This window comes from Hyphomonas johnsonii MHS-2 (assembly GCF_000685275.1).
GTDB classification, from domain to species: domain Bacteria; phylum Pseudomonadota; class Alphaproteobacteria; order Caulobacterales; family Hyphomonadaceae; genus Hyphomonas; species Hyphomonas johnsonii.
This window is the reverse complement of sequence record NZ_ARYK01000006.1, coordinates 1-57671: the sequence shown is the minus strand read 5'-3', so window position 1 is coordinate 57671 and position 57671 is coordinate 1. Positions and strand designations below refer to the sequence as shown.

Annotated in this window: 50 protein-coding genes (1 of these 50 running past the window's edge); 27 read left to right on the top strand and 23 right to left on the bottom strand. The window is 64.8% G+C overall.

Annotated elements, in window-relative coordinates; translation table 11 throughout:
• Both pbpC and HJO_RS12450 read right to left on the bottom strand, forming a co-directional pair.
• On the bottom strand, positions 1-1759 hold the 5' portion of the coding sequence (gene pbpC, locus HJO_RS12455; RefSeq protein WP_035617354.1) for a penicillin-binding protein 1C. The gene continues 299 nt to the left of window position 1, outside the view; 1759 of the gene's 2058 nt are visible here — the first part of the coding sequence; the start codon lies at positions 1757-1759; its stop codon lies off the left edge, out of view.
• Positions 1760-1763: 4 nt separating this feature from the next.
• Positions 1764-6740: an alpha-2-macroglobulin family protein gene (locus tag HJO_RS12450; protein ID WP_084141970.1), complete on the bottom strand. Its 4977-nt coding sequence runs from the start codon at positions 6738-6740 to the stop codon at positions 1764-1766.
• A gap of 172 nt (positions 6741-6912) precedes the next feature.
• Between HJO_RS12450 and HJO_RS12445 the strand changes: the two genes are divergently transcribed.
• The 9 genes from HJO_RS12445 (at position 6913) to murB (ending at position 16255) form a co-directional block, all read left to right on the top strand.
• Positions 6913-7320: a YbaN family protein gene (locus HJO_RS12445; RefSeq protein WP_051618563.1), complete on the top strand. Its 408-nt coding sequence runs from the start codon at positions 6913-6915 to the stop codon at positions 7318-7320.
• Positions 7321-7325: 5 nt separating this feature from the next.
• Complete coding sequence (locus HJO_RS12440) at positions 7326-8099, top strand: SDR family NAD(P)-dependent oxidoreductase (protein ID WP_035617351.1); 774 nt, start codon at positions 7326-7328, stop codon at positions 8097-8099.
• A 59-nt stretch (positions 8100-8158) separates the two neighbouring features.
• Entirely contained in the window at positions 8159-9367 is a 1209-nt protein-coding gene (locus tag HJO_RS12435) for a BaiN/RdsA family NAD(P)/FAD-dependent oxidoreductase (protein WP_035617349.1), read from the top strand.
• A gap of 59 nt (positions 9368-9426) precedes the next feature.
• On the top strand, positions 9427-10170 hold the full coding sequence (locus HJO_RS12430; RefSeq protein WP_051618562.1) for a TVP38/TMEM64 family protein: 744 nt from the start codon (positions 9427-9429) through the stop codon (positions 10168-10170).
• Between the two features lie 133 nt (positions 10171-10303).
• Positions 10304-11839, top strand: a complete 1536-nt coding sequence (locus tag HJO_RS12425; RefSeq protein ID WP_035617347.1) for a 2-isopropylmalate synthase — start codon at positions 10304-10306, stop codon at positions 11837-11839.
• 65 nt (positions 11840-11904) lie between these two features.
• Complete coding sequence (locus HJO_RS12420) at positions 11905-12498, top strand: exopolysaccharide biosynthesis protein (protein ID WP_035617345.1); 594 nt, start codon at positions 11905-11907, stop codon at positions 12496-12498.
• Between the two features lie 111 nt (positions 12499-12609).
• Positions 12610-13749 carry an OmpA family protein gene (locus HJO_RS12415; RefSeq protein WP_035617343.1) on the top strand — a complete coding sequence of 380 codons (1140 nt, stop codon included), beginning with the start codon at positions 12610-12612 and terminating at the stop codon, positions 13747-13749.
• A gap of 46 nt (positions 13750-13795) precedes the next feature.
• A complete protein-coding gene (locus HJO_RS17825) occupies positions 13796-15244 on the top strand; it encodes a hypothetical protein (protein WP_051618561.1) in 1449 nt (482 codons plus the stop codon).
• 57 nt (positions 15245-15301) lie between these two features.
• A complete protein-coding gene (murB, locus tag HJO_RS12405) occupies positions 15302-16255 on the top strand; it encodes a UDP-N-acetylmuramate dehydrogenase (protein ID WP_035617335.1) in 954 nt (317 codons plus the stop codon).
• 6 nt (positions 16256-16261) lie between these two features.
• Here murB and HJO_RS12400 read toward each other — a convergent pair whose 3' ends face one another.
• Positions 16262-18319, bottom strand: a complete 2058-nt coding sequence (locus tag HJO_RS12400) for a TonB-dependent receptor plug domain-containing protein (RefSeq protein WP_035617334.1) — start codon at positions 18317-18319, stop codon at positions 16262-16264.
• 239 nt (positions 18320-18558) lie between these two features.
• On the opposite strand from HJO_RS12400, the gene HJO_RS12395 reads away from it, so the two are divergent.
• The 6 genes from HJO_RS12395 to HJO_RS12370 all read left to right on the top strand — a co-directional run bounded on the left by HJO_RS12395 (position 18559) and on the right by HJO_RS12370 (position 25151).
• The gene (locus HJO_RS12395) at positions 18559-19467 is read left to right on the top strand and encodes a D-alanine--D-alanine ligase (protein WP_035617328.1); all 909 of its coding nucleotides are present in this window, start codon (positions 18559-18561) and stop codon (positions 19465-19467) included.
• Positions 19455-20318 carry a cell division protein FtsQ/DivIB gene (locus HJO_RS17820; protein WP_051618560.1) on the top strand — a complete coding sequence of 288 codons (864 nt, stop codon included), beginning with the start codon at positions 19455-19457 and terminating at the stop codon, positions 20316-20318. The genes HJO_RS12395 and HJO_RS17820 overlap by 13 nt, the downstream gene beginning before the upstream one ends.
• Complete coding sequence (gene ftsA / locus HJO_RS12385; protein ID WP_035617326.1) at positions 20318-21613, top strand: cell division protein FtsA; 1296 nt, start codon at positions 20318-20320, stop codon at positions 21611-21613. The genes HJO_RS17820 and ftsA overlap by 1 nt, the downstream gene beginning before the upstream one ends.
• 90 nt (positions 21614-21703) lie before the next feature.
• Positions 21704-23128, top strand: coding sequence for a cell division protein FtsZ (gene ftsZ, locus HJO_RS12380; protein ID WP_035617325.1), 1425 nt, complete (start codon positions 21704-21706; stop codon positions 23126-23128).
• 169 nt (positions 23129-23297) lie between these two features.
• Positions 23298-24221 carry a UDP-3-O-acyl-N-acetylglucosamine deacetylase gene (lpxC, locus tag HJO_RS12375; protein ID WP_422120073.1) on the top strand — a complete coding sequence of 308 codons (924 nt, stop codon included), beginning with the start codon at positions 23298-23300 and terminating at the stop codon, positions 24219-24221.
• Between the two features lie 90 nt (positions 24222-24311).
• On the top strand, positions 24312-25151 hold the full coding sequence (locus HJO_RS12370) for an outer membrane protein assembly factor BamD (RefSeq protein ID WP_035617701.1): 840 nt from the start codon (positions 24312-24314) through the stop codon (positions 25149-25151).
• Positions 25152-25155: 4 nt separating this feature from the next.
• On the opposite strand, the gene ligA is transcribed toward HJO_RS12370, so the two are convergent.
• From ligA to HJO_RS12355, 3 genes are all read right to left on the bottom strand, one after another.
• The gene (ligA, locus tag HJO_RS12365) at positions 25156-27261 is read right to left on the bottom strand and encodes an NAD-dependent DNA ligase LigA (RefSeq protein ID WP_035617323.1); all 2106 of its coding nucleotides are present in this window, start codon (positions 27259-27261) and stop codon (positions 25156-25158) included.
• Positions 27258-28952 carry a DNA repair protein RecN gene (locus HJO_RS12360; protein WP_035617321.1) on the bottom strand — a complete coding sequence of 565 codons (1695 nt, stop codon included), beginning with the start codon at positions 28950-28952 and terminating at the stop codon, positions 27258-27260. The genes ligA and HJO_RS12360 overlap by 4 nt, the downstream gene beginning before the upstream one ends.
• 68 nt (positions 28953-29020) lie before the next feature.
• A complete protein-coding gene (locus HJO_RS12355) occupies positions 29021-30832 on the bottom strand; it encodes an aminopeptidase P family protein (protein ID WP_035617320.1) in 1812 nt (603 codons plus the stop codon).
• Positions 30833-30995: 163 nt separating this feature from the next.
• Here HJO_RS12355 and HJO_RS12350 point away from each other — a divergent pair, with 163 nt between their 5' ends.
• Positions 30996-31178, top strand: a complete 183-nt coding sequence (locus HJO_RS12350) for a hypothetical protein (protein WP_035617318.1) — start codon at positions 30996-30998, stop codon at positions 31176-31178.
• Here HJO_RS12350 and HJO_RS12345 read toward each other — a convergent pair.
• On the bottom strand, positions 31169-32038 hold the full coding sequence (locus HJO_RS12345; RefSeq protein WP_035617315.1) for a 50S ribosomal protein L11 methyltransferase: 870 nt from the start codon (positions 32036-32038) through the stop codon (positions 31169-31171). The two genes, HJO_RS12350 and HJO_RS12345, sit on opposite strands and share 10 nt — an antisense overlap.
• A 61-nt stretch (positions 32039-32099) precedes the next feature.
• Here HJO_RS12345 and HJO_RS12340 point away from each other — a divergent pair, with 61 nt between their 5' ends.
• The 3 genes from HJO_RS12340 (at position 32100) to HJO_RS12330 (ending at position 34886) form a co-directional block, all read left to right on the top strand.
• The gene (locus tag HJO_RS12340; RefSeq protein WP_162173829.1) at positions 32100-33026 is read left to right on the top strand and encodes a peptidylprolyl isomerase; all 927 of its coding nucleotides are present in this window, start codon (positions 32100-32102) and stop codon (positions 33024-33026) included.
• On the top strand, positions 33023-33793 hold the full coding sequence (gene pgeF / locus HJO_RS12335) for a peptidoglycan editing factor PgeF (RefSeq protein WP_035617313.1): 771 nt from the start codon (positions 33023-33025) through the stop codon (positions 33791-33793). Before HJO_RS12340 ends, pgeF begins: the two co-directional genes overlap by 4 nt.
• 157 nt (positions 33794-33950) lie before the next feature.
• On the top strand, positions 33951-34886 hold the full coding sequence (locus HJO_RS12330; RefSeq protein WP_035617311.1) for a ribose-phosphate pyrophosphokinase: 936 nt from the start codon (positions 33951-33953) through the stop codon (positions 34884-34886).
• Positions 34887-34892: 6 nt separating this feature from the next.
• Here HJO_RS12330 and HJO_RS17815 read toward each other — a convergent pair whose 3' ends face one another.
• The 11 genes from HJO_RS17815 to petA all read right to left on the bottom strand — a co-directional run bounded on the left by HJO_RS17815 (position 34893) and on the right by petA (position 44861).
• Complete coding sequence (locus HJO_RS17815) at positions 34893-36758, bottom strand: peptidoglycan DD-metalloendopeptidase family protein (RefSeq protein ID WP_051618557.1); 1866 nt, start codon at positions 36756-36758, stop codon at positions 34893-34895.
• Positions 36755-37141, bottom strand: coding sequence for a BlaI/MecI/CopY family transcriptional regulator (locus HJO_RS12320; RefSeq protein ID WP_035617309.1), 387 nt, complete (start codon positions 37139-37141; stop codon positions 36755-36757). Before HJO_RS12320 ends, HJO_RS17815 begins: the two co-directional genes overlap by 4 nt.
• A gap of 131 nt (positions 37142-37272) precedes the next feature.
• The gene (locus HJO_RS12315; RefSeq protein WP_035617307.1) at positions 37273-37557 is read right to left on the bottom strand and encodes a hypothetical protein; all 285 of its coding nucleotides are present in this window, start codon (positions 37555-37557) and stop codon (positions 37273-37275) included.
• 91 nt (positions 37558-37648) lie between these two features.
• Positions 37649-38353: a molecular chaperone DjiA gene (locus HJO_RS12310; protein ID WP_035617305.1), complete on the bottom strand. Its 705-nt coding sequence runs from the start codon at positions 38351-38353 to the stop codon at positions 37649-37651.
• An 88-nt stretch (positions 38354-38441) separates the two neighbouring features.
• A complete protein-coding gene (locus HJO_RS12305) occupies positions 38442-39323 on the bottom strand; it encodes an ion transporter (protein ID WP_035617303.1) in 882 nt (293 codons plus the stop codon).
• Positions 39324-39417: 94 nt separating this feature from the next.
• The gene (locus HJO_RS12300; RefSeq protein WP_035617696.1) at positions 39418-39894 is read right to left on the bottom strand and encodes a YybH family protein; all 477 of its coding nucleotides are present in this window, start codon (positions 39892-39894) and stop codon (positions 39418-39420) included.
• Between the two features lie 33 nt (positions 39895-39927).
• On the bottom strand, positions 39928-40719 hold the full coding sequence (locus tag HJO_RS12295; RefSeq protein WP_035617300.1) for a hypothetical protein: 792 nt from the start codon (positions 40717-40719) through the stop codon (positions 39928-39930).
• A 67-nt stretch (positions 40720-40786) separates the two neighbouring features.
• Positions 40787-41665, bottom strand: a complete 879-nt coding sequence (locus HJO_RS12290) for an S-methyl-5'-thioadenosine phosphorylase (RefSeq protein ID WP_035617297.1) — start codon at positions 41663-41665, stop codon at positions 40787-40789.
• A gap of 87 nt (positions 41666-41752) precedes the next feature.
• Positions 41753-42793 carry a cytochrome c1 gene (locus HJO_RS12285; protein WP_035617295.1) on the bottom strand — a complete coding sequence of 347 codons (1041 nt, stop codon included), beginning with the start codon at positions 42791-42793 and terminating at the stop codon, positions 41753-41755.
• A gap of 19 nt (positions 42794-42812) precedes the next feature.
• Positions 42813-44273, bottom strand: coding sequence for a cytochrome b (locus tag HJO_RS12280; RefSeq protein WP_035617289.1), 1461 nt, complete (start codon positions 44271-44273; stop codon positions 42813-42815).
• A gap of 15 nt (positions 44274-44288) precedes the next feature.
• A complete protein-coding gene (petA, locus tag HJO_RS12275) occupies positions 44289-44861 on the bottom strand; it encodes a ubiquinol-cytochrome c reductase iron-sulfur subunit (RefSeq protein ID WP_035617287.1) in 573 nt (190 codons plus the stop codon).
• A 185-nt stretch (positions 44862-45046) separates the two neighbouring features.
• On the opposite strand from petA, the gene hemF reads away from it, so the two are divergent.
• Entirely contained in the window at positions 45047-45931 is an 885-nt protein-coding gene (gene hemF / locus HJO_RS12270) for an oxygen-dependent coproporphyrinogen oxidase (RefSeq protein WP_035617694.1), read from the top strand.
• Positions 45932-45935: 4 nt separating this feature from the next.
• Here hemF and HJO_RS12265 read toward each other — a convergent pair whose 3' ends face one another.
• Positions 45936-46520 carry a hypothetical protein gene (locus tag HJO_RS12265; RefSeq protein ID WP_156945624.1) on the bottom strand — a complete coding sequence of 195 codons (585 nt, stop codon included), beginning with the start codon at positions 46518-46520 and terminating at the stop codon, positions 45936-45938.
• Positions 46521-46586: 66 nt separating this feature from the next.
• Here HJO_RS12265 and HJO_RS12260 point away from each other — a divergent pair, with 66 nt between their 5' ends.
• From HJO_RS12260 to HJO_RS17810, 3 genes are all read left to right on the top strand, one after another.
• Positions 46587-47135: a DUF2975 domain-containing protein gene (locus HJO_RS12260; RefSeq protein ID WP_035617283.1), complete on the top strand. Its 549-nt coding sequence runs from the start codon at positions 46587-46589 to the stop codon at positions 47133-47135.
• Positions 47135-47335 carry a helix-turn-helix domain-containing protein gene (locus HJO_RS12255; RefSeq protein WP_035617281.1) on the top strand — a complete coding sequence of 67 codons (201 nt, stop codon included), beginning with the start codon at positions 47135-47137 and terminating at the stop codon, positions 47333-47335. Before HJO_RS12260 ends, HJO_RS12255 begins: the two co-directional genes overlap by 1 nt.
• 102 nt (positions 47336-47437) lie before the next feature.
• Positions 47438-47935, top strand: a complete 498-nt coding sequence (locus HJO_RS17810; RefSeq protein WP_051618556.1) for a TspO/MBR family protein — start codon at positions 47438-47440, stop codon at positions 47933-47935.
• On the opposite strand, the gene HJO_RS12245 is transcribed toward HJO_RS17810, so the two are convergent.
• The 4 genes from HJO_RS12245 to HJO_RS12230 all read right to left on the bottom strand — a co-directional run bounded on the left by HJO_RS12245 (position 47919) and on the right by HJO_RS12230 (position 50843).
• Positions 47919-49142 (bottom strand): CCA tRNA nucleotidyltransferase, encoded by a 1224-nt coding sequence (locus HJO_RS12245; protein WP_035617279.1) that lies wholly within the window; start codon positions 49140-49142, stop codon positions 47919-47921. The two genes, HJO_RS17810 and HJO_RS12245, sit on opposite strands and share 17 nt — an antisense overlap.
• Positions 49129-49545, bottom strand: a complete 417-nt coding sequence (locus HJO_RS12240; protein WP_035617278.1) for a DUF6111 family protein — start codon at positions 49543-49545, stop codon at positions 49129-49131. Before HJO_RS12240 ends, HJO_RS12245 begins: the two co-directional genes overlap by 14 nt.
• A gap of 84 nt (positions 49546-49629) precedes the next feature.
• Positions 49630-50250: a CoA pyrophosphatase gene (locus HJO_RS12235; protein WP_051618555.1), complete on the bottom strand. Its 621-nt coding sequence runs from the start codon at positions 50248-50250 to the stop codon at positions 49630-49632.
• 5 nt (positions 50251-50255) lie between these two features.
• Complete coding sequence (locus tag HJO_RS12230; RefSeq protein WP_035617276.1) at positions 50256-50843, bottom strand: DUF1285 domain-containing protein; 588 nt, start codon at positions 50841-50843, stop codon at positions 50256-50258.
• Positions 50844-50916: 73 nt separating this feature from the next.
• On the opposite strand from HJO_RS12230, the gene HJO_RS12225 reads away from it, so the two are divergent.
• From HJO_RS12225 to HJO_RS12210, 4 genes are all read left to right on the top strand, one after another.
• Positions 50917-51915 (top strand): AAA family ATPase, encoded by a 999-nt coding sequence (locus HJO_RS12225; protein ID WP_035617270.1) that lies wholly within the window; start codon positions 50917-50919, stop codon positions 51913-51915.
• A gap of 10 nt (positions 51916-51925) precedes the next feature.
• Positions 51926-52792, top strand: coding sequence for a DUF58 domain-containing protein (locus tag HJO_RS12220; RefSeq protein WP_035617267.1), 867 nt, complete (start codon positions 51926-51928; stop codon positions 52790-52792).
• Entirely contained in the window at positions 52789-55641 is a 2853-nt protein-coding gene (locus tag HJO_RS12215) for a DUF4159 domain-containing protein (protein WP_035617266.1), read from the top strand. The genes HJO_RS12220 and HJO_RS12215 overlap by 4 nt, the downstream gene beginning before the upstream one ends.
• The coding region (locus tag HJO_RS12210; RefSeq protein WP_035617265.1) for a hypothetical protein at positions 55641-57671 on the top strand (2031 nt) is incomplete at its 3' end. The genes HJO_RS12215 and HJO_RS12210, both read left to right, overlap by 1 nt.

Sequence of the window (57671 nt, the reverse complement as noted above, 5' to 3'; positions counted from 1 at the left end):
TCGGCCGCGCTTCAGCCGTCAGGCGGCCGCGTGCGGCCCCTTCATCGCGCAGGTGGTGGGCCGCACGGTCGGCAATCTCGAACAGGATCGGCAGGGCGACATCGCCGCCGGTAACGCCCGGACGCGGCGCCCCGTCGGCGCGCCCGACCCAGACCACGATCGCAAGGTCGCCGGCCACGCCCGCAGCCCACGCGTCGCGGAAGCCGTATGACGTACCGGTCTTGAAGGCGATCTGCGGCGCATTCTCCGTCAGGCGACCCGGCACCCGGCCTTCCGGCGTCGGGCCATTCTGCAGGATGCGGATAATCTCGTCAGCGCTGGCCTCACCGATCAGGCGCTGGCCCGGCAGGGCGCGGCTGGCCGGTTCCGCGTCGGCCCGCCAGACCAGTGGCTTGGCAACGCCCTTGTCGCCGAGCGCGGCATACAGCACGGCCAGCTCGCGCGCCGTCAGGCCAGCCCCGCCAAGCGCGATCGCCAGCCCGGCCTCATGGCTGGCAGACCCGGCAATCCGCGGGCTGGCGCCTGCCAGTGCCAACTGCGCGGCGAACCGTTCGGGCCCGACCTTGTCGAGCATCATCACCGCCGGCACGTTGAGTGAGTGCTGCAGCGCGTCCGACACACGCACGTCGCCGCGGAACATGCGGTCGAAATTCTCCGGCTGGTAGGCGGCGAACCGCCTCGGCAGGTCGGAGATCAGCGTGTCCGGCGCGGCCGAGCCGTCATCGAAGGCCATCGCATAGATAAAGGGTTTCAGCGTCGATCCCGGCGAGCGCGCCTGCGCCGTCAGGTCAAGCCAGCCGCCCGGCCGGTCGCGCGAGGCCGACCCGGCAATGGCCCGTACTGCCCGGGTCGGGATGTCCACGACCAGTACCGAAACCTGCACCTCGGGGCCTGCCGCGTCCGCCCGGGTCAGCGCAATCCGCTCGACCTCGGCCTGCAGGCTGGAGTCGAGAGTCGAGCGCACATCACCGCGCGGCCCGCTGGCGAGCGCCTTGGCTGTGCCATGCCAGGCGCGATCCGGGAAATCCCGGCGGCGCCCCGGCACTGGCAAGGCCGCAACGTCGGCGACGTCCGCTTCGGAAAACACGCCATAATTTGCCAGCTTTTCCGCGACCCAGTCACGCGCCCTGGCGGCCTGGACCGGCCGCCGGTCCGGGCGCCGCGCTTCCGGCGACTGGGGCAACGCGATCAGCAGCGCGATCTCGTCGTCCGACAGGCGGTCCGCTTCGTGCCCGAAATAGCTCCAGCTTGCCGCCCGCACGCCTTCGAGATTACCGCCATAGGGTGTCAGCGTGAGGTAGAGTTCGAGGATCTCGTCCTTGCTGAGCCGGTGTTCGATCTGCCGGGCCCGGATGATCTCGATCAGTTTCGACCCGATGGTGCGGTCGCGCGGCTCAAGCATGCGCGCCGTCTGCATCGTGATGGTCGATCCACCGGACACGATCCGGCCGGCGAAAACGGAATCCACCGCCGCCCGCGCCATGCCGATCCAGTCGGTGCCCTGGTGCTGGCGGAAGCGCTTGTCCTCGACGCGGATCAGGGCCTCGACGAATTCCGGGTCGATCTTGTCGAGATCGCCACGGAACCGCCAGCGGCCATCATCGGTCGGAAAGGCGCGCAGCGGCTTGCCCTGCCGGTCGGTGACCATGGCCGAGATATGCCCGGCCCTGGCCAGCGGCGGCGGGAACAGCGCATCAAGCCCGAACACCGCCGCCAGAAGGACCGCAAGGGCCGCAAGCAGGCGCCCCGGCTGGCTCATGGGCCTACTTGCCTCCTGCAGTCGTGCCCGGTGCCCCGGTGATTACGACACGTCCCGGACGCGAGCGGGCATAGACCGCCGGCCGATACATGTCCTCGGCAACAACGCCCGGCATGGCGAAATCACCGGCCGTCACCGCGCGCACGACATAGGCCAGCGTCTTGGCATCGCCATAGACATCGACGGCCGCGACGAAGCGGTCATCCTGTGCCTGCTCGGACTGGGCCTGGGCAATCTCGCCGACAAAGGCGAAAGCCCCTGACGTATTGTTGGTGCGCTTGCCGTCTGCGGGCTTCAGCACCGTTTCGATCTCGAAGCCGGCCGGCAGCAGGTCGGCCACGATCACCGGGTTGAGGCGGCGCTCTTCCGGCGTGACCGTCAGGCGCACGACCAGCTGGTCACCCTGGTTGACCCGCGAAAGGTCGACCTTCCCGCCAGTCATCGTGAAGTAGGTCTTGTCGACCTTCAGTTTCGAAGACGCGGCTGGCGGCGCCTTTTCAGGTGCGCCGGTGACCATCACGGTCCGGAACATCGGCGCCTTGCCTTCGAGCTTGAACGTGACGCCCGAGGCGACCTGCTCTTCCGAAATCAGGTACTGGCGCTGGTTGTCCTTGTTGCGGCCAAGACCTTCAACGACCAGGCGGAACGCATTCTCACCCCTGTTGAAGTCATTCACCGCCAGCAGGATGAACGCCTTTTCCTGCGTCGTCAGCGTGTCGGCGTCGGGCACGTCCTTGCCGAGCTTTTCGGCGAGACGGGCGACGACAGGCGCCATGTCGGCTTCGCTGGCAAGGGCCATGACACCTGCAACGTCACGCAGCGGCGTCTGGTAGTAATCGCCGGTATTGGTGTAGCCGAGCGCCTTTTCCGCCGACTCGAACGCCGATGTGGCGCGCGACCGGTCGCCGAGCAGGGCCAGGCCGGCCCCGATCTGGGCACGGGCGAGCGGGCTGTTGATCTTCGGCAGTTCCCGGTCATGCAGGTAGCGCAGGCGGGAAATGTCCGCCTCCCCTGCCTTGGCCAGGACATAGAGCGAATAGGCCGACGCCCGGTACATCATCTGCTCGGCGGTATCGTTGGAATACCGGCTTTCATAGACGTCCGTATCATAGCCGTAGACGCGCCACTGGTCGCCGGTCGAGATCGCCCTGAGCGCGCCATAGGCCCGGTCAAGCGATTCAGCCGGCACTTCATAGCCTTCGGCCTTGGCGCGATAGACGAAGTCCGTCACATAGGCGCCGAGCCATGGCGAGGCATTGCCGTCACCTTCACGCCACAGGCCGAACGCGCCATCGGCGCTCTGCCGGTTCAGCAGCGTGTTGACGGCGGTCTGGATGCGGTCACGCGCATTGTCGCGCGTCCCGCGCGCCCCCATCGCGACCAGCTGTTCGGAATAGAGCAGCGGCAGCGCCCGGCTCACCGTCTGTTCGGTGCAGCCATAGGGATAGCGGTCGAGCGAGGCATAGAGCGTCGCCGGGTCGACCGGAATGCTCGAATAGCCGACCGTCACGTCCACCGATCCCGGGATATAGCCGGCGAGCAGTTTCGGATCGATCGCGTATTCGTCGCCAGGCTGCATCAACGCGCTCGTCGAGCGGGTTTCCGGCAGGTAGGGCGAACGGGTCTGGATGTCATAGGTGTGGGTCACCGCAAACTTGTTGGGCCCTGTCACCGCCATGCGAACCTGGGAAATACCCTCGGTCGTCGCATCCACCCGCACCGGTGCATCCGAGCGCTGGCCTGTCGGCAGGGTCTTGCGGAAGTGACTGTCGGCAACGGTCAGCGGACCTGATCCGGTTATGTCGGCCCTGAACTCGCCGGCAGGCAGTTCGACATTGTCGATGCTGGCCGTCAGGAACGCTTCATCACCCGGCGCCAGGAAGCGCGGCAGGATCATCTCGGACGGCGCTTCGTCGCGCACGGTCATCTTCGACTCGCCGCTGCCAAGCCCGGTCTTCGACCATGCCACCGCCATCAGGCGCAGTTCGCCGTTGAAGTCCGGCACATCGAAGCGGATCTTCGCCTTGCCGGACCGGCCGACATCGACGAGGCCGGAGAACAGCGCCACCGACTTGGTCGGCACAACCGTCAGGCCTTCACCGCCGAGCTGGTCACCACCGGTGCGCACCTCTGCCGGCAGGCCCATGTTCGGGTCCAGCAGGCGGCCGTAATCGTCATAGAGTTCAACGCCGAGCGCCTTCTGGCCGTAATAATAGCTGACCGGGTCGGGGCTCTTGAACTTGGTGAGCTGCAGGATGCCCTCGTCCACGGCGGCCAGGGTCAGGAACACCGGCTCGCGCGGGCCATTGCCGAAACTGACCTCGACCACCTGTTCGCCGCGCGGGCGGGCCACCTTCGGCGCGGCGATCGTCAGGGCGAATGTACGCGCGTCCATGTTGACCGGCACGTTCACCACGCCCACCGCACGGCGCGGCTTGGCCTGCAGGATCGGGTCACGTTGGGTATAGACGTTGACCATGACATAGGCGCCCTCGCCCCAGGCATCCGTCACCGGCAAGGTCACGCGGGTACCGGCCGCCGTGACGGCCAGGTTCTGGACCGACAGGACCGTATCGGTTGCCACGACGATCTGGGCCTGCCCGTCATAAGGCGGGATGATCGTCATCACGGCCGTCTGGCCGGGCGACGGAGACTTGTCCGGGCCGATCACGCGAACCCGGTCGGGTGCCTCGACACCGTCACCGGACACACGGCCACCCCAGCCGACATAGAACGCATTGCTGGCCTGGGCGCCGACATTGACGCCTTCAGCTTCGACCACGAGTTCATGGCTGCCCCATTCGAGGCCGCTGACCTTGATCTCGGCGGTTCCGCCAGCCGGCGTCGTCACGACACCCTCGTTCGCCTTGGTCACCGTGCGCGACCGGCGCCAGCGCCACTCATCGCCATCGCGGTACCAGTCATAATGGTAGTCGATCGCGAGCATTTTCCATTTCAGGCGCTGGCCAACAGCCACGCCATCGGAATTGACCGCGACGACCTGGAAGACCGAATCGCCGCCTTCATCGACGGAATCCTCGAAACCGGGCTTCAGGCCGATATAAAGACTCTCCGGCCGGTAGGGCACACGCAGGCTCTCGGTGACCGCGCGGCCGCCAGGCTCGAGCACGCTGACCACGGCATTGATCCGCAGCGGACGCCCGGCATTGCTGCCGGCTGAGCCCGGTGCCACGCGCACTGTCGCATTGCCGGCCCCGTCCGTTGTCTGGTCAGGGAGTTCGACGATGCGTTCCTCGAACGTTGCGTCATGGCGACCGAATTCAAAGCCGTCGAATGCCGGGAACGGGTTCTGCTGGGGCTCGATACGCGCTTCTGACTTGACGGTCAGGCCCGCGCCGGGCGCCCCGTAGAGGAACCGCGAGGCAACGCTCAGGTCGACACTGCCGCCAACCTTGATCGGCGTCTTGTCGTCGCCTGTCAGGTCGACCGCGATCCGCTGGGGCACGAAATCCTCGACCGAGAACCGCGCCGTCCCGGCAGGCTCGGCCATGCCGTCCATTTCGATGACAGCCCGCCACTGGCCACGCGAGGCGCCCCTCGGCAGGTCGAAGCCATTGAGGACCGCGCCCGACTCCGGGTCGTCGAACCGCACCTTGGTCGCAACCAGGCCGTTCGGGCGATAGATGACCAGATTGCCGGCACGGGACGAAATCTGCCGTCCGGTCCGGTCGCGCAGCAGCGCCGAAATCTCGACTGTCTCGCCGGGCCGGTAGATGCCGCGATCCGTATAGACATAGGCATCGACCAGACCGGGCGTGCGGCGTCCGCCGACAGCATGCTCAGACAGGTCCACCGGTGCCCGTGTCAGGTCCAGTGCCGCGAGTTCACCCTTGGCGCTGAACGCCAGCAGCATTCTCGGAGCCAGGTTGCCCTGCCCGCTGATGATCGGCTTGTCGAACGCAACCCGGCCCTGTTCGTTGCTGCGGGTCTCGGCCAGGATTTCATTGTTCATGGCCACAAGCTGGACGTCCGTATCCGGAACGGGCTTGCCGTCCTGCAGCGAGCGCAGGGTCACGTCGAGGCCGTTCTCGCCTTCATAGGCGGTGATCGCGAGGTCGGTCAGCATGATCCAGCGACTGGACGACGCAGGCGGGCCTTCGGCAGCATTCAGCTCCGCCGCGTCGGTGACGCGGACATAATAGGCGCCAGGCTCCAGCGTGCCGATGACATCCTGCAGCGGGAAGACCGAGATTACCGGCGCGTTCTGCTCGGAGGGAACCTCCATCGTGCCGGACCAGATTTCTGCTTCCACGTCACTCGGATCGTCTTCACCCCAGGAATAGGAATAGCGTCCCTGCGCGCTGGTTTCGCCTTCGCTGATGCTCTTGAAGGCCAGCGCGCGGTCATTGATGCGCGACACCGTGATCTTCACCTTGTCGACATTGACCGTTTCGATTGGCAGGCCGTCGGCATCCTCGCGCGGCAGGATGACGCCCGCCCCCTTGAAGCCGACATACGGCGGCCGGTCGGCGAAATCGATCGCGACCGTCTCTTCGCCCTTCAAGGTGCGCCCGTCAGCGGCCGGCAGGCCGGACAGGATCGTCGCCGTGCGGCTCGTCCCGAAGGTCAGGCCACCGATGCACAGCTCGCGGCCCTCGACGCTGAGCGCCGGCCGGAACGCGGGGCGGAACTCGACGAACGGCGAATAGTCGGTTTTCGGGTCGAGCGCGGCAGAGAAAACGAGACAGGCCAGCGGTTGATCGGCGCTGGTGTCGATCCGGTAACGGAAATAGGAGAACTCCTGCGCCTGGGCATCAAGGGCCTTCTGGCGGCGCTGTTCGCGCTGGCGCGCGGCGACCCGATCCTTGGGCGAGCGCTGGACAACTTCACCCGCGCTGCTGGCGACGTCAGGCGTCTTGGCCTTGTCAGACCCACCGCCACATGCAGCCGCCACGGCGAACAACATGGCTGCCAGTACGACCCGAAAGGTTCCCCGCTTGCCGAAAGTGTCGTGCGACATGTTCCCACTCCTCTGATCTTCTTATCGCATCCTTACACACCTTCGCCGCGGCGCGAACAGGGCGCGATTGGGTCAATTCAAAGGATTATTGCAAATTCTTCACGCCATTGGCATTCGCCGTGCGCTCCGCACCGGCTTGCCAGCCGTTCCAATCCACCCGAAGAATGCCCCCATGTGGGCCTGGCGGATCTTCGGACTTATCGCATTCGCGCTGGGCGCGATCGGCCTGGTGCTCCCGGTCTGGCCGACAACGATCTTCTGGATCGCCGCAGCGCTTGCCTTTGCCCGTTCCAACCCCGCCTGGGCCGCGTGGATCTATGCGCGGCCGGGCATCGGCGAACCGATCCGGACGTTCGCCGAACACGGCCGGATGAACATGCGCAGCAAGGCCGCCGCCCTGTCGGGCATGGCGCTCGCCGCCGCCGGGACGATCTTCCTGTTTTGGCAGATGCCCTGGGCGATGGCCGGCAGCCTCGGCCTGCTGGCCATCGGCGCCGCGTTCGTGATCAGTCGCAAGGCACCGTTTGACCCGGCAGCTGAACCGCCTACAGACACAGTAATAAAGCAAAAGGGAGACTGACGGGCATGGACCTCGGATTGAAGGACAAGGTGATTTTCGTGGCAGGCGCCAGCCGGGGCATCGGGCTTGGCATTGTCGAAGCCTGCCTCGCGGAAGGCGCAAAAGTCGCCATGGCCGCGCGCGGCGCCGAGGCGCTGGAGGAACAACGCGCCCGCCTCGCCAAGCAATATGGCGAAGACAGGCTCTGGGCCCGGGCGGGAGACCTGCGCGATTCCGGCACGATCGACACGATGATTGCTGCAATCGAAACCGAATTCGGCCCGCTCTGGGGCGCAGTTGCCAATATCGGCCTCCACCCCTGCCCGCCCGGATTTGAAGTGGACGACGAAACCTGGGATGGCGGCATCAGCCAGAATCTCGATTCGGCCTTCAAGCTCGCCCGTTCGGCCCTGCGCCAGATGACGCCGCGCAGCGAAGGCTCGGTCCTGATGATCACCTCCATCGCCGGTCTCGGCGCACTTGGCACGCCCGTCACCTATGGCACCTCCAAGGCGGCGATGAACCACCTCGCCAAGGAGCTTGCCCGCGTGGCGGGGCCGTCCGGTGTGCGCGTCAACGCGATTGCCCCCGGCAATATCATCTTCCCCGGCGGCGACTGGGAAACCCGCTCCGAAGGCGAGCGCGGCGCAGCCTGGAAAAAATGGATCCGCCGTGAAGTGCCGCTCAACCGGTTCGGTCGCCCCGACGAAATCGGTTCGGCAGCGGCCTACCTGCTCAGCCCGCTGGCCAGCTTCGTCACTGGCGCTATCCTGCCCGTCGATGGTGGCCAGACGAAGTAAGCTGTCCCGGCGGTGGATCAGGCTTGCACGCCGCACCCCGCCTGCGGCATAGGCCAGCCATGCCCGCTGCGCCCCCCTCCCCTGCATTCGACGCCGTCGTTCTGGGCGCCGGCGCCGCTGGCCTGTTCTGCGCCAGCCGCATGGGACGGGCGGGGCGCAAGGTGCTTGTCATCGATCATGCGGCAAAACCTGCCGAGAAGGTCCGCATTTCGGGTGGCGGACGATGCAATTTCACCAATATCCACACTGCGCCCGACCGATTCATTTCCGAGAACCCGCATTTCGCCAAGTCGGCGCTTGCCCGCTACACGCCGCAGGATTTTCTCGATCTGCTGGCCCGCCACGAAATCACCTGGCACGAGAAGACGCTCGGCCAGCTCTTCTGCGACCAGAAGGCCGGCGCCATCATCAGGATGTTGCTGGATGAACTGGACGCCGGTGGCGGCGAACTGCGCCTGAATACCCAGGTCACGTCCGTCAGCCACGCCGACGGCCTGTTCACGGTCGACACGTCGGGCGGGCGGCTGGCCGCGCCGAAACTCGTCATCGCCACCGGCGGCCTGTCCATCCCGAAAATGGGCGCCTCCGGCCTCGCCTACGACATTGCCCGCCAGTTCGGTCACGCCATCGTCCAGACCCGTGCGGCCCTCGTGCCGTTCGTCTTCACGGGCGCGGACCATGACGACTTCGCGTCAATCTCCGGCGTCGCCTGTGACGTGCGCGCCAGCACCGACCGGGCCGCCTTCGACGAGGCCATGCTGTTCACCCATCGCGGCCTTTCCGGCCCCGCCATCCTGCAGGTCTCATCCTACTGGTCGCCCGGCGAGCCGGTGACGCTTACGCTGCTGCCCGGCACCGACATTGCCGGGACCCTGAAGACCGCCAAGCGCGACCGGCCACAGCAGACGCTTGCCTCCGCGCTTGAGGCGCTTCTCCCCTCCCGCCTCGCCCACCTCGTCCTCAGCCGCACCCACACCACGCCCACGTCCCGCCTCGCCGACACCTCCCACGCCACACTCGACACCCTTGCCGGCGCCCTGTCGTCATGGGTCGTACGCCCGGCCGGCACCGAAGGGTGGCGCACGGCAGAGGTCACGGCGGGCGGGATAGACACGTCCGGCCTCTCGTCGAAAACCATGGAGAGCCGCCACCTTGCCGGACTCTATTTCATCGGCGAATGCGTCGACGTGACCGGCTGGCTCGGCGGCTATAATTTCCAGTGGGCCTGGGCGAGTGCCGCCGCCGGTGCAGAGGGCGCGGCCGCGTAGCAAACGCAGTGCAACAGACTGCTTGACGCAAGGGCGCACTGGCCGCATTCGATGCGCGCATGAGCCAGACTGACAAGACCGCCAGCCAGCCGGCCCGCCGGACATTGCTTCTCGGCGGTGGCCTGCTCGTCGCCGTGCTCGTCATCTTCATCATGGGCAAGCTCGGCCTTCTGCCGCGGGTAGAGTTGCTCAACACGTGGATGGAAACCGTCGCCGGCAGCCCCTGGGGCCTGCCCGCCGTGATCCTCGTCTTCTGCGGCGCCGCCTTTCTCGGAGTTCCCCAATTCGCCCTCATCGCCGCCGCCGTCGCCGTGTTCGGCCCGTGGCTCGGCTTTACCTATGCGTGGATCGCGAACATGTGTTCCGGCTCTCTGACATTCTGGGTCGGCCGCCTGGCCGGCGAACAGATGTTCCGCCGTTATGCCGGCGCAACAGCCAACCGCCTTGCCGCGTTCGTCGGCCGCAATGCGCTCGCGACCAGCGCGCTGGTGCGCAATGTGCCGACCGGCCCGTTCATCGTGGTCAACATGGCGTTCGGCGTCAGCACCGCGAAGTATCGCGACTTTGCCATCGGCATGGCGTTCGGGGTCCTGCCCAAGCTGGCCCTCATTGCCTTCGCAGGCCAGAGCCTGTTTGCCGCCCTGAAGGGCAATCCCGGCGTCGCCATCCTCACGGCGATGGTGGCTGCAGCCATCTATGGCGCGATTGCCCTCTATGCCCGAACGCGCCTCGGTCCGAAGGGGCAATCTGTTCCCCTGATCGGCGATAAGCCGGTTGACACAGGGGCGAAACCAGATGAATAAACCCCTCATGTGGAAAATTTTGCCCCTTGATCTCCTGCTTACTGGCCCCTGGCCGGAGCCGTCTGCCTAGGGGTAGTCGCGCGGCCAGGGGAATGTTCCAGCCCCCTCACACTTCAAGCAGAGCCGCAAAACCATGACTGCCAATCCCCATATCCGAATTTTCGACACGACCCTGCGTGACGGCGAACAGTCGCCCGGCGCATCCATGACCCATACGGAAAAGCTCGAACTCGCGAGCCTGATGGAAGACATGGGTGTCGACGTCATCGAGGCCGGTTTCCCCGCGGCCTCCGACGGTGACTTCGCCGCTGTCAGCGCCATCGCTGCCCAGTCGAAAAGCGCCATCATCTGCGGCCTTGCCCGCTCCACGCCCAGCGACATCGAACGCTGCGCCGAAGCCGTCAAGCATGCCGCCCGCCCGCGCATCCACACCTTCATCTCGACCAGCCCCGTGCACATGAAGCACAAGCTGAAAATGGGCGCGAACGCCGTGCTCGAAGCTGTCGGCCGCTCGGTCGCGCAGGCCCGCAACCATACCGACGATGTCGAATGGAGCGCCGAGGATGCAACGCGCACCGAGTTCGATTTCCTGTGCAAGTGCATCGACCTTGCGATTGCGTCCGGTGCCACGACGATCAACGTGCCCGACACGGTCGGCTATTCCCACCCTGACGAATACGGCGCGCTGTTCCGCCGCCTGATCGAGAATGTCGCCAATTCGGACAAGGTCATCTGGTCGGCGCATTGTCACAATGATCTCGGCCTTGCCGTCGCCAACTCCATCTCGGCTGTGGCGAATGGTGCTCGCCAGATCGAATGCGCCATCAACGGCCTCGGCGAACGCGCCGGCAATGCCGCTCTGGAAGAAGTCGTCATGGCCATGAAGGTGCGCGAAGACACATTGCCCTTCTCGACGGCCGTCAAGCCGGCCTACCTGTCGCGCGCCTCGGCCATGGTCAGTCGCATCACGGGCTTCCCCGTGCAGTTCAACAAGGCGATCGTCGGCAAGAACGCGTTCGCGCATGAAAGCGGCATCCACCAGGATGGCATGCTGAAAAATGCCGAAACCTACGAGATCATGAAGCCGGAAGACGTCGGCGTCGCGCAGACCTCGCTGGTCATGGGCAAGCATTCCGGCCGTCACGCCTTCCGCGACAAGCTGGAAAGCATGGGCTATTTCCTCGAGGGCGAGCCCCTGAATGATGCCTTCAAACGCTTCAAGGCCCTGGCGGACAAGAAGAAACACGTGTTCGACGATGATATCATCGCGCTTGTCGACGACCAGCTGTCTGCCGAAGGCGGGCGGATCGTCTTCCAGCGGCTGCGCGTCGTCTGCGGCACCGACGGCCCGCAAACCGCAGAGATCGACCTGACGGTCGACGGCGAAGAGAAGTATGCCATCGCGCGCGGCAATGGCCCGGTCGACGCGGTATTCCTGGCAATCCGGCAGATCGTGCCGCACGACGGCAAGCTGGAGCTCTACCAGGTCCACGCCGTCACGGGCGGCACGGACGCCCAGGCAACCGTGTCGGTCCGCCTCAATGGCGAAGGCATCATGGCAACCGGGCGCTCGTCCGATCCCGACACGCTGGTTGCCAGCGCCAAGGCCTATCTCCACGCGGTCAACAAGCTCGAAGCCCGCAAGGCCAAGCGCAGCAAGGCGGCCTAGGGAACCAATCCCCGTCCGACACGATAGAGATGTGCACACGCGTCTGATCGGGTTAGGAAACGGGCATGGCCAAGGTAAACAACCTCGAATCGCTCATGGCGCGCCTGACGGAGCAGACGACTGGCGAGCATGTCACCGTGCGCGACATGCTCAACGCGGTCGGCCGCCGGTCCTATGGGCCGATCCTGCTGTTGCTCGGGTTCATCGCGATCACGCCCCTGACGATCATTCCGGGCACCAGCTGGCTGGTTGCCCTGATCACCCTGCTGATTGCGGGGCAGATCGTTCTGGGGCGGGCGTTTCCGTGGGTGCCGAAACGCGTGCTTGATCTTTCCTTCCCGCGTTCGGCTCTGGTTGCTGGCGTGGACCAGGCGCGGAAATATGCCCGGCCGGTCGACAAGGTGCTGAAACCGCGCCTCGCCTTCCTGTCGCAGCCCCCTTTCATCGGCCTGTCCGCACTGGTCTGTATCGCTGCTGCGCTGGTCACCTTCCCGCTCGGGCTCATCCCGTTCGGACCGGTGCTGCCCGGCCTGACCGTGCTCCTGTTCGGCCTCGGCCTGACGGCACGCGACGGGTTCGTGCTCGTCGCCGCAGGTGCAGGCCTGGCCAGCGCGATCTACCTGCTGTTCCGGGTCTGGACAGCCCTGCCTTTCAGCTAGAGCGCCTGGCTGCGGGTGCACGCCACCTTCGCCCCAATGGGGCATTGGCTTGCGGCTTTCCGCCTGCACCTGTTTAATCCGGTCCTTTCGTGTCCCTGACGGAGCCAGACCATGTCCGACAATGCCGGCGGAACGATACGCCGAACGACCCGGCGAGTGCGCCGCACGTCGCGGACCGACCTGCCGTTCGTGCCCTTCGGGCTGCTTCCGCTGGGGGGCCTGTTGTTCCTGCTGCTGTTTGCGCTGGTGCCCTTCGCGCAGCAGATCATCGAACAATCGGCCACACGTGCCACCCGGCAGGCGATCGACCAGAACGGTGCGATCTGGGCGCACCCGATGGTGTCGGGCCAGTGGGTGACGCTCGAAGGCGCACCGCCGTCGCGCCTTGAGGGCGAACAATTGCTGATCGCCATCCGCAATGCCCGCGTGCCGACCTGGCTCGGCCCGGCGCGCCCGGTGACGCGGGTCAACGAAAACTTCGTCTGGCCGCGCGAAGAAGTCTCCGACGCGCCCGAGCCGGAATGGACATTCAAGCTTGCCGATGGCGCGCTGTCACTCACCGGCCAGGTGCCGGACGCCGTCACCCGCGACACGCTGCTCCAGGCCGCCGGGATGGCGCTGGACCCGCCACGGCTGGCGCGCATAGACGACCAACTCACCGTGGCCGATGTCTCTGGCGATGTCGGATACCTGAACATCGCGCTTCGCGGCGTGAACACGGTGGCAAAATGCGATAGCGGAACGGCCTCGTTCCTCGCGGGCGAATTCTCGCTGGCCTGTGACCTGCCGGATGCTGAGGCCGAAACGGTGAGACGCCTCGTGATGGCCCCGCTTCCGGTCGGGCGCCTCGGCAATGTCGATATCCTGCCGGACGGCGCGGTCGCCTCATGCGAAAGCTCGCTCGGGCAATTGCTCGGCGATGCGCGGATCGAATTTGCCCCGTCCAGCGCGAAGATCGCACCGGCAAGCTCTAACCTGCTGCAACGGATCGCCGCCGCCGCGGCGGCTTGCCCCGGCACGCTGCGCATCGAAGGCCATACCGACAGTCTCGGAAACCCGAATGCGAACGACCTGCTGAGCGAAGCACGGGCGGAAGCTGTCCGCGATGCCCTGATCGCCCGGGGCGTCCCCGCTGACCGCCTGATCGCCCAGGGCTTTGGCGCCACTGCGCCGGTCGGGAACAATGCCACGCCCGAGGGCCGCGCCCGCAACCGGCGCATCGAAATTCGCGTCATCCGCGCATCTGATTGACCGCTGCAAGGCAAATGAGGTCTTCTTGGCCTGAAAGTTTACAACCATGCTGTTTCTCCTGACCCAGATCTTCGTCCTCCTGCTCCTCGCCGCCGTGCTTGGGGCCGGACTTGCCTATTGGTGGATGAAGAACCGGTACGAAGACATCACTGAAAGCCATGCCCAGCTGACCGAACAGCTGGAGGCGATGAACGCACGCCCGCACGCCGTGACCCGCGACGAACTCGACGCCGGTGTCGGCCTGCTGTCGTCCGCGATCAGCGGCCTGCCGGAACCGGACCTGTCACCCCTGATGGAGCGGGTTGCGGCAGTCGAGGCGGCGGTCGGCGCGATCCATGTGCCGGAGACCGACCTCAGCGGCCTCGAAGGCAAACTTGGCGAAATCGAAACCGGCCTCGCTGCACCGCGCCCGGATGTCGATGCCGTGCAGGCCCGCCTTGCCGATGTCGAAGGCGCCCTGTCCGGCCTGTCCGCTTCGCTTGCTGCGCTCGAACAGGTCGAAGCGCGTCTCGTGAAGATCGAGGAAGGCCTGAATGGCATACGCATTCCCGAAGTCGATCTCGGCCCCCTGCACAGCGGCCTTGCCCGCCTGGATCTGACAATTGCCGGCCTCGACCGGCCGGAGACAGATCTTGCGCCCGTACAGGGCCAGATCGGCAGCATGGACACGCGTCTGGCCGCGCTTTCAGACAGCCTCACGGCCCTTTCCGGCGGCATGGCAGCCCTTAAACCCGCAGACCTCGGCCCGCTCGAGCAGCGCCTTGTCCGTGTCGAACAGATGATCTCCAACTTCATCATCCCGGAGCCGAATTTCCAGCCATTGCTGGGGCGCCTCGCCATGCTGGAAGAATCCATCGGCGCCTTGCGGAACGCCCAGCCGCCAGCGCCGGACCTCGCCCCGGTTGAACGCCGGCTCGCCGGCCTGCAGGAAGCCTTCCTGACCCAGGCCCCGCCTGACCTGTCCCCGGTCCTGTACGCCGTTGAAACGATGGAAGGCCGCCTCGACCTCGAGGCTGTCGAAAACCGCCTCAACGCGATCGAGTATGGCCTGGCCGCCATCCACCACACCCTCAAGGCACGCAGCGAACCAGCCGTCCAGCGCACGGAACGGGAGGTGACGGTCCGCACCGCGCCCCTGTCGACGCCGCGCACCGAACGCGTGGTTGCAACGGCGCCGCTTGCGAAACCGCCGCGTGACGCTGACCCGATCAACGAGGCCCGCCGCGAGGATGATGAAGCCAACCTCCTCGTCGAAGCTGCCTTCGGGGATGCCGACGACCTCGAGAAGATCATCGGTGTCGGCCCGATGCTCGGCGAACTGCTCAACGAAATCGGTGTCTACTATTTCTGGCAGATCGCCGAATGGACGCCGGAAGATGTCAAATGGGTCGACAGCAAGCTGATGCACTTCAAGGGCCGTATCCAGCGCGACAACTGGGTCGGACAGGCCCAGAAACTGGCTGCCGCCCCCGGCGCAGCGGCGCGTCCGGTCTGACCCGGCCCTCACCACCCCCTGCTTGACACCGGCCCGAACTCCGGCGACGCCATCGGCGTGACTGTCTCGCCTCCCCTTCCGCCCGTCCGTGGCAAGCTTTTGAAAGATGCCGTGCTGGCGCCCTATACGTGGTTCCGCGTGGGCGGCGCCGCCGACTGGCTGTTCCTGCCGGCCGACACGGACGACCTGTCAGCGTTCCTGCAGGCGCTGGACCCGGCCATTCCCGTCACCGTGCTGGGCGTCGGTTCCAACCTGATCGTCCGCGATGGTGGCATCGAAGGCGTCGTCATCCGCCTGATGGGCAAGCACTGGGGTGAGATCACCGCGGTTGATGCGACGACACTGACGGCTGGTGCCGGCGCACTCGACCTCTCGGTCGCCAAGGCCGCTGCGGCCAATGGCACGCGGGGCCTCGAATTCCTGTCGGGCATTCCCGGCTCGATCGGCGGGGCCACGCGAACCAATGCCGGGTGTTATGGCCGCGAACTGAAGGATGTCCTCACCTCGCTTGAAGGCATTACACGCACAGGCAAACGCGTTGTCTATCAGGGTGATTCGGGCGACCAGGGCCTGCCAGCGGTACAGATGGCCTACCGTCATTCCGACTTGCCGGAAGACTTCATCGTCACGCGCCTTGTCCTGTCTGGCGACGGCACCGACGATCCGGGTGCCATCCTGAAGGATATCGAAACCCTGCAGGCCCGCCGCGCAGAGACCCAGCCGATACGCGACAAGACGTCCGGGTCGACCTTTGCCAATCCTGATCCGCCCGGAACGCCGAACCAGCGGTCGGCCTGGAAGGTCATCGACGCGGCCGGCTGCCGCGGCTTGCGTGTGGGTGGCGCACAGGTTTCGGAAAAACACTGCAACTTCCTGATCAATACGGGCGACGCAACGGCTGCAGACCTTGAAGCTCTCGGCGAACTCGTCCGTGCACGTGTGTTCGATCACAGCGGCATTCAACTGCGGTGGGAAGTGCGCCGGATCGGACGCCTTCACCCGCCCGCGTGACAGGCGTCAGAACGTGCCGCTCAGTTCAAACGTGACAATCGGCCCGAAATGGCGGGTCCGGGATTCAGAGATGACAATCGGGCCGAGCCGGTTGGGCTGGTAAATATCCCTGCGCAGCCAGTCATGCTGGTCGAGGATGTTGGCAACAACCAGTTTCCCCGTCAGGCCCAGCAAGTCCTTGTGCTCGACATAGGCATACGAAAAAGGCGGCTGGCTGCCTGAATGGAAGCGCTCGTTGAGTGTGTATTCGGGATTGCCATTGTACGATTCCAGATAGACGCCGAGCGCCCAATCCGTCTGAGGAATGTCACGGCGCAGCTCTGCGTCGAGGTAATAGAGGGTGCTGCCATTGAACGCGCGCTCGATCCCGGTCAGGGGGTCTTCGACACGGGATTCGCGCCATTCACCGCCAAAAGTCAGCTCGGTTCCTGGCAACCCAAGCTTGGCGAACTTGACCGTGGCATCCAGGTCCACGCCGACACGCCAGGCCGAATCGATATTGCCCGGCCCATCGCCTGTCCCGATCGGGATCCGGTCGACAAGGTCTTCAATATCCGATCCAAACACGGTCAGCGTCGCTGCACCCCAGTCCTTGAAGTCCTTCTCGGCTGTGACGCTCAGCTTCCAGGCTTGCTCGGGTACGATCTCGGAATTGCCCTCACTGCCATTGCCCTGGTTCAGGTTCACCGATGAAACGAAGTCGAAGAAATCGAGCTGGCCGACCTCCCGGTCCAGCCGCGTGACCAGTTGAATGGTTGGGTCGACCTGCCATGACAGGCTGGCAAACCCCTTCGGGCGCGTGAATGTCCGCACGTTTTCAGCGTCGCCCGACTGGGACAGTTCCGACATTTCCACGCCCAGCGAAACCTGCAGGTTGAGGCGCGGAGAAAGCGCCCGGCCATGCGTGACAGACACTTCTCCGCGCTGCTCCTCGACGCGTGAGTTGGCGTTCGGCAGGGCCACTTCCACCAGCGGCGCGCCGCCGATTGCACGGAACAGCGCCGATTCCGCATCCAGGAAGTTGAAGGCGCCTTCAAGAGAGACCTGCCAGTCCCGGCCTGCCGACGGCACCCACGCGTATTCACCGCGAAGGATATACTCTCCCTCGTCGACAGTCCGTTCGAATACGGATTCCGAAAGGCCCGTCCCATCCAGGTTGCCGCGCACGACATGGTCAACGGTCGGGCTGTTTTCCCGACGGACCAGGGCGATCGCCTTCAGGCGGCCCGGTCCGAAGCCGAATTCATAGTCCGCTCCGACTTCGGCGGTCGTTTCATCTTCAGAGCCCTGAAATAGGCGACGACCGACCGCGCTGCCCACTGGGAACAGCTTCGCAACTTCCTTGTCTTCCGGTTGGTAGGCTGCAAATTCCGCGCTCAGGTTCGCCACTGTACCGCTGGCCGGAGTCCATGCGAGCGATCCGGAAAGCGATCCGGCCTCTGCTTCATGTGTGTAGTCTTCCTTTCGCGTCTCGATCACGTCGCCTGCACCATCCGTGACTCTCTCGGGCCCGGCACTGGCCCCGCGTTCCGGCGCGCTCGCGGCCTCAACCGCCCAGCTCAGCGCGCCTTTCTGGCCCGACACGGTCACGCCGGCATCATTGTAGGTGGGGCGCATGTTCTCCCTGCTGCGCACCTTCCATCTCCACGTGCCCGAAACGCCGCCGGAATCCCTTGTCGTGACGTTGACGACCTGACCGGACAGGCCGGGAATGCCGAGCGCCGTGCCGTCGAGGACTTCGATCTTGTCGACATTGGATGTCGAGATGCGGCCAAGCACCGCTTCGGCGTCATTCGATTTACCCGAAACCCGTTGCCCATTTATCAGGATATTGCCCGTCGCCTGCCCGAATCCGCGCGATCCGCTGTCGCCGCTGTCAATCGAAAAGCCGGGAATGCGCCGAACGATATCAAGCGCGGTACGCGGAGCAAACTGCGCGAAATCCGCTGCCTTGTATTCATTTCGAGCGGATGAATCGACAGCGATTGCCAGGTCGGCTGCAAAAGCATTCTGTACTGAAAACACCAGCAGAACCGACATGCAGAACGGGACGCGATGGATCATGCGGGCGCTTCCTCATGCAATTTTCTTTTTGGGAAAACAACGGAGGTAACCGTCACTTTCATCGTCTTTCGATACAAAACGACTACACATGTAGTCACTAATTGGCAATAATGCTTCAGTGACTTTTTCGTAACTTGAACACGTACAAGATCCGGTTTCGCCTGACTCACGCCGCTTTGTTAAGACAAAGGCCATTAGAGACGGGCACGTATCGCGCCCAAAGTGGAAAGGGACCGGCCATGAAACGCGTAGCGGTGATTTACGGAGGCTGGTCGTCCGAACGCGAGGTCTCGCTGTCCTCCGGCAAGCAGATGGCCAGGGCTGCTGTTGCTGCCGGTTACGACGTGGTCGAAATCGATGCTGGCCGCGATCTGTCCCTGCAACTCACCGAGGCTGCACCCGATACCGTTCTGAACGGGCTGCATGGCCCGTGGGGAGAGGATGGCTGCGTGCAGGGCCTGCTCGAAGTCATGGGCCTGCCCTATTCCCATTCCGGCGTTCTGGCGTCGGCGCTGGCCATGGACAAGCTGAAGTCGAAGGCCGTCTATCGCGACGCGGGCCTGCCGATCGCTGCCGACAGGCGTGTCACCCGCGCCGAAGCGGCCGCGAGCCACCCGCTCAAGCCGCCCTATGTGGTCAAACCCGTCGCGGAGGGGTCAAGCTTCGGCGTGCTGATCGTGCGCGAAGGCGCCAACAGCCCGCCGCAAGAATTGCTGGGGCCCAGCTGGCACTATGGCGACAATCTCATGGCGGAGGAGTTCATCCCGGGGCGCGAGCTGACGGTGGGTGTGCTCGGTGATCGTGCACTCGCTGTCACGGAGATCACGACCTTAAGGGACTATTACGATTTTGATGCCAAATATCAGGCCGGTGGATCGCAGCATGTGATCCCGGCAGACCTGCCTGCGCATGTGACTGAAGCCGCGATGGACGCAGCTCTCAGGGCACATCAGGCGCTCGGATGCCGGGGCGCGACGCGATCCGATTTTCGCTATGACGACAAGAGAGACCGCCTCGTGATCCTGGAAACAAATACCCAGCCCGGCATGACGCCCACCTCGCTTGTCCCCGAACAGGCCGCTTTCGTTGGCATGTCCTTCGAAGCGCTTGTCGCCTGGATGATCGAGGATGCCTCATGCCAAAGGTAAGCCGGAACAAGTCTGTCCCCTCGCGTTCGCGCCGCCGCCCCGCCACCATCGTCGACGAGGCGACGGGCGAGGAAATCCGTGTCTCGTCCGTGCTGTTCGGACTGGTCATGCTGATCGCCATCGTTGTCGCCACGGCTGCCTGGATGGGCGGATCGCTGTCGCAGATCGAAACCCGTTTCGGCGGCTTCATGGACGACACGGCCCGCATGGCAGGTGTCTCCGTCAATGACGTCTCCGTGCTCGGCCTCGAGCAGAACCCGGCGCTGGCCGAAGACGTTCGTGCCGCCGCCATGATCGAGCCCGGCGAGAACATGTTCCGCGCCGACCCCAAGCTGATCCGCCGCCGCGTCGAAGCGACCCGTAAAGTGCTGAACGTGCGTGTCCACCGCCTCTGGCCCGGCCAGATCGTGATCATTGCAGACGCCGCAGAGCCGGTGGCGCTCTGGCATGACGGCAAGGAATGGACCGTGGTTGACGGCCTCGGCCGGATCCTGCCGGACGCCCGCGCCGATGATCACAAGACCCTCGTCCGCCTCGCCGGCACCGGTGCGCCAAAAGCGGCCCCCGCGCTGGTCAAGGCGCTCGCAAACACACCCGATGTCGCGTCGCGGATGGCCGTTGCCACCCGTGTCGCCGACCGGCGCTGGGACATCAGGCTGATCAGCGGCGCGACCGTGCGCCTTCCCGAGGATGACGCGCTCGAAACATCCCTGACCCGCCTTGCCACCTTGCAGACGCGCACAGCGCTGATGCAGCGCCCGCTGAAAATGATCGACCTGCGCAACAAGGGCCGTGTCTACCTGTCGCCATCGACCGGCGCCCGCAAGATTGCGGAGGCCGCGCGCAGCTGATGGCCAATGTCCAGTCCCGACGCAGCGCCCTGGGCGGAAGCCGGCGTACCGGCACGGTGGCCACGCTCGATATCGGGTGTTCCAAGATCACCTGCCTGATCGGTCGCAATGACGGGTCCGGTCCCCGCCGGTTCCAGATCCTCGGCGGCGGCCGCCAGCAGTCGCGCGGATTCACGGGCGGCGCAATTTCGGACATGGAAGGCCTCGAGCGCTCGATCCGCCTCGCCGTGGAAGATGCCGAACGCGAAGCCGGTGAACAGATCAGCGAAGTCATCCTTGGCATCACCGGTCCCCGGCTCGAATGCACGCTGGTGACCGCTGCCATCGACATTGGCGGCCACGAAATCACCCACAAGGACGTCAAGCGCCTGCAGGCGCTCGCCCTTTCCAAGGTGCCGACCAAGGGCGCCGACATTCTCGCCGCCTGGCCGGTTGCCTATCGCGTCGACCAGCAGGAAGGCGTGCGCCAGCCCGCTGGCATGTTCGCAGACCGCGCCGGAATTCTGCTGTCCGTGGTCACTGCGCCGCGCCCGATGGTGAAGAATCTCGTCGAATGCGTGGGCCGGGCCCATCTCGGCGTGTCCGCCCTGGTCCCCTCCTCCATCGCCAGTGGGGCAGGCACGCTGATCGATGACGAAATCGAGAACGGCGCCATCTGTATCGACATGGGCGCCGGCGTGACGGCCGTTTCGGTCTACCTCAACGGCTCCCCGGCCTGGCTTGGCCTTGTACCGGCGGGCGGCACGCATGTGACCGCAGACATCGCGCAAGGCATCGGCACGACGTTCGCCGCTGCCGAGCGCCTGAAGACAGTGTACGGCACGGCAAACCTCGAAGGCCCCGGCCTGGCAGAACGGATCGAGGCCCCGCGCCTCGGCGATGACGGCCGTCTGCAGGGCATGAAGATGGAAAAGGGCGCCATCGCGGACATCATCGCCCCGCGCATCGAGGAAATCTTCGAATATGTGCAAAAAAGTCTGAATGCGAGCGGTGTACGCTCCGTACTGCCACGCCGCGTGGTGCTGACAGGCGGCGCCAGCCAGCTTTCGGGCGTGCGCGACGTCGCTGCGCGCGTTTTGAACGCGCCAGTGCGCCTGGGCCGCCCGACGATCGCTGAATTTCTCGGCGAGACACTGGGAACACCAGCTTTTTCTACAGCTTCGGGTCTGCTACTGTATGGTGAACTTGGATTTGTGGATGTCGCCCGGTCGGGCGTTGCACTGAAGGAATACGGGACCGAGACGGGCAGCGGCGTTGTGAACAAGGCGTTCCATTGGCTGAAAGAAAATTTCTGACGCCACCTGCCTGCACTTAACTGTCCCTTAGCCGGAAGAGGCCATGGTGACGTTCAGGTTGGTTCCAAGCAGGTAGATTGAGGTACGCGAATGACACATGAACTGAAGCCCAGGATCCTCGTCTTCGGAGTTGGCGGCGCCGGCGGTAACGCGGTCGACAACATGATCGAAGCGAACCTGCAGGGCGTGGAGTTCATCGTCGCCAATACCGACGCCCAGGCCCTCTTCCGCTCGAAGACCGAACTGCGCATCCAGCTTGGCCCGGAAACGACTGCCGGCCTCGGCGCCGGCGCCCGCCCCGAAGTGGGCGCAAAGGCGGCCGAAGAGTCGATCGCAGAGATAAAGGAATACCTCGAAGGCGCCCATATGGTGTTCATCGCCGCCGGAATGGGCGGTGGTACCGGCACAGGCGCTGCGCCAGTGATTGCCCGCACGGCCCGCGAAATGGGCATCCTGACGGTCGCTGTCGTTACCAAGCCTTTCGGCTTTGAAGGCGCTCGCCGCATGGCGCTGGCCGACCTTGGCCTCGCGGATATCCGCGACCATGTCGACACGATGATCGTCGTCCCCAACCAGAACCTGTTCCGCATTGCAAATGACCGCACGACATTTGCCGAAGCCTTCCGCATGGCGGATGACGTGCTGTATTCCGGCGTGCGCGGCATTACCGACCTGATGGTGATGCCCGGCCTGATCAATCTCGACTTCGCCGACGTCGGGTCGATCATGCGCGGCATGGGAACGGCAATGATGGGCATGGGTGAAGCCGAAGGTGAAAACCGCGCGCTGGAAGCCGCCCGCCAGGCGATCGATAATCCGCTGCTCGATGATATCAGCCTCAAAGGCGCCAAGGGCGTCCTGATCAATATCACCGGCGGCTATGACATGACCCTGTTCGAACTGGACGAGGCGGCCAACGAAATCCGTCGGGAAATCGACCCGGATGCCAATATCATCCTTGGTTCGGCCTTTGACAGCGAGCTTGAGGGCAAGATCCGCGTCTCCGTCGTCGCGGCAGGCATCGAATCCGGCCAGCACGCGCTGGCACCGGCCAGCCCGGTCCAGGAAACGGTCCGCCAGCCGATCGCCGAACCGATTGCCGAAAGCGAAGACACCCTGGAAGCCGAAGGCGACGAGCGTCCGCTCGTGGTCACCGGATCCGCATCGCCGCTGCGCACCGGGGAAAGCGATCCACGCTCGGATTTTGCCGGCCAGCCGCTGCCCGCCGATCACTATGCCGGCGCGCAGGGCGAAGACGAAGTCTCCGCAGACGTCATCTTCGGTTCCCGCAAGGAGGCTCCCTCGACGGACCGCGCCCGCCCAGAGCATGGATCGTCGGGATTTTCCCATCTTTTCGGATGGCGCCGCAGCCCGCAGGGCGAGAACGATGACACGCCCGACGCCGCCGTTCCGGCCCAGATCATCTCCTCGCCGGACGACCATCCCGAAGCCGCGCCGTTCGATGATGCCGACCTTGAAATCCCGGCCTTCCTGCGCCGGTCGGCCAACCACTGAACGAACTGAATTAAATGCGCCTCGGACCGTGGCGAATGTTTCTAAAAATTACTTTATTTAACAAGGCCGTGACAACCGTCACGGCCTTTTTGTAACACGCCGAAACAAGGCGTGTTTTGTTATCTTCCCTCAACCCATCCAGATTACGTTCCTGAGCCGGAGGGTTGATGTGTTGAGTGACGTCCAGATGCAGCAGACGATTGAGCGCCCCGCGGTTTGCGCGGGTATCGGCGTGCACAGCGGGGAAAAAGCCCGGCTGGTGCTCAAGCCCGCGCCAGTCGGAACGGGCGTTGTTTTCCGCCGCACCGACGTCGAGGCCTCCAGCACCCTGATCCCCGCACATGCCGAAAGCGTGTCCGATACGCGGCTCGGCACGACGCTGACAAACGAAGCGGGCGTGTCTGTTGCTGTCGTCGAACACCTCATGGCAGCCCTCGCAGGCATGGGCATCGACAATCTGCTGATCGAAATCGACGGGCCGGAAGTCCCGATCATGGACGGTTCGTCCGCCGTATTCTGCGAATTGCTGCTGCAGGCAGGGCTGAAAGTGCAATCGGCCCCCCGCAAGCGGATTCGCATGCTCGAGCGGATTGAGATTGTTGACGGTCCGAAACGCGCGTCGCTGTCCCCCTCCCCTGACACATTGCTCACCCTTCGGGCCCGGATCGAATATGATGATGACGTGATCGGGGTGCAGCAGATGGCGGTGCGCCTTGCGCCCGGCATGTTCGCCCGCGACCTCGCCTTCGCCCGCACCTATGGTTTTGCACGCGATGTCGACATGCTGCGCGCGATCGGCCTGGCGCGCGGCGGCTCGCTCGACAATGCCGTTGTGCTCGACAATGGCGCCGTCATGAACCCCGAAGGCTTGCGGGCCGAAGACGAGTTCGTGCGGCACAAGATGCTGGACGCGGTTGGCGACCTGATGCTCGCGGGCGCACCGATTGCCGGCAATTATGACGCTGTCCAGCCCGGCCACGCGCTGAACAACGCGCTGGTGCGAAAGCTGCTGGCCACGCCGTCAGTCTGGTGCTGGGAAAGCGACGCTGGCACACTACGCCAGCCCGACCTGCGCGCCAGCGCGGCAGTCTGATCGGACCCGCCTGACAATCTTCCTTGGAATTGCGGCCCTGTTCGGGCTATGCAAAAGGCTGAGATTCACAGCAGAAAGCTCCGCTTCGTCATGTCCCTTCGAAAGCCCCTCTCCGGTCTCGTGATCATTACCTGCCTTGTCGCGCTGACAGCCTGTCAGTCGGCGAACAAGCGGCGCCAGGAGCTTGCCTATGTCGAGCGCCCGGTCGAACAGATATACAATCAGGCCGCCACCGAACTGGACAAGCGGAATTATCCGCGCGCGATCCTCATGTTCAACGAAGTCGAGCGCCAGCACCCCTATTCGGAATGGGCGCGCAAATCGATGGTGATGACCGCTTTCGCGTCCTACAAGGCCCACGACTATGACGAGGCCATCTCGGCGGCCCAGCGGTATCTCGGCCTGCACCCGGGCGGCTCGGAAGCCGACTATGCCTATTACCTGATCGCCGTCAGCTATTTCGACCAGATCGTTGATATCGGCCGCGACCAGAAGACAACGGAACTTGCCCTCAACGCGCTGCGGGACGTCACACGCCGCTTTCCCGAAAGCCCGTATGCCCGCGACGCCAGCCTGAAGATTGACATGGTCAAGGACCAGCTCGCCGGCAAGGAGATGGAAATCGGACGCTGGTACCTGCGCTCCAACCAGACACTGGCCGCCGTCAACCGGTTCCGCACGGTCGTGACCACGTATGATACGACATCGCACACGCCGGAAGCCCTGCACCGGTTGGTCGAATCCTACCTGACGCTTGGCCTGCGCGACCAGGCGCTCGCGGCCGGTTCGACGCTCGGCTACAACTACCCGCAGAGCGACTGGTACAAGATGAGCTACCGGCTGCTCACGAAACAGGGCCTTGATCCCGAAGCGCTCACGCCTGAAACACGCCGCACACTGCTGCAGCGTATGCTGCCCGGCGGCAAATAGCGCCTCAGGCGCCGTCGATCAGCGCCAGCCATTCGTCTTCCGTCAATGTTCTGACGCCGAGCGATTCCGCTTTCGCCAGCTTGGACCCGGCGCCGGGACCGGCCACCAGGATGTCGGTCTTCGCTGATACCGATCCCGAGACTTTCGCGCCCAGTGCGCTGGCACGTGCCTTGGCCTCGTCGCGCGTCATGCGTTCCAGCGTGCCGGTGAACACCACCGTTTTTCCCGCCACGGGGCTGTCGCTGGCTGCCGGCACCTCGTCGTCGACCGACAGCTCTGACAACAGGGCTGCCAGCATCTCGGTATTGTGGGGCTCCGCGATGAAAGCGCAAAGCGACCCCACCGCCGCGCCGCCAATCCCGTCAATATTCATCAGTTCGCCATAGCCCTCGCTTTCAGGGCCGCCCTGCGCCGCGTCCGTGACGGCGGTCCAGAACGCCTGCCAGGACAGGAAATGCCGGGCAAACTGGTTCGCGGTCGTCTGGCCGACATGCCGGATGCCAAGCCCGTTCAGGAACCGCGCGAACGGGACATGTCGGCGTGCGTCAATCGCGGCGACCAGTTTCGCTGCCGATGCCGGCCCGAACCCCTCCCATTCCGCCAATGGCGGCAGGCCGGCCTCGGCGATCCTGGCCGTCAGCCGGAAAATGTCCTGCGGTGCATGGACGACACCCTTGTCATAGAACAACTGGACCTGCCTGGCGCCAAGCCCGTCAATGTCGAGGGCCTTGCGCGAAACGAAGTGCCGAAGCCGCTCGACAGCCTGGGCCGGGCACACCAGTCCCCCGGTGCACCGGCGCCGGACATCCGACTCCCCCTTCTCGTCGACATCCCGCACCGCAGCAGACCCACACACGGGACAGACGTCCGGCATCTTGAAAGGCGCCCCGCCGCCATCAGCGACCACACGCAATACTTGCGGGATGACGTCGCCTGCCCGCTGGATCTCGACCGTATCGCCCACCTTGACCCCAAGGCGCGCGATTTCGTCTTCATTGTGGAGCGTGGCATTCGACACGACCACACCGCCAACCGTCACCGGCGCCAGGCGCGCCACAGGCGTCAGCGACCCCGTCCGCCCGACCTGTATATCGATGCCTTCCAACACCGTCGTCGCCTTCTCGGCCGGGAACTTGTGCGCAATCGCCCAACGCGGCGCACGACTGACAAAGCCAAGCCGGGCCTGCCAGTCGAGCCGGTCGACCTTGTAGACGACACCATCAATATCATAGCCAAGGCTGGCACGTTCCGCCTCGAGCGTCCGATAGGCCGCCAGCAGGCCGTCCACGGTCTCGTGGCACGACATGTGCGGGTTCACGGCGAAGCCCCAGCTGGCGAATTCAGCCACGGCGCCGGTCTGCGTGTCTGCGAAGGGGGCGCTTGCCGCAGCCCAGGCATAGGCGAAAAACTTGAGTGGACGGGATTTCGTGATCTCGACATCGAGTTGGCGCAGGCTGCCTGCCGCAGCATTGCGCGGATTGGCGAAAACCTTCCGGCCGGCCTCGGATTCGCGCGCATTCAGCGCCGCGAAATCGGCGTGGCTCATATAGACTTCACCGCGCACCTCGATGCTGTCAGGCCAGCCCCGGCCGCCAAGCGTCCCGGGAATGTCCTCCAGCGTCCGGGCATTCGCGGTAACGTCTTCACCGACCTGGCCATCGCCCCGCGTCGCCGCCCGGACGAGCCGTCCCTTCTCGTATGTCAGGCTGAGTGACAGGCCATCTATCTTCGGCTCTGCCGTAATCACGACCGGCTCATCCTCACCCAGACCGAGGAAACGGCGAATCCTGCCGACGAAGTCCGCGACATCCTCGTCCGAAAAGGCATTGTCGAGCGACAGCATGGGCGCGCCGTGGGCGGCCTTGGCGAACCCTTCGCCCGGAGCGGCACCCACCTGTATGGAGGGACTGTCATCACGCTTGAGGTTCGGGAATCGCGCCTCGATCGCCAGGTTGCGCTGCCGTAGCGCATCATAATCGGCGTCCGTCAGGTCAGGTGCGTCATTGCGGTAATAGGCCTCGTCAGCCGCCCGGATGGCCTCGGCGAGGCGCGCAAGCTCTTCCTCGGCTTGCTGCGGTGTCAGCGCTTCGACAGGGTCCGGCTTGCTCATGCATCCTCCAGCAACCTCCCTGCAGCGGCCCGGGCCTCTTCGGTGACCTCGGCGCCAGAGAGCATTCGGGCAATTTCTTCCTGCCTTGCGCTGTCATCTAGCCCGCGAACGCGCGTCCCGCCAGACCCTTGATCATGGTCCTTCTCCACGAGCCACTGGGTGGCGGCAGAGGCGGCCACCTGCGGGCTGTGGGTCACGGCAAAGACCTGCCGCGCACGCGCCAGCCGCACCAGCCGTTCGCCGATGGCGGCGGCGACAGATCCGCCGACACCCTGGTCGACCTCGTCGAAAATCAGGGTCGGGGCCACACCGGCTTCAGCGAGCGCACATTTGAGCGCCAGAGAGAACCGCGCAAGCTCGCCGCCGGACGCAATCTTGCGAAGCGGCCCGAACCCGCTGCCCGCATTCGTCTCGGCCTCGAATTCCACGCGGTCAGCGCCATTGGCACCCCCTTCCCCCTCCGCCAGGGGCTCCACCGCGATGCGGATTGTCGCCCGCCCCAGCTTCAGCGGTGCCAGTTCGCCTGCAATCACGGTTTCGAGGCGGCGGGCTGCCGACACCCGCGCCGCCGTGAGAGTTTGCGCCACCTGGTGCCAGTGCGCCAGGGCCCGCGCAGCATCCTTGCGCGCCTTCAGCAGGGCGTCCTCGCCCGCTTCCGCGAGATCGAGCTTGCCGCGCAGGCTGACAAGCAAGTCGGGCAGCAGTTCCGGCTCGGTCACATGCTTGCGGGCGAGGGCACGCAGCGCGAACAGCCGCGCTTCGGCCGCATCGAGCGCGTCCGTGTCATGATCGATCAGGCGTTCGAGCGCTGACACGCAGGCAGACGCTTCGCGCGTCTCGATCAGGGCCCGCTCGACCGCCTCCGCCGCTGTCCGTGCCGCCACCGGCAGGGCATCGGTTGACGCTTCGAAGCCAGGCAGCCGGCAGATACGCTCCATCGCCCGTGACACTTTTGCAAGCACCGTCTCGATTGACGCTGCTTCGAGCGCCGTCTCGGCTTCTGCCACCGCTTCGGTGACGCGTTCAGACTGCATCAGCCGCGTGCGCAGGCCTGCAAGTTCAGTCGCCTCGCCGGCCACGGGGGCAAGGCGGCTGATTTCCTCCACGGCCATTTCGAGCCATTCACGGGCCTCGATCGCCTGCGCCTGGTCCGTTTCCAGCTGGTCGCGGCGCGCCTCAGCCTCCTGGAACGTGCTGAACGCCGCCGCACATGCCGCGAGCAATGCGTCATTACCCGCGAACTGGTCGAGCAGGCGCCGGTGCGTCGACGGCCGCATCAGGCCGGATGCCGCGTGCTGGCCATGGATCTCGACGACCAGTTCGCCGATCTCCGCCAGGAGGCCAGCACTGACGGCCTGGTCATTCACGAAGGACCGCGCCGGACCGGTCGCGCGCAGGACGCGTTTCAGGGTCAGCGCCTCGTCGAGTTGCGCGGCGATGCCCTGGTCCTTCAGGACATCCCATGCCGGGTGGTGCGGTGGCAGGTCGAACTCGACGGCGACGCTCGCCTGGTCTGCTCCGGCCCGGATCAGCGACCGGTCCGCCGCCGCACCCAGCGCCAGCGAGAGCGCGTCAAGGATGATGGACTTGCCTGCCCCGGTTTCACCGGTCAGTGCCGTAAGCCCACTGCCCGCATCGATGTCGAGACGGTCAATCAGAACGAAATTGCGGATGGACAGGGAGAGGATCATGCCTCTCCCATACCACTAGAACAAAACAGGAACAATACGGTTTTTCGTTAACGCGGCAGCGCCTGTTGCTAGAGCGGCTCGCAGGCCGTCTCCAGCCAGGCTTTCACGTCGCCCTCAAGCTTGTCCGCCAAGATGTCCCGAACGCGCGCATGATAGGCGTTGACCCAGTCCCGCTCCTGTTGCGACAGGAGGTCCACGCGGATCAGGTCCCGTGCCAGGGGGGCCCAGGTCAGGCATTCGAAGCCCATCATGTCGATCTCGCCGCCCGGAATGGGCGCCGGCGGGGTGATATATTGCAGGTTCTCGATACGGATGCCGTATTGGCCTTCGCGGTAATAGCCCGGCTCGTTCGACACGATCATGCCCGGCGCCAGCGGCACTGCATTCCATGCCTTCGCGATGCGGTGAGGGCCCTCGTGGACGCCGAGATAGACGCCGACGCCGTGACCGGTGCCGTGCTGGTAATCAAGCCCTGCCTGCCACAGCGCATGGCGCGCGAGAATGTCGAGATGCGTGCCTGTGGTCCCGTGCGGGAAACGCACGGCGGCGAGCGCGATATGACCCTTCAGTACCAGCGTATAATGCCTGCGCATGTCATCGCTGGCCGTGCCGATCGGCACGGTGCGCGTCACATCGGTGGTGCCGTCGAGATACTGACCGCCGGAATCCACGAGGAACAGCGAGTCACGCTCCAGCACACGGTTGGAGGCCGTCGAGACACGGTAATGCGGTAGGGCGCCATGCGGGCCCGCGCCGGAAATCGTCGGAAAGGACAGGTCGTTCAGCCCGGAATATTCCTCGCGGAACGCTTCCAGTTTCATGGCGGCTTCAATTTCCGTGACCTTGCCGCTCTGTGCCTCGGTATCCAGCCAGTGGAGGAATTTGGTCAGCGCCACGCCATCGCGGATATGGGCGGCGGTCGTGCCGGCGATCTCCGCCGCGTTCTTGCAGGCCTTCGGCAGCGCAACCGGGTCACGTTGCGCCAGAACCTTCGCGCCCGCCGCTTCCAGCGTGTCGAAGAACCAGGCAGATGCCACGTCCGGGTCGACGCTGACGGTCTTTCCCTTCAGGTCGGCCAGAGCCGTTTCAAGCTGCGACAGCGGCCGCAACGTGACGCCATTGCCGAGGTGCGATCGCAATTCGTCGCTGACCTTGGCTTCGTCGAGGAAGAGATCCGCCGAGCCATCGGCGCGCAGGATGGCGCGGCCGAGCGGCAGTGGCGTGCAGCTGACATCACCGCCCCGGATATTGAACGCCCAGGCGACGGAGGCCGGCGAGGTAATGACCGCGGCATCCGCCTTTTCGGCTTTCAGGGCTTCACCGATACGCGCGCGCTTTTCGGCATGCTCCACCCCGGCAAAGGCAACGCCATGCGGAACCACAGGCGCCGACGGCTGCTCCGGGCGGCCTTTCCAGGCCCGGTCGATCGGGTTCTCGGCGACAGCGACGAGGTTGGCGCCAGCAGCAGTGGCGGCGGCCTTCAGCTGCGTCACTTCATTCGGGCTCATCAGTTTCGGGTCATAGCCGATCGTCTTGCCGGCCATGTCCTGCGTCTTCAGCCAGCCGAAGGCGCCCGGCTCGGGAATCGCCAGCCGCTCGAACAGGTCCGGATCGGTCTGGTCGGCCGCCTGCAACGTGTAGCGTCCATCGGCGAAGATCACCGCCCGGTCGGTAAACACGAACGCATTGCCGAACGAGCCGGTAAACCCGCTGACCCAGGCGAGGCGCTCGTTAGCGTCCGGCAGGTACTCGTTCTGGTACTCATCATCGTGCGGCACGTAGAAGCCGTCGAGGTTCATGGCGGAAAGCTCCTTGCGGAGGAGCGGCAAATGGGTCCGGCCGTCCTGCGGCCCACCCTTGATGTCAAATGTCTGTCTCATGCCAGCAGTCTTACCGCTGCAGCGCGGTCATGGAAAGGCACATCGATGCTATGCAATTTCGCATGCAGTGCGCCCAAATGCCGTACTCGTTTGTTTACTTCTGGCAGCCATATGCAGGGCACGCGAGAAATTGTGCACTGCACAATAAATTTGGAACAGAGTTATGAAAAAGCACATCGAAACGGCGCCTGCGGGCGAAATGATCATTCAAAATGTGGTGCCCGGCGCCCAGCTCAATCACCTGATGGGCCAGTCGCAAGGCATCCCGGCCCATCGGGACATGCATCGCCCCCGCATCCTGGAACGCCGCGCCGCGCGCTGGGCCCGTCGGATCGCCTATGCCTGAACGGAGTCCGGCTTCCGGAATACCAGCGTCGACCAGCCGTCCTGCTTGATGCGGCGCTGGAAGCTCAACCCCCGCGACGCAAACGCATTGCGCACGGGCCCGGCCTGGTGATGCAACAGGCCTGACAGGATGATCGTCCCGCCCGGCGCTGTGAGGGGCGCGATGGTGGGGGCAAGGCCGATCAGCGGCTTCATCAGGATGTTGGCGAAGACCGTATCATACGGCCCGCCCTGCCGGATGCGGGGCGTGTTGGCGCCGGTGACATGCAGGGCGGTGAAACCGGTGACATGGTTCTTGGCTGCGTTCTCATTGGCGACGCGCACGCTGTCGAAATCGATGTCCGTGCCGATGGCAGATGTCCCGCCCGCCTTCATCGCGGCAATCGCCAGCACACCCGAGCCGGTGCCGAGGTCCAGCACCTTGCCGATGGCATGGCGGCGACGCACTTCATCCAGCGCCAGCAGGCAGCCGAGCGTCGTGCCGTGATGACCAGTGCCAAACGCAGGACCAGCCTCGATCAGGACAGCGATCTTGCCGGGGGCGGTCTTGGCCAGCGCATGGCTGCCGGCCACGATGAACGGCCCGGCCGCAACCGGCGGAAGGCCTTCCAGCGACAGCGTCACCCAGTCGCGATCCTGAAGCTCCTCGATGCGCGCCGTCAGTTCCGGTGCCGCCTCGTGGATCATCTCGGCGCAGAGTTCGGCCTCTTCCTGCGTTTCGCAAAAAGCATCGAGGCGCCAGGCGAGGCGGCCGTCTTCCTTGGCGTCGACGGCACCCGCAGGCGATGGATCGGCCCAGGCCAGGGCGTCCCATGCCAATTCAACCGGCGCCCGTGCGCCCTTTGCAGTTATCTGGTACATGGCGCAGGCGCTTAGCAGGCAAGGCAAACCTGCGCCAGTGGTGAGTCGCGGGAGAGAATTGATGAGAGCACGCATCGGGATCGCTGCTGCGGCATTGGCACTGGCTGGCTGCGCCAGCGCGCCTCAGGCCCATGACGCCCCTGTCCCCGTCGCCAACTGGCGGACCGTCGCACCCGAAAACCTGGTCCTGCTCGAAACAAAGACCGGCATGGTCGCCATCGAACTCGCAACGGAGGCAGCTCCGCGCCATGCCGGGCAGTTCCGGGCGGCAGTCCGGTCTGGCGTGTTTGACGGCGAATATTTCTACCGCGTGGTCGAAGGCCATGTGGCGCAGGCGGGCCTTGAATTCGACCAGCGCCTTGGCGACTGGCCGACCCTGCCACTCGAAGCGGAACGCACCGCGCCACGAGCGGGCTTCGCCCCGCTCGGCAATGCCGACCTGTTCGCCGCCACGGCAGGCCATCGGAACGGCTTTGCCGCCGGCCGCGAAGGCAATCAGGAATGGCTGCTCAATTGTCCCGGCGCACTCGGCATGGCCCGCAACGCCGCGCCGGACTCGGGCTCTATCGAATTCTTCATCCCGCTCGCCCCCCGGCGCTACCTTGATCGCAATTACACTGTCTTCGGCCGTGTGATTGCCGGCATGGACAATATCCATCGGCTGAAGCGCGTCGATCCGGTTGACGAGGATGCCATTCCCGCCTTCTTCGATACGGACCCGGCCGTCGCGGAGGCGGCCTTCGCTGCCCGCGCCGTGCGCCTTGGTGGCAACCAGATAGTGTCCGTGTCGCTCGCTGCCGACCTGCCCGAATCAGACCGGCCGACTTACCAGGTCATGGCCACACCGGGCACCGAATGGGAGGCGTTGAAAACGTCGAAGCGCGACTATGCCAGTATCGACGCGTTCGTTCACACGCCGCCGCAGGTGCTGGACGTCTGCAGCCTGCCGGTGCCGGCCCGCAAGACAGCTGGGGAGCCTGACGCATGAAGGGCGGCATTCCGTTCGAATCCAGCCCGGTCCTGTCGAAGCTGTCCGGCGTGGCGCACGGCTTTTTCGGGCGCAGGGGCGGTGTCTCGACCGGACTCTATGACAGCCTGAATGTCGGCGAGGGATCGGGCGACAGGCCGTCCAACATTGCCCGCAACCGCACGCTGCTGGCGGCCACGCTCGGCGCGGACCACCTGCTGTCATGCTACCAGGTCCACTCCGCCAGTGTCGTGCCGGTCCAGACGCCCTGGACGGTGCGCCCGCAGGCCGACGCCATGGTGACGGATGTGCCGGGCATCGGCCTGTGCATCCTGACCGCTGACTGCACGCCCGTCCTGTTCGCCGATGGCGGCGCGGGAATTATTGGCGCAGCGCATGCCGGCTGGAAAGGCGCGCTTGCGGGCGTCCTTGAAAAGACGGTTGAAGCGATGGTCCGGCTCGGCGCCGAGCGAACCCGCATCCAGGCCGCGATCGGACCGACAATCGGCCAGGCGAGTTATGAAGTCGGTCCGGAATTCCGCGACACATTCATGGCGCAGTCCGCCGGCAGCGAGCTCCTGTTCCTTCCGGGCAAGGGTGACCGGTTCCAGTTCGACCTGCCGGGCTTTGCCCGCCAGCGGCTCGACGCATCAGGCATCGGACAGATCACGGATATCGGCCATGACACGTGCGCCATGGAAGATACGTATTTTTCCAATCGCCGCCGCAACCATCGCGGAGAGCCGGATTATGGCCGCAACGGCTCGGTCATCATGCTGACCGGCTGAGGCGACCGGGACAAACCGTCGCGAAAGTGTTGCCGATTCGACGCGCGCACGTGTTGTTCCGGCCCGCAGGTGCGCATGACGGTGTTTGCCGGTTGCGACTCGCGGGGCTTTGTTACAAAAGCGACACGAGTGCCGGGCAGCCAGGGGTTACGAGACCATGAAACTTCTATCGTGCAACGCAAACCGGCCGCTTTCCGAAGCCATTGCCGACTATCTCGACACGCGTCTCACACGATCAGAAGTAAAGTCTTTTGCCGATCAGGAAATCTTCGTCCGCATCGACGAGAACGTCCGCGGCGAAGATGTGTTCGTGATTCAGTCGACCTCCTACCCCGCCAATGACAACCTGATGCAGCTGCTGATCTGCATGGACGCCCTGAAGCGCGCCTCGGCGCGCCGCATCACGGCCGTGATCCCCTATTTCGGCTATGCGCGACAGGACCGGAAGACTGACGGCCGGACGCCGATTTCTGCCAAACTGGTGGCAAACCTGATCTGTTCAGCTGGCGCGGACCGCGTGCTGACAGTTGATCTCCATGCCGGCCAGATCCAGGGATTCTTCGATATCCCGACCGACAACCTGTTCGGCGGACCGGTCATGGTCGATGACATCAAGGAGCGGTTCAACGGCGACAAGATCGTGGTCGTCTCGCCCGATGTCGGCGGCGTGGTGCGGGCCCGTGCGCTTGCCAAGCGGATCGATGCCGACCTTGCCATCGTCGACAAGCGCCGCCCTGAAGCGGGCAAATCGGAAGTCATGAACATCATCGGCGACGTCAAAGGCGCCCGCTGCATCATGCTTGACGACATGTGCGACAGTGGCGGCACGCTGGCGAACGCCGCGGCGGCGCTGAAGCAACATGGCGCGACTTCGGTGTCGGCCTATGTCACGCACGGCGTCCTGTCGGGCGACGCCGTCAATCGCATCGAAACCTCGGTTCTGGACGAGCTGGTGATGACCGACACGATCCAGCCATCGGCATCGGCGTTGAAATCGAAATCCATTCGCATCCTGCCGATCGCCCCGCTGCTGGGCGAAGCGATCCGCCGCATCGCCAATGAAGAAAGCGTCTCGAAACTGTTCGACCGCTAGGCGCCACTACTCGATGCAATACTGCAGGGGATAGATCACACCGCTGAGTGTGACCGCCTTGCCATCGACTTCCGCGGGGACGAATTCCGCATCCGGCATGGCCCTTGCGGATTCAACGAAGACCGGGTCGGAACAATTGGCTTCAGCGTTCACCGGATGCCCGTCAGGGCCAATATCAAAAAGCACCTGGCAGAAACCCGATTTTTTCGAAGCGGCAGCCGCACGAGGATAGATGGGTTTCGGATAAGCGGTCGTCTCAGGATTGAAGGCCTTGGGCGAAATTTCGAGCCCGAGCGTGGCATTCGCGATCCTTGCCTCGTCCAGGCGCGCGGCCCAGCTGTCAGGTGTCGGTGTATCTCGGAACCATGTGTCCAGAGCGGCGCAGGCATCAGGCATCGCCGTCGGCGCATTGGCAGGTGCCGCTGCGGGTTGGACTTGAGGTGCAGGTGCGGCTGGGGCAGGCCCGGTCGAGCGCGGTGCCATTTCCTTCAGCACGTCAGCGAGCACCAGGCCCGGCTCTGCTTCCGGGTCTTCCGGACGGTCACCGTGCCAGACTTCGAAATGCAGGTGCGGGCCGGTTGCCGTGCCCGACTGGCCGATCCGGCCGATTACGTCGCCGGCCTTGACCTGCTGCCCGTCGCTGACATCGATCACGGACATCTGGCCGAAGCGCAGGCGTGTGTCGGCGGCCACGCGCAATTCAACGAGGTTGCCATAATCATCCTTCATGTCGGCGAACAGGACCTCGCCATCCGCGGGGGCATAGATCGGTTTGCCCTCTTCTTCAGCCAGATCGATCCCGTTGTGCATGCGGGGCTGTTTCGTGATCGGGTGGACGCGCGTGCCGAACCGGCTGGTCAGCTTGGCCTTGTCGAGGACCGCGTGAGAATAATGCGCGGTCTGCGCGATGGGCGCATCCTTCATCAACATGCCCTGTGCCAGCGCGACAGGCACGGCGAGGACAAGCGCCAGCGCAGCGGCGGCAGCAAGGCGTTTCGGCTGGCGGGGCGTGTCGTGCAGCAGGTGGGTCAGGCGCATTTTGAGGCTTCCTTTGCGAGGCAGGATGAAGGCGGCCACCGGAAGGGCGACCACGGGACGGGACAGGCGAGCGACAAGGGTGAGGGCGCGGGCATAGGCGATACGGTCGCCGGTGAGGCGGCTGGCCCCGGCATCGACGACGGCCTCCCGCCAATAGTCGAGCGCGCCGCGCATGCCCCAGGCGAAAGGCGAAAACCAGAAGACATCGGAGACGAGACGCTCGACGGGCCTGGTGACCAGGTCGCCGCGCTTCAGGTGCACGCACTCATGCGCAATCACCTGGTCCACGTCGGCCGAGGACCTGATGCCCTGGGGAAGGTAGATGACCGGGCGGGCAAGACCCGCGACGAAGGGTGAACCGGCCGGGATCAGGCGAATTTCAGGGACATGCTTCAGGCCGAGGGAACGGGCCCAGCGCATCGCACTCAGGCCGGACGCCGTGGAGGCCCGCTTCAGGTGCTGCAGGCGGACTTCACCCAGGAGCCAGGCGGCGAACCGCAGGCCCCACCCCAGCAGCAGCATGCCAAGAACGAGCGTCGCCAGCGAGGGCATCTCAGCCAGCAGGCCGGCTGGCGGCGAAGCAGCGGTGGCAGCGCCCGAATTGACCACGAAGGCTTCCATCATTGGCAGGTCCGGAAGATCGGCCACCTGGCGCGCAGGCAGGCCCGGCAGGACGAGTGCGGCCAGGAATGGCAGCACTGTCATACCGGCCGCGACCCGCCAGATGGCCTGTGCCTGGTGCGGCAATGGCCGGAGGCGACAGAGCAGGCTGGCCGCAGTCCACAGCAGCGCGCTCCATGTGAGGGAGACGAGAACGAGAACCGGGATGCTCATGCCTCGCCCTCCGAATCCTGTGTCTCGGCCGCGTTGATGATGGCATCGAGGTCATCGAGTTCGGCGTCCGACAGGTGCGGACTCTCCGCGAACAGGGCAGCCGGCAGCGGGCCGCTCATGTCGAGCACCTGCCGCGCGAAGTGGCGCACCAGGCCGCCCAGCGTCCGGGTCCGGTCAAGCGCCGCGTCGTAGACGGCAAGGCCATGGACATCGCGGCGAACAACCCAACCCTTGTCTTCAAGGCGATTGATGATCGTGCGTGTGGTCGAGGCCTTCCAGGCCTGCCCCGGACCGACAGCGTCGTGCACCTCACGCGCACTCTGCGGGCCACTCGACCAGAGGTGTTTCAGGACAGCGAGTTCGGACGGGTTAGGCTGGGACATGATGCAGGCTCCGCAATTGGCGTAGCCTGTTCGTTACATATGTAACGCATTCGTGTCAAGAGAAACGCATGCGGCATGCCTCACACGCTGCCCAGCGGTCAGGTCTGGTATTCGAAGTGTGGAAGCAGGTGCTACTCGACTGTCCAGCCGCGCGGTGTGCGCCGGGCATCCAGTGTCACAGGGCCGTCATCCTGCGCCGGACGCGTCGTGCGCCCGTGGGCACGAGGACTTCCGGCAAAGCGCATCACCAGCGCGGCACCCGCCAGCATCAGGCCGGCTATCGCCGTCATCACGGCGACAATGCCCGCCGTCATGACCAGCAGCATCCCGATCATCAGCCGGACAAAAAGACCGACAGCACCGCGCAAAGCGTCTGACAGGTTGAAATGCAGGTGGCCGGTCGCGTTCTGTGTCATGGCTTGTCCTCGTCTCACCTTTCAAGATGGCGGCATGATTGCGGGGCGTCAATGCGCATCCCTGCTGGATTCGTGCCGGAACGCAGCTCGCCTAGTCCGGACGCACCAAAAGGCCACGTTCTGTACGTATTTGGGCATAGGCGGCCGTGATTGCAGCAGCCTTTGCGTGTGCGGCGTCTTCAAATTCCCGTGGGGCGCCCATCTGCACCACGCGGTCGGGGTGATTATCCGACATCAATTGGCGATAGGCGGCCCGAATCGACTTGAACTCCGCATCATGCGGGACACCGAGAATATGATACGGATCGTCCCGGTCCGGCCCGAGATGGCTTGCCCTGATGCGCCGGAATGTCGCCTCGCTGAACCCGAACGCTTCGCTGACATTTCTGAGAAACACCATTTCCGCGTCGGTGATCACGCCGTCGGCACCGGCAATCTGGAACAGGCCATCCAGCACGCCTTCCAGCAGGCACGGGCGACTCCTGTATTTTCGGCCGATCCGGCGCGCATAGCTTTCATATCCGCGTACTGTCTGACGGGCGATATTGAACACGCGTCGCACATTGTCCGCATCTTCAGGCGCCGCCCGGAAGACACGTGAAAACACCATGATCTCCTGGTCCGTGACGGCACCATCCGCCATCGCGAGCTTGGCGCCGAGGCCGACCACTGCCGCGGTAAAACCGACATCGTTTGGATCCGGAGCACAATCGATATCCCCGGTCGCGGGTTCGGGCAGCGAATCCGGTTCAAACGGGCGGTTGCCGCCCTCTAGCAGTCGTGTCCACAGACTCATCGTGCCGTCTTATAGCAGGAAATCGGGCGGGCGTGAGTGAGCAAGTCTGACAATTTGGTGAAGCAAATAGCCACACCTTGGTCGCGTCTCAGCTATTTTCGGCTGCAACCAGCTGTTTCAACTCCGCAATCTCCTCGCGCATTGAGGTCAGCATCGCGAGGATATCGCCCCGCTGGCCCTCGGCCTCGTCGAATTCTTCACTGATTTCTTCCTCGATATCTTCCAGCTCGTCTTCAAGCAGGGCCTTCTGCTCGCTCGCCAGTGCATCCACCACGAGGGCGATGAACAGGTTGAGGATGGCGAAGCTCGCGATGAAGATGAAGATGATGAAGAATATCCAGGCAAAGGGATGTCCGTCATCGATCACTTTCTGCACGACTTCGAACCGCCAGCCATCCATGGTCATCACCTGGAACAGGGAATAGGCAGACCTCGGCAGGTCGCCGAACAGGAGCACGACATCCGGGTCGTTCGTGTTCCCGAACATGTTGGTCGCCATGACGGCACCGACATAGGTCACCAGCGCAAGGACGGCAAAGATTGCGCCCATGCCCGGCAGTGCCTTCATCAGCGCTTCGGTGATCCGCCGCATCATTGGCACGACGTGCAGCAGGCGCAGTACCCTCAGCACGCGCATCGCCCGCAGCACACTGAACGCACTTCCACCCGGCGCCAGCGCCACGCCGACGACCACGAAGTCGAACCAGTTCCAGCCGCGCCGGAAGAATTGCAGGCGGTACACCGACAGCTTCAACAGGATTTCCAGCGCGAATATCCATGTGACCGCGTGGTCGAAGATTTCCAGCCCCGCCACCAGGCTGCGCGGCAGGTCCTGACGATAGGTCAGTATGCCAAGCACGACGGCGTTGACGATGATCAGGACAGTGATCAGGTGGCGAAACCACGGACGCTCGATTTCCAGCTCCAGCCGCGAATTGCTTGTCGTATGGTCCAGTGTCGCGCGTGCCATTCCCCAGCCTCCTTGCGGTTATTGCGTCTTCAGGGGATAGGTTTTGCCCGCATTGCCGCCATGTGCCAATTGCACAATTGGACAGGCGGCGCGATCAGTCGGCCGATGTTGTCGTATCGGACACGATCAGCCACGCACCCTCAATCTTGCGCATGACCAGCGTGTAAAGGCCGGACGGCGTGTCGCCGGCGCGGTCAAGGCGCCACGCACCGTGCGCGATCGCTGCATCCGGCGCGAGGAGGACAATTTCGTAGTCGGACGTATCGAGCCGGCCCATCAGTTCCGGCGTGGCGTAACGGGTGTGATAGCGCTGGTTGGTGCCTTCCCAACCCCGGGTGACCGTGCCACCGGAGGCAAACCGCAGGTCCGGCGAATGCCAGTAACCCGCCATGAAAGCATCGATATCGCCGCGGTTCCACGCCGCATCCTGCGCGTCGAGCACCGCCGTGATGGCGGCGATTTCGGCATCCGCTGCCGCGGTGGCAGGAACAGGCGGCGCAGTGGCGGGCGCAGGGCTCGCACAGGCGGCGAGTGACGCGGCGAGAAGGATGGCAGCGGCAAGGGACTTCATGGACAGGCACTCCAAACGGCAGGCAGGCGCGGCCTAGTGAAATTCGGCTTCCGTGCCATTCGTTTCGTCTGCGGCGGCGGCAACCTCATCATCGTCTGCCTCGTCGTCGACAATTTCGGCAACGACCTTGTCCGGCTTGCGGCGCCCGAGCGGCCCGCGAATGTCGGCGTGGCGATCGTATTGCATGTTGTAATATTCATGCGCGGTATGGGTCAGCGGTTGCGGCGTCAGGTGCAGACCGTAGCTGCGCAGGCGTTCGACAACCTCGTCACGCAGGTACATGCCGGGCAGCGCATCCTGGCGGAAACCGTGCATTTTCATCCAGTCCCGCACATGCCAGCTGCGAACGGTGCCGGCATCGGACGGGCGCGCGCCATCGTGCACTTCCCACATATACAGCGTGGCGATGCCGTTGATGGTGGCATCCATCGCGTCATCCAGCGCATTCGCCGGGTCACGGCCCTGGGCCAGTACGGCCCGCAGGCTCATCTTGCGCGCTTCGAGTTCCTGGTATGTCGCGCCGAGCACCGCAATCGCGTTGCGATTGGCGCGGATCATGGCGGAATTCACGCCATCAAGCTGGGGGTGGCGAATCGGCAGGAGCGCATCCGGACCGGCTTCATGATTGGCCGCGATCTGGGCGATTTCGGTCACCATGCGCTGCAGGTTGATGCGCAATTCATGGCTGACCCCTTCCAGGGCGGAGATCGCCCCTTCCCGCTCGTCATCGCGCATGCGCCAGATCTGCCAGGCGATCAGCAATGCTGCCGCGATCAACAGGCCCAGCCCGCCCGTGAAGAAACTGTAGAAGTCCGATTCGCTCATTCTGAGGTCCCCTTCAATCGCCGAGCCCGGCCTCCCAAGGCTGCCAGCGGTCAATTGAAACCGAACCTTAGCCGCCAAGGGCCCGGCCTGCAATCACCTGCAGCTTCTCAAGCAGGACCGGGTCGCGCGCGTCCGGCGCCGTGATCAGCGCGAAATCAAGGCACGTCTCGATCCCGTCAGGCGATGGTGTACGCTCCGTACCGTCCAGTGTGCGAGCAAGGTTGACGATGGCTGTGCGGGCAATCGCGCTGTTACGCCCCATGATTTCAAGCACATTGGTGACGCTGACGGCTTCGGTGTCACTGCGCCAGCAATCATAGTCGGTCACCATGGCGAGGGTGGCGTAAGGCAATTCCGCCTCGCGCGCGAGCTTGGCTTCCGGCATCGCGGTCATGCCGATCACGTCACAGCCCCACTGGCGATACAGCCGGGATTCGGCCAGCGACGAGAATTGCGGGCCCTCCATGGCCAGGTAGGTGCCGCCGCGGTGCAGCGTGGCCCCGGCCGATTCGGCCGCCTGCGCAGCAAAGGCCGACAGGCGCGAACAGACCGGCCTTGCCATCGACACATGGGCCACCATGCCCGGCCCGAAATAGGTCGACTCGCGCGCAACCGTGCGGTCGATGAACTGGTCGACCGCAACAAAGTGGCCGGGGACATAGTCTTCCTTGAGGCTGCCGCAGGCCGAGATCGAGAGCACGTCCGTGACACCGGCCGCTTTCAGGGCGGCGATATTAGCCCGGTAAGGCACGGCTGACGGCGTCAGGCGGTGACCCTTGCCGTGGCGCGGCAGGAATACGAGATCAACGTCGCCGATGCGGCCCCGCACGAGCGTGTCGGACGGCTCGCCCCAGGCGGTCACGACCCGGTCCTCCCGCCGGTCCTCAAGGCCGTCCAGCTCATACAGGCCGGAGCCGCCGATAATGCCGAGGGTCCATTTGGTCATGCTGTACTCCTGAATGCGAAAACCCCGCCTCTGGACACCAGTCCGGGCGGGGTCGTCAATTCAACTCAATGTCAGAGCAGGCCGGGCCTAGTGCTCGATCTTGCGCCACACGCGCTTGTAGGAGAACCAGAGCAGGATGGTCAGGATGCCGAGATAGATCATCACCGGCAGGCCAAGCGACTTGCGGTTGGTCTGCTTCGGTTCGCTGGCCCAGGCCAGGAACTGGGCGACATCGTGCGCCATCTGCTCGGGCGTCGCCTCGGTGCCATCGGCATAGGTCACGCGGTCGGGCAGCAGCTGCGGTCCCATCGAGAGGAAACCACCGGGCGGCGCGTGCCGTGGGTCGCCTTCATATTGCGGCGTCGTGTCACCGGCCATGAACGGGTTGTAGTACTGGCCGGCGGGCTGGATCAGCAGTCCGGCTTCGCCATGCTCACCTTCGGCTGCGTCGTGGCCAGCAATGTGGACCTTCGACACGTCGATAACGGTCTGGATCACGGCCGGAGTCGTGACTTCAGCGATATCGTCGGTCGGATCGTCCGGCGTACCGTTGTCGGAGGCCGGCGTGGTCACGACAGCCGGCGTCACTTCACGCGTGCTGATCGCATCTTCATGCGGATAGCCCGTCAGAAGGCTGTAGATATAGCTGGCACCGCCATGGCGGGCCTTGACGATGACCGACAGGTCTGGCGGTGCGGCGCCGTTGTTCGCGGCGCGGGCTGCGTTCTCGTTGGCGAAGGGCGACTTGAACTGGTCGGCCGGGGTGGCCGGGCGGAAATCATAGTCACCGAACTCGTTTGGCGTCGGGCTCAGGATCTCGACATCGGCGGCGAGTGCCTTGACGTACGGGTTGTTGTTCGGATTCGGGTATTCCGGATCGAAGAACGGGCCGCCCTGCTCACCGAGATTGCGGTAGCTCAGCAGCTTCATCGAATGGCACGACGAGCAGACTTCACGGTAAACCTGATAGCCGCGCTGGACGGACGGCAAGTCGAACTGCCCGAACGCACCTTCAAACGGCCAGCCGCCTTCAGGCTCGTGTGGGTGGGCGGCGCCACCCTCGGCATGCGCCATCGCTGCGAAGCTGAGGCCGGCAAGACCGGCGGCGAGAATGCGGAACGCTTTCATAGATCTACCTCGAGGCTCCCTATTCCGCCGGAGCGGTGGTTGCTGAAGTCGCCTTGTGGCGCTTGAGCACGGATTTGTGAATCGATTCCGGAAGCTCCTTCGGCTTCTCGGTCAGCCCGATGAAGAAGAGGATGAAGAAATATCCGAAATAACAGAAGGTCAGGATCAGCGACAGCTGGCTGAACGTGAAGGCCGGGGCCGGAACCGCGGACAGGGACGGACTGGCGTCCTCCGGGAGGCCGTCCATGAAGCGCTTTGCGTCAACATAGGCTTCGCCACCGCCCTTGTAGGTGCTCGTCGCTTCGACACCGTCCTGCGTGTAGCTGACCACGAGGGCATCTTCGCCCTGCAGCGCCGGGAAGACCGGATTGGACGGCGTCGAGGCACCGCACCAGCCAAGCAGCAGGCAGACCGCCACAAATCCGAAGAAGAACTGACGTGCCACCGGACGGTAGCGCATCGACTTCACCTTCGACGTGTCGAGCCAGGGCAGCACGAACAGGATGGCAATCGCGGCAAACATGAAGATCACGCCAAGCAGTTTGGCCGGGATCGGGCCGAGGTCGAACGTGATCGCACGCAGGATCGCGTAGAAGGGCAGCATGTACCATTCGGGCACGATGTGCGCTGGTGTCACGAGCGGGTTGGCTTCAATCGACTGGTCGGCATGGCCGAGCGCGTTCGGGGCGTAGAACACGAAATAGGCGAACACGATCAGGAACAGCACGATCCCGAACGAGTCTTTCAGCGTGTAGTACGGGTGGAACGGCACGGTGTCCTTTTCGACATCCTGGACTTCAACACCGGTCGGGTTGTTGTTGCCCGGCACGTGGAGCGCCCAGATGTGCAGGATAACGACCGCCGCGATCATGAATGGCAGCAGGTAGTGCAGGGAGAAGAACCGCTGCAGTGTCTGGTTGCCGATCGACGGGCCGCCGAGGATCCAGGTCTGCAGGCTTTCACCGACCAGCGGAATGGCGCCGAACAGCGACGTGATCACGTTGGCACCATGATAGGACATCTGGCCCCATGGCAGCATGTAGCCGAGGAAGGCGGTGGCGATCATCAACAGGAAGATTACGCAACCGAGAATCCAGAGAACCTCGCGCGGGGCCTTGTACGAACCGTAATAGAGGCCGCGGAACATGTGGATATAGACGGCGAAGAAGAACATCGAGGCGCCGTTGGCGTGGATGTTCCTGAGCAACCAGCCGAACGGCACATCGCGCATGATGCGCTCGACCGACGCGAATGCGCCGTTGACGTTCGGCTCATAGTGCATGGCCAGAATGACACCGGTCAGGATCTGGACGGCAAGGCAGACAGCCAGGATGCCACCGAACGTGTACCAGTAGTTCAGGTTCTTCGGTGTTGGAAAGGTGACGACCGTATCATTGGCAAACCGGACGATCGGCAGGCGCTTGTCCAGCCACTTCGTGAAGCCGTTGGTCGGCGTATAGGACGACTCATGTCCACTCATCAGAGATATCCTTCCTTAGAGGGAAATGTTGACCACGGTATCCGACACATAGACGTAGTTCGGAATCGGGAGGTTTTTCGGGGCGGGGCCTTTGCGGATGCGGCCTGACGTGTCGTATTCCGAGCCGTGGCAGGGGCAATACCAGCCGCCATACTCGCCTGTATTGCCCTGGGCAGGGCCGACGGGCACGCAGCCAAGGTGGGTACAGGCGCCGGACGTGATCAGCATGGCGCGGTTGAGCTTGCCATCCTGCATCGGGCGCAGACGCTCGTCATCCGTCTCGGGGTCGCGCAAGTTCTCGACATTCACTGCCTCGGCTTCGGCGATCTCGGCCGGCGTGCGGTGGCGGAGGAAGAACGGCTTGCCGCCGATCAGGACCCGGATTTCGCTGCCGAGCGGCACTTTGGATATATCAACGTCCAGCGACGACGCCGCGCGCGTGTCGGCGGCAGGGTTCCACTGGTCGATGGCAGCAATCGCAAATGCAGCAACGCCGCCGAACGCAACAGCGCCGGTGGCGATGTGAATGAAATTGCGGCGGTCATCATCGACGGTTTCGTCAAGAGGCTGTGCAGTTTGTTCAGTCACGCGGTTCCCGTCCTTTAAGGCAGATTCTTGGCCCCGTATTACACAGAGCCCGATCGCTTGCACATTGCGGCAAGGCGACACGGGAACCCCGGTAAAACACTTTATGCCACGCGCGTTATCCTGACTTGTCGCCTGTGACAACAGCGCGCTTGTCGCATGCCGCAGGACAGCGCATCAAAAGCACCATGACAAAGACCGACCTTGAGACCCGAAAGATTCGCGCCAGCACATGGTTTCGCGCCCTGCAGGAAGACATCTGCGCCCGCTTCGAAGCGCTTGAAGACGCCGCCGGACCGCCCCTTTATTCCGGGCCTGCGGGCCGATTCGAGCTGACGGAATGGACGCGCGGCGATGGCACAGAGGACCTTGGCGGCGGCCGGATGGGCCTGATGCGCGGCAGGGTGTTCGAGAAGGTTGGCGTCCACTTTTCCCTTGTCCACGGGACTTTTTCGGAGGCTTTCGCCGCACAGATCCCCGGCGCCGACAAATCGGATGGCCGATTCTGGGCGAGCGGCATCAGCCTGATCGCGCACCCGCGCAATCCGCATGTGCCCTCTGCGCACATGAACACGCGCATGCTGGTAACCAGCGACAGCTGGTTCGGCGGCGGCGGAGACCTCAATCCCCTGCTCGCCTACCAGCGTGACCCGGCGTTTGAAGATTCTGTGGATTTCCATGCCGCAATGAAGGCGGCATGTGATTCTTATGCCGGCGCGGACTTCACGGAAATGCGCGATCATTGCGACACATATTTCCATCTGCCCCACCGCAACGAACCGCGCGGCACAGGCGGCATTTTCTATGACCGCTTCAATACGGGCGACTGGGAGGACGATTTCGCCTTCACGCAGGAAGTCGGCCGCCAGTTCGCAGGCGCCTATCCGGAGATTGTCGCCCGGCGCATGAACCAGGCCTGGAGCGAGGCCGAGCGCGAGGAACAGCTGATCCAGCGCGGGCGCTATGTCGAGTTCAACCTGCTCTATGACCGGGGAACGACCTTTGGCCTCAAGACCGGCGGCAATGTCACCAGCATCCTGTCGAGCATGCCGCCCGTGGTGAAATGGCCCTGAGCGCTCAATTGGCCGCGCAATAGCGGATCTCTCCGTCCGGCGTTTGCAGCGAGACCTTCCGTTCCTTGATCAGGGTGAAGTAGTCTTCATCCGGTTTCAGACGCAGATAGATGGCAACACGGGGGTCCCGGAACGGATTGGCGCCTGCCGCAAGACACGGGCGGGCCGTCGCGCTGAGTGACAGGCTCTTTTGGCCGGGCATGTCCTTCAGGCCCAGGGCGTAGGCACGGAAAGCCTGCATGCGCGGTGCATCGGCCGGGTCGATGTGCAGCCGGTGGATCGTGAAGCCGGGTTTTTCCTGACGCTCCAGGAACGCAGACGGTGCCCCCTCGACCGCGACGAGGTCAAACCGCTCATGACGTTCATCCGTTCCGTCGTCCCGCCACACCGAAATCGTCAGCATGGCGCTTCCGTCCGGCAGGCCATAGGCCTCCGGCACCCGGACAGCCACTTCCATCAGCGATGCATCCATTGTTTCCGGGCTCATCGCGGCCAGCTTCGGTAGGCTGGTGAGCGGCACGCTGGTACACGCCACGGCGCCAAGGACGGCAACCAGGACGACGATTGGCCTTGCAATGCATCGCCACATGCGCATACCCTCCTTACAGCAATAAATTCATGTAAAACATGAATTACTACATGTAAAGGATTTAGCATGAACGCGCCCCACCTTTTGCCGGACCGGACTCGGCTCATCTGCCGCATCCTGAAATGGGCCAGCCTGGTCGTCGCCGTGTTGATCGCCGTCATCTTCGTTGCGGGGGATGCGTCGACGAACATCATTAACGCGGTGTGGAACAACCTTCAGCCGGACATTCGCGAAGCCGTCACCTACACCGCCACCAAGAAGGGGGTTCTGCACGGATTGGCCGGGGCCAGTTATTTCAGCATCTTGCTGATCATTTTCGGTGCCGCCCGGGTCTTTTCCGTCTTCCAGAAGGGAACCGTCTTCTCAAGCGCCGCGGTCAAGGCCGTGCGCGCCCTCGGCCTGATGATCGTGCTGTTTGCGGCCATCCAGCTCGCCCTGCCCACACTCATGGTGCTCGCCCTGACATATGACAATGACGAAGGTCTGAGAGCGATCAGCGTGTCGGTCGGTTCGTCCCAGGTGACCCTCCTGATGATCGGTGCCGTGATTCTGGTGATCGGCCAGATCCTGACGCAGGCCGTGGCGATCGCCGAAGAGAACGAGCAGATCATCTGATGGCAATTATCGTGCGCCTCGATGTCATGCTCGCGCTTCGCAAGATGAAGTCCAAGGACCTCGCCGCCGCGATCGGCATCTCCGAACAGAATCTTTCCATGCTGCGGCAGGGCCATGTGAAGGGCGTACGGTTCGAGACGCTCGACAAGATCTGCGCCGTGCTCGACTGCAAGCCTGGCGACATCCTGGACAGGGAATAAGTCCGAACCCATGCCGCATGGCCCGGCGCCCGCACCAGAAACTTTCCCTGTTTTCAAAGGACTGTCATGACGCTGCGGCATTGATAGCGTAGACTGGCTGGCATGCCGGTCCGTCTGCACCCCCTGCCCTGGTTGAGTTTTCTCATCATTGCCGCCAGCGTCGGACTGACCGGCTGGGTCACTGCCGCAGTGGCGACGACGCGCAGCCGGGCCTCGTTTTCTCGTCTCGAAATGCCGCCACTGGTGCCTTCGCCAGGCGTGTTCGCATCGCTGTCCCTGTTGACACTGTTACTGATGACCGCCGGCGCCGTCCTCGTCGCCTATCGCACCGGAAACTTCCGCGATGCGAGTGGTCCGCTCGGCCTTTTCTTCACGGCGCAGGGTGTTTTGACAGGCTGGGCACTGGTGTTTTTCGGGGTCGGCGATATCGCCCTGTCGCTCGGCGTGCTGGCGGTCCTCTTTATTTTGGTGATTGCGATGGGGCGCGATTTTTTGCGGTTTTCCCGCCCGGCCGCCTGGCTCCAGGTGCCGGTCGCCCTCTGGATCGCGTTCCTTGCCTATCTCAATGCCGGAATCTGGGGCGCTAATCCCGGCGGGTGAGAACCGCCAACAGGGCGTCACGCCCGAGCGTGAAATCGCTTTCGATCCAGGCCGCCTCGGCCGCCCGCAAGGCCGCCCCGACATCCGGCCCGCTGAGGCCGAGCGCGAGCGCATCATCGCCGCCGAGCGGAAAGTCCGGGCGTTGCCATTCGGAGATGGTCCTCATGCGGGCGATCACCTTGGGCGCATCCGCCGACTGGGCCGCTTCCAGCATCGCACGATCAAGCATGGCTTCGCGCCCGAACTGGTAGATCGCCGCGTGCAGGTCGCAGTCAGCCAGGCCCATCACGTGCGACATCCCGGCGCTCGCCCATGCGGCGAGGCGCCGGTGCTCCTCGTTCGACAGTCTCAGACGCTGCGCCAGCGCATCGACATCGCGGCTGCGGCGAGGCATCAGGGCCATGACGCGCTGCATCGGATCCGGCGCGGTGCCGGCCTCGCGTTCTGCCTCGCGCAGCGCCGCCAGCCCGCCGGCGTCAGCCCCCGGCAGGATTTCTGCCAGAACGCCACTTTCCTCCATGGCCAGCATGGCCGCCGCCGGGTCTGGCGCGCCGAGCAGTTTCTTCAGTTCCTTCCAGATCCGCTCGGCCGCGATCTTCTGCAGGCCCTGGCGCTGCCGGGCACAGGCTGCCAGTCCATCGGCATCCAGCGCCTCGCCATACCAGGCATTGAACCGGAAGAATCGGAGAATCCTGAGATAGTCCTCGCGCAGGCGCTGGTCAGCGTCGCCGATGAAAATGACCCGGCCGGCCTTCGCATCGTCCAGGGCGCCGGCAATCGGCTCGAAGACAGTCCCGTCGGCATCGGCATAGAGCGCGTTCAGGCGGAAGTCGCGCCGGGCCGCGTCTTCGGCCCAGTCTTCGGTGAACGCAACCACGGCGCGGCGCCCGTCTGTCTCGACATCGCGGCGCAGCGTCGTGATCTCGTATGGGCGGCTGTCGAACAGCGCGGTGATGGTTCCGTGGTCGATGCCGGTCGGCAAGGCCCGGATACCGGCAGCCTCCAGCGCAGCGATGATCGCAGGCGGCTCCAGCTGGCTGGCAATGTCGATATCATCGTCAGGCCGTGTCGATTCGCGGAAGACATTGCGCACGCATCCGCCAACAAAGCGCGAGCCGCCCGGGCGGGCGGCCTCCAGCGCGGCCATCACGGCCTGCGTGCCCGCAAATGACAGCCAGTCCGGCGAAATGGAATCAGTCGGGGTCATCGGAGCTACCGGACGCTTCGGTCTCCGGGTACCGCGCCTGGATGTCAGACGGATCGCGGGCGTCGACCGGGCCTTCGACGCCTTTCGGCACGACACCCGGATCGCGCCTCAGCGGCACGCCGACATCCTTGACGTTCTGCTCGCACGGATAGTCGCGTGCGGGGATGATCTTCCCGTTCTCGAACCGGGCCGGCTCATGGCAGACGTCGCGTTCCTTCTTCTCCATCAGGATGAGCACCAGCCAGGCGGCCGTTGCCAGCCCCAGCCCGCACAGGAACAGGATCTGGATCGGCCATTTGCGGCGGCCTTCCTCCTCGGCGCTTGCGGTTGCAAGCAGGTAGATCCCGAACAGGACGAACGGAATCGAAAAGACAAAGAATTCAAAGAGAAGCCGTCCTGCCAATGGAATGTCCCGTCTGCTTGTTACACTGCTCTAGTTAACCTCCCCGCCGCGCAAACCAAACCCCTAATCGCGCTGCAGGGACGTTCAGCCCTCGTAGAGCGTCTGGTAAAGCCGCCGGATGATGCCAGCGGTGACGCCCCAGATGCGATACCCATTGTGCGGCATCTCGTAATACTGGCGCTCGCGCCCCTTGTAGAAGGCGTGGCCCATCTGGTGATTGGTGGTGTTCATGAGGAACTCAAGTGGCGTCTCGAACACGTCGGCAACTTCGGTCGGGTCCGGCACGGCGATAAAATCTGCCGGCAGCAGGCCGACCACCGGCGTGATCCGGAAGCGCGTGCCGGTGACATAGGGTGCAGCCTTGCCGATGACATCCACATCTGCAGTCGGCACGCCGACTTCTTCTTCCGCCTCGCGCAGGGCCGCAGCCACTTCGTCGACATCAATCGGATCAACCTTGCCGCCCGGAAAGGCGACCTGCCCGGGATGGGAGGCCATGGTCATCGGCCGCACGGTAAGCAGGGCCGTGGGCCCCTCCTTGCGCGGCAGGACACCGATCAGCACAGCGGCGGGGCGGATGATCGCCACCTCCTCCGGCGTCAGGAAGTCCATGTCGCCGTCTTCCTCGAGGTGCATCGCGCCCGCCGGCGGGTCGAGCCGCGCAGCCGCCCGTTTCAGGAAATCATCGAGACCTGCGTACGCCATGAGGGTCAGGCCGCCGAACCGATGGGAAAGAACGTGCCCTGGCTCCAGACGCCAAGCGTCGGCGAGCCATCGGGATGCGGCACTGCCATCGCGGCAAGTTCATAGAAGACAGGCCGGGCGAGTTTCGCCTCCAGCCGTCCGCGCACACGGACATAAGGTGACGGCTCTCCCGTTTCGGCATCCGTCTCGATGCGCAGCGGCAGGTCCGCCCCGGCGACCGCCACATCCCCGACATTGGTGAGGAAGGCGAGCGCCTGGTCTGGCCCCGGCTCGCCCGCCCGATCGACCCGCACGGCAATGAAAGGCGCATCCTCGACCCGGACCACGACCTTTTCATGCGGCGTGACGAGATAGGTTTCGCCGTCCTCGTCCTTGCGCAGGATGCGGGAGAACATCTTGACCATGCGTTCGCGATTCATCCGGCCGCCTTCATGCCACCAGCTGCCATCGGCGCGAATCGCCATGTCGATGTCGCCGCAATGCTCGGGATTCCATGATTCAACGGGTGGCAATTTTCCCGACAGCTTGCCATCCGGCAAGATAGCCTTAAGCGTCTCCTCAAGGCTCAATGTGTTGCCGGGACTGGATTTCACGTCTCACTCCGCCATGATGAGGCCTTAGACATAGGTTTGTTTGCCAGATTATGAAGCCGGAGGCGCCTTTTATATGGCCGATACTGCAGTAGATACGAATGACATCGTTGCCGAGGCTGAAGCTGCCACCGAGACCCTGCGTCAGGTCAAGGCTGAAATCGGCAAGGCCGTCTTCGGGCAGGAACGCGTGGTGGAACTGGCGCTGGCGGCGGTGCTCGCCGGCGGGCACGCCCTCCTGATCGGCGCGCCGGGCCTCGCCAAGACCCGCCTCGTCGAGGCAATGGGCACGGCGCTCGGCCTGAGCAACCAGCGCATCCAGTTCACGCCCGACCTGATGCCATCCGACATCCTGGGGTCTGAAGTGCTGGACGAAAGTGCCACCGGCCAGCGCACCTTCCGGTTCCTCAAGGGCCCGATCTTCACCCAGCTCCTGATGGCCGACGAGATCAACCGCGCCAGCCCGCGCACCCAGTCCGCCCTGCTGCAGGCCATGCAGGAGCGCCATGTCACCGTCGCCGGCGTGCGCCACGACCTGCCTGCCCCCTTCCACGTGTTGGCCACCCAGAACCCGATCGAGCAGGAAGGCACCTATCCCCTGCCCGAGGCCCAGCTCGACCGCTTCCTCCTGAAAGTCGACGTCAACTATCCCGACCTCGACACCGAGCGCCGCATCCTGATCGAGACGACAGGTGGCGACGAGGACGCCGTCCGCCCCGCCCTCGACGCGCAGCGCCTGATGGCGATCCAGGCGCTGGTGCGCCGCATGCCCGTCGGCGAGAAGATCGTCGCGGCAATCCTCAGCCTGATCCGCGAAGCCCGGCCCGAGCAGACATCGGACGCCCGCGTCCAGCGCCTTGTCGACTGGGGCCCCAGCCCCCGCGCCGGTCAGGCCCTGATGCTGGCCGCCCGGTCGCGCGCCCTGCTGCGCGGACGCCTCGCGCCATCCATTGAAGATGTCGAAGCCCTTGCCGAACCCGCCCTCGGCCACCGCATGGCCATGCGCTACGATCCGACCGGTGAAGCCCCAGGCCTCGCCGACCTGATCAACGAGCTCGCGCGGAAGGTGGCTTGATCGTTCCGGAATGACTCCTGCCTCCGACCTTCGTGCTGAAGCTGAGGCGCTGGCCCGCCAGCTGCCGAACCTGAACTTCAAGGCCGAGGCCTCTGAAGCCGCCCATATTGGCAGCGCCGGGCGCCGCCGTGCGGGCACGGGCGAGCAGTTCTGGCAATACCGGCGCTATGCGCAGGAAGACGCCGCCGACCGCGTCGACTGGCGCCGCTCGGCCAAGGGCAATGAGCTGTTCGTGCGCGAAACTGAACTGGAAACCGCCCGCACGGTGCTGTTCTGGTGCGACCCACATCCAGGATTCAACTGGAAGGGCGACGGCGACCTGCGCACCAAGGCAGACGAGGCGCGCCTCCTGATGCTGGCCCTTGGCCTGATGATGTCGAAGGATGGCGAACGCATTGGCGCGCTCGGCGCCGGGCGCAGCCCGAGCTTCGGCAAGCGTGCCGTCGACCGCCTCGCCGAGGACATCAGCAATGGCGCAGGCCGCCCTTTCCCGCCGCCACCGCGCACACCGGCAACCCTGGTCATCGCGTCCGACTTCTATGATCCGATCCCCGAATGGCAGCTGCGCCTCAAGCCGCTCGCTGCCAAGTGCCCGGAGGGCGTCCTGCTGGCGGTCGCCGCGCCGATCGAACTCGACTTTCCGTTCCATGGCCGGGTCAAGCTGCGGCGCCCCGGCGCGAATGTCGACCGCATTCTCGGCCGCGCCGAGACCATGCGCGACGCTTATCAACGTCGCTTTGCCGAGCACCGCGAAGCACTGCTGGCGCTCGCCACGCAGATCGGCTGGCGCTTCGTCGCGCACACGACCGGCACGCCCAGCCTGCATGGCGCGGCGCGGCTGAAACTGGCGCTTGAGAGTTTCGGGGCACGCGGATGACCGCGCTCGGTCCCTTCCTGTTCGGTGCGCCGCTCGCGCTGCTGGCCTTGCTGACACTGCCGATCATCTGGTGGGTGCTGCGAGCGACGCCGCCTGCGCCGAAGGATATCGAACTGCCCTCCCTGCGCCTGCTGGAAGGCGTCGAACCGAAGGAAGAAACACCTGCCCGCACGCCCTGGTGGGTCTGGCTGATCCGCACCCTGGCGGCAGCCGCAGCGATTATCGGCCTGTCCCAGCCGGTCTATGCACCGGGCGCGTCGAACCAGACACCAGACGCCGGCGGCGCGCTGCTGATCGTGGTCGACAATGGCTGGGCCTCGGCGCCGCGCTGGAGCGAACTGATCGATGCGGCCACCGCCACGCTCGACACGGGCGGACGCGATGCTCCGACGCACCTGCTTCTAACCGCACCACAACAATTGAACGCCGACCCGGCACAGCGCCTGTCGCGCGCCGACATGGCCAAGCGCCTGACGTCGCTGCGGCCGCAAGCGTGGAACACGAACCGCACCGATGCGCTCGCGCGCCTCAAAGACTCCGGCCTGCGGCCTGCGCGCATCTTCTGGGCAAGCGACGGCATCGAGGATGAAGGCGGGCGCGCCCTTGCCACGGCACTGGCAGCGATGGCGCCACTGTCGGTCTATGCTGCGCCGCCGGGTGGACCGGCCGCAATCACCGGGATTTCCTCCGAAACGGATTCTGTTTCAGTGACGTTGCGCCGCGTCCAGTCGCGCGGCGAGGAACGCAGCTTTGTCTCGGCGATGACGCTGGACGGATCAGCGCTGGCAACCTCTGAAGTCGTGTTCGCCGACGGCGCCCGCGAGGGGACCGCGCAATTCGACATTCCATCGGCCGCGTTGGCACGCATCGCGCGGTTTACAGCAACCGGCCGCCAGGGCGCCGGCACGGTCTGGCTCTGGGATTCCACTGACCGGTCGCGCCGGGTCGGCCTGGTCGATGCAGGCGCCGTCGCCCAGCCACTGCTCTCCGACATGCATTATGTCCGCAAGGCGCTGGAACCGTTCGCCACGATCACGGAAGGCAACATCGAAGCCTTGGTCAGCACGGCGCCCGATGCCATCGTACTGACGGATGTCGGCCAGATACAGCCGGAAGACGCCGCACTCCTCACCGCGTGGGTGGAAGATGGCGGCGCGCTGATCCGCTTTGCCGGCCCCCACCTTGCCGCGCAGGGCGACGACCTGCTGCCGGTGGCCCTGCGCCGGGCCTCGCGTGCCCTTGGCGGCGCGCTCGCCTGGGACGAACCGCAGGCGATGGCGCCCTTCCCGGCGACCTCGCCCTTTGATGGCCTCGCTGTGCCGGCCGATGTCCGCATCCGCCAGCAGGTTCTCGCCAAGCCTGCGCCGGACCTTGCCCGCAAGACCTGGGCCCGCCTTGCCGACGGCAGCCCGCTGGTGACGGCAGACGCGCGCGGCAGCGGCACGCTGATCCTGTTCCACATCACGGCCGGACCCGACTGGTCGGACCTGCCCTATTCCGGAACCTTCGAGCAGATGCTGCGCCGGTCGATCGCGGCAGGCCGCGGCGAAACCATTAATGATTCCGAAGGCGCCTACACCCCCCAGCTGGTGCTTGACGGCTATGGCCGGTTGCAGGCCGCCGGACCGAATGCCGCGCCGCTGAAGGCGGTTGATTTCGGCACGGTCAAACCTTCCGAGGCCCACCCTCCGGGCCTCTACCAGGGCCCGGGCGGCACGCGTGCGCTGAATGTCGGCGCCGGCACGAAGCCTGCTTTGATCGAAGCCTGGCCGCCATCTGCCCGCCTGCTGGGCGACGCCGAAGCCCGCTCGCTGCGCCTCGCCGGGCCGCTCCTGACACTCGCCGCAGTCCTACTTGCGATCGATCTCTTCATCGCGCTGATGGTAGCTGGATACCTGCCGCGCATCGGCCGCGCGCCGAAGGCCGCTGTCGCGTTGATGGCGCTCGGCTTCCTCGCCTTCGGCCTCGCCCCTGTGTCGGAAGCGCAGGCCTATCGCTACGAGATGCAGCCGGACGGGACCTACCGGCGCGTCTCGACAATGGCGCAGGTCGTGCCGCTGCCGAAATCGGGCCGGGCGACGGCGAAGGAAATCGCGGCGGCGCTGGACATGCGGTTCGGCTATGTCGAGACAAGCGACGCCTCTCTCAATGCCCGCACGCGCGCCGGCCTCGAAGGCCTGTCGGCCGTGCTCAGCATGCGGACCTCGGTGGAGCCGGCCGAACCGGATGCGCTCAACCTGGAAACCGATGCGCTCGAACTCTACCCGCTGATCTATTTCAGTGTGTCGGAAAGCGCCGCCCCCCTTTCGGAGACGGCAATCGCCCGCCTCAATGCCTACCTGCGATCTGGCGGCGCACTGGTGATCGACACGCGGGCCGGCGGCACGATCGGCACTGATACGGATGTCGCTCCACTGGAAACACTGCTGGAAGGCCTCGATGCGCCACCGCTGCAGCCTGTGCCGGCCAATCACGTGATCGCCCGCAGCTTCTACCTGCTTGACGATTTTCCAGGGCGCTATGCCAATCGCCGCCTCTGGATCGAGAAGACCGGCGCGCCCGGCGCTGCGCGCGGCGATGGCGTCTCGCGCCTGTTCATCGGTGACGCAGACTGGATTTCGGCCTGGGCGGTGGACCCGCGTGGACGCGATCTCTATTCCGTCGATGGCGGGCCACAGCAACGCGAAATGGCCCGGCGGTTCGGCGTCAACCTCGTGATGTACGTCCTGACCGGCAGCTACAAGGACGACCAGGTCCACCTGCCGGCCCTGCTGGAACGCCTTGGCAATGGCGATGACGAGGCACCCGATCCCCGCCTGCCGGACCGGTTGCCGGAGAGTGGACCATAATGATTGACGCCACCCGTATTGCCTTCGACCCCTTCCTCGGATGGCCACTGCTTTGGGCCGTGATCGCCATCGCGGCGGCGGCATGGATTGCCTATGTCTTCCTGCGCGGCAAGGCGGCGCTGACCCGCGGCCTGGGCCTCACCCTGCTCGCGGCAGCCTTGTCGAACCCCTCACTCGTGGAAGAGGAGCGCGAGCCCCTCCCCTCGGTCGCGGCGATCATTCTCGACCGGTCGGAAAGCATGCAGTTCGGCGACCGGGCCGAGGCCGCAGCAAATGCCTTCGCGGCCCTGCGCCAGCAACTGGAGGCCGACAGTTCGCTTGAAGTGCGTGTACTGGAATCCGATCCGCATGATGACGGCACCCACCTTTACGGCGCGCTGGAAGGCCTGATGGCCGATGTCCCGCGCGACCGGATTGCCGGTGCCATCTTCGTCACTGACGGCCAGGTTCATGACCTGCCGGACGAGGCAGCAAAAGGCAGCGCGATCGGCCCGGTGCACGGGCTGGTGGTTGGCGATCCCGATCGCGGCGACCGGCGGGTGCAGATCGTGGATGCGCCGAATTTCGGGATTGTCGGCGAGACCGCGAGCCTGGTCGTGCGCGTGGATGACCCGGCTGGCGGCGAGATTGAACTCAGCGTCTCGCTGAATGGCGGCACGCCCGAGCGGGTGCGCGTGAATGCGGGCGAGGACACGAAACTGCCGGTCGAGATCGAGCGGCGCGGCGACAATGTCATCGTCATCGAGGCGCCGCCCGGACGCGAGGAACTGACCTTGGCGAATAACCGCACCGCTGCGACGCTGGCCGGGGTGCGCGACCGCCTGCGCGTGCTGCTGGTGACCGGCAAGCCGAACCAGGCCGGCCGGGTGTGGCGCGACCTCTTGAAGTCCGACCCGTCGGTGGACCTTGTCCACTTCACGATCCTGCGGCCGCCCTACAAGACCGATTACACGCCAACCGAGGAACTGGCGCTGATCGCGTTCCCGACCGAGGAATTGTTCGTCGACAAGCTGAAGGAATTCGACCTCATCATCTTCGACCAGTACGAGCGGCGCGGCGTGATTACCCAGTCCTACCTCGCCAACATGGCGCGCTATGTCACCGATGGCGGGGCGCTGCTGATTGCGGCGGGCGAACCGTTCGCGGGGCCGGGCAGCCTTGCCCGCTCTCCGCTGGCCGCTGTCCTGCCCGCCTCACCGACCGGCACGATCCGGACCGGCGAGTTCATCCCGAAGCTGACCGAAGCCGGCAAGCGCCACGCCGTGACGGCGCCGCTGGACGGCCAGCAATGGGGCGGCTGGATGCGTTCTATCGAGGCGACGGCCCAGGCTGGCGATGTGCTGATGAGCGGGCCGGACGACAAGCCCCTGCTGATCGTGGACCGGGTGGACAAGGGCCGGGTGGGGATGCTGATGTCGGACCAGATCTGGCTGTGGGCACGCGGCCATGATGGTGGCGGGCCGTTCTCGGAACTGATCCGCCGGGTGGTCCACTGGATGATGAAGGAGCCGGAGCTGGAAGAGCGCCGCCTGAGCCTCGTCGCCGAGGGCGACACCGCCAAGATTTCGCTGCGCACCCTGCTCGACACTGCCCCGCCGCTGGAGCTGGAAACGCCGGAGGGGCGCATCATCGAACCGCTCTGGACCCAGACAGGCCCCGGCCAGTTCGAGGCCGTGGCGGCGATCGACCAGCTGGGCCTCTACCGCGCGGCGGCCGGCGGGCTGGAAGCGGTGGCCCTGAACGGGCCGGCCAATCCGAAGGAATATGCCGACCTCGAATCCTCCACCGAGATCCTGCAGCCGTTCGCCCGGCAGACCGGCGGCGGCGTCTTCCGCCTCAATGCGGCGGGCAGCAACCTGCCGGACATTCGCCGCGTCGGTGCGCGCGGATCGGCAGCGGGCGCAGGCTGGCTGGGCCTGCGCGAGCGCGGCGCCTATGCCGTGCGCTCGTCGACCAGCCAGCCGCTGTTGCCGGGAATCCTGGCCGCGGGCCTGCTGGTGATCCTGCTGATCCTGGCCTGGCGCCGCGAA

Excerpts from the sequence above, each read along its gene's own strand:
- HJO_RS12450 (WP_084141970.1), bottom strand. The coding sequence starts at position 6,740 with ATGTCGCACGACACTTTCGGCAAGCGGGGAACCTTTCGGGTCGTACTG.
- HJO_RS12440 (WP_035617351.1), top strand. The coding sequence starts at position 7,326 with ATGGACCTCGGATTGAAGGACAAGGTGATTTTCGTGGCAGGCGCCAGC.
- HJO_RS17820 (WP_051618560.1), top strand. The coding sequence starts at position 19,455 with ATGCCAAAGGTAAGCCGGAACAAGTCTGTCCCCTCGCGTTCGCGCCGC.
- HJO_RS12265 (WP_156945624.1), bottom strand. The coding sequence starts at position 46,520 with ATGTGGCGATGCATTGCAAGGCCAATCGTCGTCCTGGTTGCCGTCCTT.
- HJO_RS12295 (WP_035617300.1), bottom strand. The coding sequence starts at position 40,719 with ATGAGCGAATCGGACTTCTACAGTTTCTTCACGGGCGGGCTGGGCCTG.
- HJO_RS12245 (WP_035617279.1), bottom strand. The coding sequence starts at position 49,142 with ATGACCCCGACTGATTCCATTTCGCCGGACTGGCTGTCATTTGCGGGC.
- HJO_RS12360 (WP_035617321.1), bottom strand. The coding sequence starts at position 28,952 with ATGATCCTCTCCCTGTCCATCCGCAATTTCGTTCTGATTGACCGTCTC.
- HJO_RS12310 (WP_035617305.1), bottom strand. The coding sequence starts at position 38,353 with ATGAGTCTGTGGACACGACTGCTAGAGGGCGGCAACCGCCCGTTTGAA.
- HJO_RS12430 (WP_051618562.1), top strand. The coding sequence starts at position 9,427 with ATGAGCCAGACTGACAAGACCGCCAGCCAGCCGGCCCGCCGGACATTG.
- HJO_RS12225 (WP_035617270.1), top strand. The coding sequence starts at position 50,917 with ATGGCCGATACTGCAGTAGATACGAATGACATCGTTGCCGAGGCTGAA.
- HJO_RS12285 (WP_035617295.1), bottom strand. The coding sequence starts at position 42,793 with ATGAAAGCGTTCCGCATTCTCGCCGCCGGTCTTGCCGGCCTCAGCTTC.
- HJO_RS17810 (WP_051618556.1), top strand. The coding sequence starts at position 47,438 with ATGCCGGTCCGTCTGCACCCCCTGCCCTGGTTGAGTTTTCTCATCATT.
- hemF (WP_035617694.1), top strand. The coding sequence starts at position 45,047 with ATGACAAAGACCGACCTTGAGACCCGAAAGATTCGCGCCAGCACATGG.
- HJO_RS12435 (WP_035617349.1), top strand. The coding sequence starts at position 8,159 with ATGCCCGCTGCGCCCCCCTCCCCTGCATTCGACGCCGTCGTTCTGGGC.
- HJO_RS12415 (WP_035617343.1), top strand. The coding sequence starts at position 12,610 with ATGTCCGACAATGCCGGCGGAACGATACGCCGAACGACCCGGCGAGTG.
- HJO_RS12445 (WP_051618563.1), top strand. The coding sequence starts at position 6,913 with ATGTGGGCCTGGCGGATCTTCGGACTTATCGCATTCGCGCTGGGCGCG.
- HJO_RS12355 (WP_035617320.1), bottom strand. The coding sequence starts at position 30,832 with ATGAGACAGACATTTGACATCAAGGGTGGGCCGCAGGACGGCCGGACC.
- HJO_RS12425 (WP_035617347.1), top strand. The coding sequence starts at position 10,304 with ATGACTGCCAATCCCCATATCCGAATTTTCGACACGACCCTGCGTGAC.
- HJO_RS12420 (WP_035617345.1), top strand. The coding sequence starts at position 11,905 with ATGGCCAAGGTAAACAACCTCGAATCGCTCATGGCGCGCCTGACGGAG.
- HJO_RS12260 (WP_035617283.1), top strand. The coding sequence starts at position 46,587 with ATGAACGCGCCCCACCTTTTGCCGGACCGGACTCGGCTCATCTGCCGC.
- HJO_RS12320 (WP_035617309.1), bottom strand. The coding sequence starts at position 37,141 with ATGTCCCAGCCTAACCCGTCCGAACTCGCTGTCCTGAAACACCTCTGG.
- HJO_RS12290 (WP_035617297.1), bottom strand. The coding sequence starts at position 41,665 with ATGACCAAATGGACCCTCGGCATTATCGGCGGCTCCGGCCTGTATGAG.
- HJO_RS12215 (WP_035617266.1), top strand. The coding sequence starts at position 52,789 with ATGACCGCGCTCGGTCCCTTCCTGTTCGGTGCGCCGCTCGCGCTGCTG.
- ftsZ (WP_035617325.1), top strand. The coding sequence starts at position 21,704 with ATGACACATGAACTGAAGCCCAGGATCCTCGTCTTCGGAGTTGGCGGC.
- HJO_RS17815 (WP_051618557.1), bottom strand. The coding sequence starts at position 36,758 with ATGAGCATCCCGGTTCTCGTTCTCGTCTCCCTCACATGGAGCGCGCTG.
- pgeF (WP_035617313.1), top strand. The coding sequence starts at position 33,023 with ATGAAGGGCGGCATTCCGTTCGAATCCAGCCCGGTCCTGTCGAAGCTG.
- HJO_RS12330 (WP_035617311.1), top strand. The coding sequence starts at position 33,951 with ATGAAACTTCTATCGTGCAACGCAAACCGGCCGCTTTCCGAAGCCATT.
- HJO_RS12300 (WP_035617696.1), bottom strand. The coding sequence starts at position 39,894 with ATGAAGTCCCTTGCCGCTGCCATCCTTCTCGCCGCGTCACTCGCCGCC.
- HJO_RS12315 (WP_035617307.1), bottom strand. The coding sequence starts at position 37,557 with ATGACACAGAACGCGACCGGCCACCTGCATTTCAACCTGTCAGACGCT.
- HJO_RS12220 (WP_035617267.1), top strand. The coding sequence starts at position 51,926 with ATGACTCCTGCCTCCGACCTTCGTGCTGAAGCTGAGGCGCTGGCCCGC.
- HJO_RS12235 (WP_051618555.1), bottom strand. The coding sequence starts at position 50,250 with ATGGCGTACGCAGGTCTCGATGATTTCCTGAAACGGGCGGCTGCGCGG.
- HJO_RS12400 (WP_035617334.1), bottom strand. The coding sequence starts at position 18,319 with ATGATCCATCGCGTCCCGTTCTGCATGTCGGTTCTGCTGGTGTTTTCA.
- HJO_RS12350 (WP_035617318.1), top strand. The coding sequence starts at position 30,996 with ATGAAAAAGCACATCGAAACGGCGCCTGCGGGCGAAATGATCATTCAA.
- ftsA (WP_035617326.1), top strand. The coding sequence starts at position 20,318 with ATGGCCAATGTCCAGTCCCGACGCAGCGCCCTGGGCGGAAGCCGGCGT.
- HJO_RS12255 (WP_035617281.1), top strand. The coding sequence starts at position 47,135 with ATGGCAATTATCGTGCGCCTCGATGTCATGCTCGCGCTTCGCAAGATG.
- HJO_RS12280 (WP_035617289.1), bottom strand. The coding sequence starts at position 44,273 with ATGAGTGGACATGAGTCGTCCTATACGCCGACCAACGGCTTCACGAAG.
- HJO_RS12305 (WP_035617303.1), bottom strand. The coding sequence starts at position 39,323 with ATGGCACGCGCGACACTGGACCATACGACAAGCAATTCGCGGCTGGAG.
- ligA (WP_035617323.1), bottom strand. The coding sequence starts at position 27,261 with ATGAGCAAGCCGGACCCTGTCGAAGCGCTGACACCGCAGCAAGCCGAG.
- HJO_RS12345 (WP_035617315.1), bottom strand. The coding sequence starts at position 32,038 with ATGTACCAGATAACTGCAAAGGGCGCACGGGCGCCGGTTGAATTGGCA.
- HJO_RS12340 (WP_162173829.1), top strand. The coding sequence starts at position 32,100 with ATGAGAGCACGCATCGGGATCGCTGCTGCGGCATTGGCACTGGCTGGC.
- HJO_RS12395 (WP_035617328.1), top strand. The coding sequence starts at position 18,559 with ATGAAACGCGTAGCGGTGATTTACGGAGGCTGGTCGTCCGAACGCGAG.
- HJO_RS17825 (WP_051618561.1), top strand. The coding sequence starts at position 13,796 with ATGCTGTTTCTCCTGACCCAGATCTTCGTCCTCCTGCTCCTCGCCGCC.
- HJO_RS12370 (WP_035617701.1), top strand. The coding sequence starts at position 24,312 with ATGTCCCTTCGAAAGCCCCTCTCCGGTCTCGTGATCATTACCTGCCTT.